This window comes from Sphingopyxis sp. (assembly GCF_050725655.1).
Lineage (GTDB): Bacteria > Pseudomonadota > Alphaproteobacteria > Sphingomonadales > Sphingomonadaceae > Sphingopyxis.
On the sequence record NZ_JBOHHT010000044.1, the window covers coordinates 1 to 40474 of the forward strand.

General features: G+C 64.2%; 37 protein-coding genes, 1 tRNA gene and 1 pseudogene. 13 read left to right on the forward strand and 26 right to left on the reverse strand.

Annotated elements, in window-relative coordinates; genetic code table 11:
• A partial coding sequence (locus ACREBX_RS05740) for a hypothetical protein (RefSeq protein ID WP_431560797.1) occupies positions 1-496 on the reverse strand: 496 nt, incomplete at its 3' end.
• Positions 497-587: 91 nt separating this feature from the next.
• Positions 588-1028 (reverse strand): nuclear transport factor 2 family protein, encoded by a 441-nt coding sequence (locus ACREBX_RS05745; protein ID WP_431560798.1) that lies wholly within the window; start codon positions 1026-1028, stop codon positions 588-590.
• 121 nt (positions 1029-1149) lie between these two features.
• Between ACREBX_RS05745 and ACREBX_RS05750 the strand changes: the two genes are divergently transcribed.
• The gene (locus tag ACREBX_RS05750) at positions 1150-2130 is read left to right on the forward strand and encodes a LysR substrate-binding domain-containing protein (RefSeq protein WP_431560799.1); all 981 of its coding nucleotides are present in this window, start codon (positions 1150-1152) and stop codon (positions 2128-2130) included.
• A 78-nt stretch (positions 2131-2208) separates the two neighbouring features.
• Here ACREBX_RS05750 and ACREBX_RS05755 read toward each other — a convergent pair whose 3' ends face one another.
• Positions 2209-2643 carry a MarR family winged helix-turn-helix transcriptional regulator gene (locus tag ACREBX_RS05755; RefSeq protein WP_431560800.1) on the reverse strand — a complete coding sequence of 145 codons (435 nt, stop codon included), beginning with the start codon at positions 2641-2643 and terminating at the stop codon, positions 2209-2211.
• A gap of 79 nt (positions 2644-2722) precedes the next feature.
• On the opposite strand from ACREBX_RS05755, the gene ACREBX_RS05760 reads away from it, so the two are divergent.
• Together ACREBX_RS05760 and ACREBX_RS05765 are read left to right on the forward strand one after the other, a co-directional pair.
• Positions 2723-3532: an amidohydrolase family protein gene (locus tag ACREBX_RS05760; protein WP_431560801.1), complete on the forward strand. Its 810-nt coding sequence runs from the start codon at positions 2723-2725 to the stop codon at positions 3530-3532.
• Positions 3533-3820: 288 nt separating this feature from the next.
• Positions 3821-4381: a TetR/AcrR family transcriptional regulator gene (locus tag ACREBX_RS05765; protein ID WP_431560831.1), complete on the forward strand. Its 561-nt coding sequence runs from the start codon at positions 3821-3823 to the stop codon at positions 4379-4381.
• 343 nt (positions 4382-4724) lie between these two features.
• On the opposite strand, the gene ACREBX_RS05770 is transcribed toward ACREBX_RS05765, so the two are convergent.
• Positions 4725-7511, reverse strand: coding sequence for a TonB-dependent receptor domain-containing protein (locus ACREBX_RS05770; RefSeq protein WP_431560832.1), 2787 nt, complete (start codon positions 7509-7511; stop codon positions 4725-4727).
• A 468-nt stretch (positions 7512-7979) separates the two neighbouring features.
• On the opposite strand from ACREBX_RS05770, the gene ACREBX_RS05775 reads away from it, so the two are divergent.
• A complete protein-coding gene (locus ACREBX_RS05775; RefSeq protein WP_431560802.1) occupies positions 7980-8948 on the forward strand; it encodes a helix-turn-helix transcriptional regulator in 969 nt (322 codons plus the stop codon).
• A 128-nt stretch (positions 8949-9076) separates the two neighbouring features.
• Positions 9077-9973: a hypothetical protein gene (locus tag ACREBX_RS05780; protein WP_431560803.1), complete on the forward strand. Its 897-nt coding sequence runs from the start codon at positions 9077-9079 to the stop codon at positions 9971-9973.
• Positions 9974-10375: 402 nt separating this feature from the next.
• On the opposite strand, the pseudogene ACREBX_RS05785 reads toward ACREBX_RS05780, so the two are convergent.
• From ACREBX_RS05785 to ACREBX_RS05805, 5 genes and pseudogenes are all read right to left on the reverse strand, one after another.
• Positions 10376-10510 (reverse strand): annotated as a pseudogene (locus ACREBX_RS05785) (IS3 family transposase); the annotation flags it as partial.
• A 263-nt stretch (positions 10511-10773) separates the two neighbouring features.
• Positions 10774-10850: transfer RNA gene (locus ACREBX_RS05790), tRNA-Arg, on the reverse strand.
• A 49-nt stretch (positions 10851-10899) separates the two neighbouring features.
• Positions 10900-11367 carry a DUF1178 family protein gene (locus tag ACREBX_RS05795; RefSeq protein WP_431560804.1) on the reverse strand — a complete coding sequence of 156 codons (468 nt, stop codon included), beginning with the start codon at positions 11365-11367 and terminating at the stop codon, positions 10900-10902.
• A gap of 1 nt (position 11368) precedes the next feature.
• Positions 11369-11629 carry a glutaredoxin 3 gene (gene grxC / locus ACREBX_RS05800; protein ID WP_431560805.1) on the reverse strand — a complete coding sequence of 87 codons (261 nt, stop codon included), beginning with the start codon at positions 11627-11629 and terminating at the stop codon, positions 11369-11371.
• An 18-nt stretch (positions 11630-11647) separates the two neighbouring features.
• Positions 11648-12511, reverse strand: coding sequence for a double zinc ribbon domain-containing protein (locus tag ACREBX_RS05805; RefSeq protein ID WP_431560806.1), 864 nt, complete (start codon positions 12509-12511; stop codon positions 11648-11650).
• A 102-nt stretch (positions 12512-12613) separates the two neighbouring features.
• Between ACREBX_RS05805 and ACREBX_RS05810 the strand changes: the two genes are divergently transcribed.
• Complete coding sequence (locus ACREBX_RS05810; RefSeq protein WP_431560807.1) at positions 12614-13405, forward strand: methyltransferase domain-containing protein; 792 nt, start codon at positions 12614-12616, stop codon at positions 13403-13405.
• On the opposite strand, the gene ACREBX_RS05815 is transcribed toward ACREBX_RS05810, so the two are convergent.
• On the reverse strand, positions 13402-13830 hold the full coding sequence (locus tag ACREBX_RS05815) for a (deoxy)nucleoside triphosphate pyrophosphohydrolase (protein ID WP_431560808.1): 429 nt from the start codon (positions 13828-13830) through the stop codon (positions 13402-13404). The two genes, ACREBX_RS05810 and ACREBX_RS05815, sit on opposite strands and share 4 nt — an antisense overlap.
• 384 nt (positions 13831-14214) lie before the next feature.
• Between ACREBX_RS05815 and ACREBX_RS05820 the strand changes: the two genes are divergently transcribed.
• Positions 14215-14379 (forward strand): Flp family type IVb pilin, encoded by a 165-nt coding sequence (locus ACREBX_RS05820; protein ID WP_248457380.1) that lies wholly within the window; start codon positions 14215-14217, stop codon positions 14377-14379.
• Between the two features lie 92 nt (positions 14380-14471).
• Here the strand turns inward: ACREBX_RS05820 and ACREBX_RS05825 are convergent, their stop codons facing one another.
• The 5 genes from ACREBX_RS05825 to ACREBX_RS05845 form a co-directional block, all read right to left on the reverse strand.
• The gene (locus ACREBX_RS05825; RefSeq protein ID WP_431560809.1) at positions 14472-15983 is read right to left on the reverse strand and encodes a M48 family metalloprotease; all 1512 of its coding nucleotides are present in this window, start codon (positions 15981-15983) and stop codon (positions 14472-14474) included.
• Positions 15984-16111: 128 nt separating this feature from the next.
• Entirely contained in the window at positions 16112-17059 is a 948-nt protein-coding gene (locus ACREBX_RS05830) for an acetyl-CoA carboxylase carboxyltransferase subunit alpha (RefSeq protein ID WP_431560810.1), read from the reverse strand.
• A gap of 9 nt (positions 17060-17068) precedes the next feature.
• Positions 17069-17992, reverse strand: coding sequence for a tyrosine recombinase (locus tag ACREBX_RS05835; RefSeq protein WP_431560811.1), 924 nt, complete (start codon positions 17990-17992; stop codon positions 17069-17071).
• Positions 17993-18018: 26 nt separating this feature from the next.
• Positions 18019-19836, reverse strand: coding sequence for a hypothetical protein (locus ACREBX_RS05840; protein WP_431560812.1), 1818 nt, complete (start codon positions 19834-19836; stop codon positions 18019-18021).
• Positions 19833-19988, reverse strand: coding sequence for a hypothetical protein (locus ACREBX_RS05845; protein WP_431560813.1), 156 nt, complete (start codon positions 19986-19988; stop codon positions 19833-19835). Before ACREBX_RS05845 ends, ACREBX_RS05840 begins: the two co-directional genes overlap by 4 nt.
• Positions 19989-20118: 130 nt before the next feature.
• Between ACREBX_RS05845 and ACREBX_RS05850 the strand changes: the two genes are divergently transcribed.
• Together ACREBX_RS05850 and aroB are read left to right on the forward strand one after the other, a co-directional pair.
• The gene (locus ACREBX_RS05850) at positions 20119-20709 is read left to right on the forward strand and encodes a shikimate kinase (protein ID WP_431560814.1); all 591 of its coding nucleotides are present in this window, start codon (positions 20119-20121) and stop codon (positions 20707-20709) included.
• Positions 20697-21791 (forward strand): 3-dehydroquinate synthase, encoded by a 1095-nt coding sequence (gene aroB / locus ACREBX_RS05855; protein ID WP_431560815.1) that lies wholly within the window; start codon positions 20697-20699, stop codon positions 21789-21791. Before ACREBX_RS05850 ends, aroB begins: the two co-directional genes overlap by 13 nt.
• Before the next feature lie 17 nt (positions 21792-21808).
• On the opposite strand, the gene ACREBX_RS05860 is transcribed toward aroB, so the two are convergent.
• Genes ACREBX_RS05860 through ACREBX_RS05880 form a run of 5 tightly spaced genes read right to left on the reverse strand, consistent with a single transcriptional unit; the run spans position 21809 to position 27608 of the window.
• The gene (locus ACREBX_RS05860; protein ID WP_431560816.1) at positions 21809-23716 is read right to left on the reverse strand and encodes a cation:proton antiporter; all 1908 of its coding nucleotides are present in this window, start codon (positions 23714-23716) and stop codon (positions 21809-21811) included.
• Positions 23713-24141, reverse strand: coding sequence for an iron-sulfur cluster assembly scaffold protein (locus ACREBX_RS05865; RefSeq protein ID WP_431560817.1), 429 nt, complete (start codon positions 24139-24141; stop codon positions 23713-23715). Before ACREBX_RS05865 ends, ACREBX_RS05860 begins: the two co-directional genes overlap by 4 nt.
• Positions 24138-24683: a CvpA family protein gene (locus tag ACREBX_RS05870; RefSeq protein ID WP_431560818.1), complete on the reverse strand. Its 546-nt coding sequence runs from the start codon at positions 24681-24683 to the stop codon at positions 24138-24140. The genes ACREBX_RS05865 and ACREBX_RS05870 overlap by 4 nt, the downstream gene beginning before the upstream one ends.
• 10 nt (positions 24684-24693) lie before the next feature.
• Positions 24694-26055 carry a DNA repair protein RadA gene (gene radA / locus ACREBX_RS05875; RefSeq protein ID WP_431560819.1) on the reverse strand — a complete coding sequence of 454 codons (1362 nt, stop codon included), beginning with the start codon at positions 26053-26055 and terminating at the stop codon, positions 24694-24696.
• Between the two features lie 47 nt (positions 26056-26102).
• Positions 26103-27608 (reverse strand): serine hydrolase domain-containing protein, encoded by a 1506-nt coding sequence (locus tag ACREBX_RS05880; RefSeq protein WP_431560820.1) that lies wholly within the window; start codon positions 27606-27608, stop codon positions 26103-26105.
• Between the two features lie 224 nt (positions 27609-27832).
• Here ACREBX_RS05880 and fsa point away from each other — a divergent pair, with 224 nt between their 5' ends.
• The 3 genes from fsa to ACREBX_RS05895 all read left to right on the forward strand — a co-directional run bounded on the left by fsa (position 27833) and on the right by ACREBX_RS05895 (position 30992).
• A complete protein-coding gene (gene fsa, locus ACREBX_RS05885) occupies positions 27833-28483 on the forward strand; it encodes a fructose-6-phosphate aldolase (RefSeq protein ID WP_431560821.1) in 651 nt (216 codons plus the stop codon).
• Positions 28484-28695: 212 nt separating this feature from the next.
• Positions 28696-29487 (forward strand): crotonase/enoyl-CoA hydratase family protein, encoded by a 792-nt coding sequence (locus ACREBX_RS05890; protein ID WP_431560822.1) that lies wholly within the window; start codon positions 28696-28698, stop codon positions 29485-29487.
• Between the two features lie 2 nt (positions 29488-29489).
• On the forward strand, positions 29490-30992 hold the full coding sequence (locus ACREBX_RS05895) for an acetyl-CoA acetyltransferase (RefSeq protein ID WP_431560823.1): 1503 nt from the start codon (positions 29490-29492) through the stop codon (positions 30990-30992).
• 121 nt (positions 30993-31113) lie between these two features.
• Here ACREBX_RS05895 and amaB read toward each other — a convergent pair whose 3' ends face one another.
• Entirely contained in the window at positions 31114-32616 is a 1503-nt protein-coding gene (gene amaB / locus ACREBX_RS05900; RefSeq protein ID WP_431560824.1) for an L-piperidine-6-carboxylate dehydrogenase, read from the reverse strand.
• Positions 32617-32711: 95 nt separating this feature from the next.
• On the opposite strand from amaB, the gene acs reads away from it, so the two are divergent.
• Positions 32712-34676, forward strand: a complete 1965-nt coding sequence (gene acs / locus ACREBX_RS05905; protein ID WP_431560825.1) for an acetate--CoA ligase — start codon at positions 32712-32714, stop codon at positions 34674-34676.
• Positions 34677-34859: 183 nt separating this feature from the next.
• Here acs and ACREBX_RS05910 read toward each other — a convergent pair whose 3' ends face one another.
• The 5 genes from ACREBX_RS05910 to ACREBX_RS05930 form a co-directional block, all read right to left on the reverse strand.
• Positions 34860-36056: a serine hydrolase domain-containing protein gene (locus ACREBX_RS05910; protein WP_431560826.1), complete on the reverse strand. Its 1197-nt coding sequence runs from the start codon at positions 36054-36056 to the stop codon at positions 34860-34862.
• A gap of 51 nt (positions 36057-36107) precedes the next feature.
• On the reverse strand, positions 36108-36839 hold the full coding sequence (locus ACREBX_RS05915; protein WP_431560827.1) for a peptidase: 732 nt from the start codon (positions 36837-36839) through the stop codon (positions 36108-36110).
• Positions 36840-36885: 46 nt separating this feature from the next.
• Complete coding sequence (locus ACREBX_RS05920) at positions 36886-37689, reverse strand: transglutaminase family protein (protein WP_431560828.1); 804 nt, start codon at positions 37687-37689, stop codon at positions 36886-36888.
• Positions 37690-37691: 2 nt separating this feature from the next.
• Positions 37692-38633, reverse strand: a complete 942-nt coding sequence (locus ACREBX_RS05925) for an alpha-E domain-containing protein (protein ID WP_431560829.1) — start codon at positions 38631-38633, stop codon at positions 37692-37694.
• Positions 38634-38832: 199 nt separating this feature from the next.
• On the reverse strand, positions 38833-40272 hold the full coding sequence (locus tag ACREBX_RS05930; RefSeq protein ID WP_431560830.1) for a circularly permuted type 2 ATP-grasp protein: 1440 nt from the start codon (positions 40270-40272) through the stop codon (positions 38833-38835).
• Positions 40273-40474: the final 202 nt, after the last annotated feature.

Sequence of the window (40474 nt, forward strand, 5' to 3'; positions counted from 1 at the left end):
CGACGCCATAGGGGCAGTTGAAAAGGCCGCTTTCGGCAAATTTCGACGCGGCGCCGTCGGCAGACACATGGGATATCATGTTATTGCCGCAGTTCGTGACAAACGCCGTGCCGGTTTTCCTGTCCACCGCGATTCCGGCAGGCCGATTCAAACCGCTGATGACGAACGGCGTCACATTTCCTTTGCGGTCGATCTTGACGATCTCGTCCGAATAGAAGCTTGCCTGCAGCAGATTCCCCTTTGCATCGACCGCGTTCCCCGCGGTTCCATAGAGGCCGCGGGCCAGAACGCTCCGCTTGCCCTCCGGGGTGATCCGCCAGACGATGTCGCCGAAATCCGCCGCATACACGATCCCGGTCCTATCAACCGAAACCCCGCCGACCTCATGCCCCTCGATTATTCCGGTAAGTTCGCGAATCTCGACCTGGGCAGCTGCCGATGAAGCAAGCGCAGCAAAGAACGTCATGCCGAGGGATAGCGTTATCATTCTGCCCATCGGTTCCTGCCTTTGGTGCGTTGGTGGCAAAGCCGTTCGCCGGCCGAACCGGAAAGGCCATTCGAAACGCGCAAACGAGGACTGCGTTCGCCTATTCGGCGACTTGCTCAACGTCCCAGATATCGACAATTTTGCCGTCGCGAACGCGGTATACGGTCAACGTATGCGATCGTCCTTCGGGCCGATGGAATATCCCGCGTGACATCACGAGTTCGCCAAGCGAGACCAGTTCGACAATTTCTCCGCGGGTCTTTTGCGGGCGCGCGAATATTTCCTGATAAAATGCCCGCCGGGACGTGCTGTCGACGACACGCGACGACGGCCTGTCCGCCAGGCTGTCATCGCTTTTCGATTTCACGAAATGCTTCGCGTCCGGATGAAACAACGACAGCCAAGCCTCGAGGTCCGAGCGATTTCCGGCGTCGATGAGCGCCCGTACCACCGATTCCGATCGCTGGCCGTCCACCGGATTTTGCGCACCGACAAATGTCGGCAATCCCATCAAAAGGACAAAAACAACCATCTTCAACATCGGTGAACTCTCCGCACATTTCGACAGGCTTATGCAATTGGAGTAAGCACGATTTGAAAACAATTTGAATTTTTGGCAATTAGACTAAGGTGGTTTTGACAATATAGGAGATATGCGAACCATGGCCGCCCTCGACCAAGCAAAAATATTGGAGCTGCCGGAGGGATTGCCGATACGCCCGCTGCCCCCGCTCACCGCAGTTCGCGCCTTCGAAGCTGCGGCGCGTTTGCAGAGTTTCACCCGCGCGGCGGAGGAGTTGAGCATGACGCCTGCGGCGATCAGCTATCAGATCAAGCAGCTCGAAGCGCGCCTCGGCTTGACATTGTTTCGGCGCTTGCCACGCAAGGTGATCCTTACCGCTGCCGGGGAACAGCTTGCCCCTTCGGTCGCCGAAGCGTTCAAGCTTCTGCAAGGCGCATTTTCGACCGTTGCCGAGCGAGCGGACGGCGAGTTGGCGATAACCGCCCTCCCCACGATTGCGTCAAGCTGGCTTGTTCCCCGTCTTGGCCAGTTTCAAAAACGTCAGTCGGATTTACATATTCGTCTGGATACTTCGGTGCCGCTCGTCGACCTCAATCTTGGCGCCTTCGACGTCAGCATCAGGAGCGGATCCGGAAGTTGGCCGACGATGGATGCGCATTTCCTGTTGCCAGACTCCTACACACCCCTGATCAGTCCCGCATTGGCCGCCAGTACGGGCGGCATTCGCACGCCGCGCGATCTTCAAGGCCGGCGGCTGCTCGGCAGAGCCAGCGTTTGGAAGGACTGGTTCGATCAGGTCGGCGCAGCGGCCGTCGCCCCGTCGACGCAGGCGGGAATGGATTTCGGGATCGAACATTATGATGTGACAGCCGCAATAGCCGGCGAAGGTATCGCGATGGCATCGCCATTGCTTTTTGCCGAGGAGATCAAACGCGGCCAGCTGGTGCAGCCATTTCCCCAAACCGTCCAGCCAACCGATGGATATTGGCTAGCCTATCCCAGCGCGAATGCCCGCGCGGCAAAGATCCGCGCCTTCACGCGGTGGCTGCTGACCGAAGCGCGCACCGCGCTCGAAGCCTATCCACGCCCCGCAATCGCATCGGCGATCCCGGCTGGCTAAACAAGACAATGCATCGCCCGCTAGCCACCAGCCCCTGGAGCGAATCTGGATCAGCAACCGGCAGGAAGAGCGGCCTGTTCAGCCATGATCGGGCGGTAGATTGGCGATCGATCGTAACATCCGCGCGAGGCCGGGAACGTCCTCCGAGCCGACGGCTTCGGCAATCAGACGGTTGATCCTGTCGAGTGGAGCGCGGGTGGACGCCAGCGCGGCTTCACCTTTGGCAGTCATCGCGAGCCGCCGCGACCTTCCGTCGACTGCGTCGACCGATTTGCTGACCAGCCCGGCGTCGAGCAGCCGGTTCACCGTCCCTGTGACCGCCGACTCATTGATCTGGAGCGCCTCGCCAAGCTCGCGCTGCGTCATCCCGGCGCGCGCCGAGATTGCGAACAGAGCGCCCGCCTGCGCGCCGGTCACCCCGCCCGCAGCCAGCCCTTCGCGATCGGCCAGGACTTTAAGCCGGTGCGCCGCCAACTGCAGCAAATGAAAAATGCGTTGATCGGAAACGGACATGCGTCACCCGTATCGGCGATTGACAGCCAGGCAATCCTCAAATAACTTTACTAGTGAAGCTATTTGAGGATGAGTGATTATGATCGTCGATGTCTGGGCACAACAATCCACCGAAAGATTCATGAAAGCGCCGTGGCTGGACACGTTGCTGCGCTGGACCGGAAAGGCCGGGGATCGCCGCGTGACGGGCGGCGAGGCCACGTTGAATGCCATGAATGAAGCCGGGGTCGATATCACCTTTCTGTCGGCCTGGCACGGTCCGCAGGGCTCACTGATCAGCAATGATGAAGTCGCCGATATGATCGCCGCCGCGCCGTCCAGGTTTCGCGGACTCGCAACAGTGGACCTCAATGATCCGATGGGGTCGGTGCGCGAACTCAAACGCGTCGTTGACGGAAAAACCTTTGTCGGCGTGCGGATCGTTCCATGGCTGTGGGACCTGCCACCGAATGACCGCCGTTATTATCCGATTTATGCCGCCTGCGTCGAACTGGGAGTCCCCTTCTGCACCCAGATCGGCCATACCGGGCCGCTCTGCAGGTCGGAGCCGGGGCGCCCCATACCCTATCTTGATGATGTCCTCCTGGATTTTCCAGAACTCGTCGTGATTGGCGGTCATGTGGGATTTCCATGGATAGACGAGGTGCTCTCACTGGCGCGCAAATATCCCAACTTCCATGTTGATACCTCTGCTTATGCCGTCCACCGCCTTCCGGCGGGCCTGGTCGATTATATGCGCGGCGCCGGGCGATCTCGTATAATGTTCGGAACAAACTGGCCCATGATTTCGCCTGCGGCCTGCCTCGCGAAGCGCGATGCGCTGGAACTGGATGACGAAGCATCAGCTCTATTCCTCGGTGGCAATGCAGCCCGGGTTTTCGGTCTGTAACTTTGCCCGACCAGACCAGATGCCGTTTTGACGGCCATCGACACCGAGTTTTTCCGCTTAGTGGAAGGTGATAACCAGATTAAGAATTCGAAAGCATCCCGTCGTCGTCGCCGATAGTTTACGCCCGATGATCAATCGAGCGGGAATATCACGATGCAAACTTTACCCCTCCCCCTCACGGATCGCAAACGACGGTCTGGAACGACCAGATTGCCGGCGCAATCGCGCGCCTTGATCCTGGCCGCCGCGCGAGACATGCTGCGCGGGGGATCGTTCGAAACCTTCTCGATGGGGGAGGTCGCGGCGCGTGCGTTCGTAACGCGCCGGACGCTTTACAATCAGTTCCTTTCGAAAGACGATCTCTATCGCGCGTCGCGCGAAGCGCTCCTGCATGAGCTTGCAGAGATTTATGTTGATGACATTCCGCCGAGAATCTCGACAAGTGACGGGCTGAGATATTTCGCTCAGGCTTGTTTCGACCTGGTGTCCGACGAGCGTTCGATCGAACTTGTCCTTTCGACGGTTCGCGATAGCGAGGCGCAACCCTGGCTGGTCCGTTCCTATCAGCGCGTCGTTCGCGACCGCCTCGTCCGAACCTGCGAACTTTTTGTCCTGCAGCGGACCCGGCGCACCGGGATCACGCGCGAAAATCCCCGGCACATTGCGGAACAGTTCGTGGCGGTAATCGAGGCGATGGCCATCGGACCCGATATTTTTGGTGGCGCACGTCTTCTGCGGCCCAATGATGTCGCCGAACGGCTTAATGTCGTCGCAAATGCCTACGGTTCGATGCTCGAATCCGACGCGCCGGCTACCGATCCCGGTCATGCGAGCCGATATGCCGCGTGACGGTCATTAACAGGGTCGTCGCCGCAACGGCGAAGCAACGCGTCCCGCGACGCAGGAATGGCAATTCCGATGCCAATCCGCGAAAATATAGAACCCCGCGGCAACCCGACGCATAATGGAGCCAGCCGGCAAGCTTTGACCGAATGGAATTGACTTGCTCCAGTAGCACCGTCGCAAATGACAGCAAACCCAATGCTTTCGGCTTTGGTCAGCGTCCAGGCTGCGTCGTCCACGCGCGCCGGCCATTTTTCGGAGATCGCCCGCCGAACGCTGCGGGAGACGGAAACAAGAAAGGGCGGCGAGACAAAGCTCGCCGCCCAAGTTTGTTGCGACCCGTTGGACGTTAGAATTTCAGCGTAGCACCGACAAAGAAACGACGGCCGAGTGGATCATATGTGGACGGGAAAGTGTTCCCGCTGTTCTCGGCCGTGCCGCCATATGTGTTGCCCACCAACGGCGGATCCTTGTCGAGCAGGTTCAAAATGCCCGCGCGAAGCGTAAAGGCTTCGCTCACTTCCGCGGTCCCCGAAAGGTCGAAATAATGCCGGGCACCGATTGCGGGTACGGCAAAATCGCTGGGGTCGGCAGCACCGAAGGCGATCGCCTCCTGCGCGACCCTTCCCAGATAACGCCAGCGTAACTGAAGCGTCAGGGGACCGTTCTTGTAGCTGGTCGTCTGCACGAACCGCCATTTCGGCTCCGGCCGCAGGCAGGCGCTGCCGACCAGCCCAACACAGTCCAGCGCGGGAAGGATTGGGTCGGTCTGATCGACCGATTTCAGCACGCGCGATCCGTTGATGCCGAGGCTGAGACGTCCGTTACCGATGTCGAACCGATAGGTTGCCGAAAAATCGATCCCCCGGCGCAGAACCACCGCGCCGTTCAGCCGCGTTGTATCGACGCCGAAGTTTGCACCGCCTGCCAAGCCTCCGCTATCGGACCGGAATATGCGCGAGCAATAAACGCCCGAAGCATTCTTCTCCACATTGTAGCAGCCATCGATGACGTCCTGTTCGGGCGGCTCAAGGATCGCATTTTTGACCTTGATGTCATAATAATCGACGGTGGCGGTAAAGCCCGGCAAGAATCGTGGCTGCGCAACGACCCCGAACGTCAGCGTATTAGCCACTTCAGGCGTCAGGTCGCGATTACCCGCTTCGAAAATATTGATCTGTCCGCCGAGATCTTCGATGGTCGTAACGAAGCCGATTTGCGAGGCCGGGACACCCGTCGCGATGCATAAGGCGGTCAGTTCCGCCTTACCGACCGGGTTGGCGCCCGCACAAGGGTCAAAATTTGCATCGCCGGTGCCGCTCGTGCGCGGCAAGCCAATCTCGGTCAGATTGGGAGCACGCGCCGCGCGGGAATAAAGGGCGCGGAACCTGAAGTCCTCGACCGGCGCCCATTCGCCGCCGATCTTCCACGTGCTGTTGGAAAAGCTGTTTCCTGCCGCCCCGTTCACGCGGCTGGAATAGTCCGAATATCGAAATCCGGCTTCCAGGCTGAACGAATGAAAGAAGGGACGATCTTCGACGATCGGGATGCGCGCCTCGACGAAAGCCTCCTTGACGTCATATGCCGCATCGACGCGCGACGATGAACCAAAGCCGGGGGCAATGCCCGCTTCGTAATTGGCATCAGGCCGGGCTTTTCCTTGTTCCTTGCGATACTCGACGCCGATGGCAAAACCTGCGGCGTTGGTGGCCCAAGGCAAGGTAAACAGGTCACCCGCCAAGCTTGCGCCGGTCACGAACTGCGACGTCTGGTTATTTTCCTGGAGGTCGAGCCTGATATAGTCGGCCATCGCCGGCGTCAGCGTGTCCGGGCCAAAGATGTTCACCGGCACACATCCGTTCGACAGATCAATGCATTCGATCACCCCCGTCACCGGATTGCGGCGGCTCAGCACGCCTTGCTGGACCTTGGTATAATTATTGTCGTTGATGAAATTCTGGGTTCGATTTGTCCGTCCGTATTGGGCGAACACTTCATAGTTGAGATTGTCGGAGAGATCGCCGCGAAAACCACCCACAGCTTGATACACGGTGTTCTCAAACTCCGAATCGCGCGTACCCAGCTCGACCAGACGCCGAAAAAAATCGACTTGGACGATCCCGTCGCCGTCTGGATCGTTCGCAGCAAAAATCGGCCTTGCCGAGTCGGCAAGGAAAGGATTGTCGCGATAGTTGATCTGGAGCGGATTGCCGAAGGTCCCGGTCGGCGCGACGACCGTCTTGATGCGGCTGTGCGCGAACGACATTCGCGCGAAAAATTCCACCGCGGGCGAAACCTCGTAACTGATCAGTGCTGTCGCTGTGAATTTCTTTTCCGGCACCTGAAACAGGTTGAAGGGCGCAAAATTGAAAGATCCTGCGCTGGGACGAATAGCCCCACCGGGCCCGAATTCTACACGCCCGCCAGCAAGGCCATCGATCTTGCCGTCAACGTCGGTCGAGCTGCCCTGTGCCCCGAGGTTGACCGAATTTTGAGCGACGGCCGAAACCTTTCGCTTGGCTTGTGTCAGCGCCTGCTGATCGGTGTAGGTCAGGCTCAAGACCGCATTGCCCCGATTATCGGCGAAATTACCGCCGGCCGTGATCGAAAAATCCGCGGCGCCCGCGTCGCCGCGCTGGGTAATCCCATATTGCGCATCAAGTTCGAGACCCTCGAACTTGTCGTTCAGAATGAAATTCACGACGCCGGCGATGGCGTCCGATCCATAGACTGCCGAGGCACCGCCGGTGATGATTTCGACACGCTGCACCAGCGCGGTCGGGATCATGCCGACGTCGACGATTCCGTCGGCGTCATAGGGAACAAAGCGCTTTGAGTTCACCAGAACCAAAGTCCGCTGTTCGAGCAGATTGCGAAGATCGATCGTGGCGACCCCGGCATTTCCATTGTTGCTCTGGCTGCCGATAGCCGGCACCACCTGCGGAAGGTCGCGAAGAAATTCTTCGGGGTTCCTGGCGCCCGTCAGGGTGATGTCCTCTGCCGAAACAACCGATATTGGCGAATTCGCGGTGAGATCGGGCCGTGCGATACGCGAACCCGTGACGACGATCGTCTCCGGAGCGTCGGCGTCTGGCGCAACAGCGGCTTCTTGCGCGAAAGCCGCCGATCCGGCCATTCCCAATATGAATGCAGCACTGCCAAGCGCGGTCCGCGCGAGCAGATTCCGATTGCGTTTCACCCTGTTTTCTCCCTGTTAGGCATCACTCATCTGTGAACGGGACGCGGTCCGGCTGCGGCATGCTTCGCCGTTCATGCCGCCGACCTAGGGTTACGATCGGGCATGCGATTTCAGATTATTAAGATTGAAGCGACGGAGGCCGATTGTTCCGGGGCTGTTGCAGAAATGCGACACTGGACGACGCTGGCACATGCAAATAGTTTTATATGTTTGGGAATATGCTAACGACATCGGCGGTTCCCGAGTGCCAGCGCGAGGATGGCCGCTCATCGAAGCGCAGCGTTGGTCGGTAGACCATGAGATCCATGACGTCTGGCAGCCGGAACGACGATTTGTTGAAAAGGTTCAGAGCGGCCAACGCCGCTTCGCAAGTCGAGTCGGGTTGAGTTTTGGGGTAGCTATCGAATGTCATCCAGTTCCGAACTGTTGTCGCATGCGCCGCTCCCTGTCGCGGCGGATTGCGTGTCGACGCTATATGCTGGTCGTCTTGGCCTCTTCCAGATGGTCCATTGCTCGGGCCGCGAAGGGGTGCCCCGCATCGCGGGTTCAACCCGCGGTTATCATATCCTCGTCCCGCTGGCCGGAGCCTTTGTCTGGCATCGCGATGTCGGTACGCCGATCTTCGCGAACTCCAACAGCATCGTGCATGTGGGATCGAATGATGGCTATACCGTATCGCATCCGGTCGGCGAAGAACTGAGCGCGGCGTTCTGGCCGAGAAAAGCTATTCTCGACGAGCTGATCGGCGCCGCTGGCGATCGAATGCCGGCAAGCGCCCCCTGCAGCGGGGACACTCAGCTCGAGCTGAGAAAACTCGTTTCCGTTCTTCAAGCCGCCGCAGATGACCTGGAATTTGAAGAGAGGGCCATTGCATGGCTGAGGACGATACATACGCCCATCCGTCGCGACAGGACCATATCCACAAAATCGATGCGCACCATTGGCCGCGCGAAGGAATATTTGCATGCCCATTTTGAAGAACGGCTGAGCCTCTCGCAGATTGCCGATGCCGTTGGCGTGTCACCCGTCTATCTGACCCAGCTGTTCAGAGCTTCGGAGGGCATCCCGCTCTACCGCTATCACCTCGACTTGCGCCTGAATGCGGCGCTCGACCGACTGCCGCGATGCGACGACATTACCTTGTTGGCACTGGATTTAGGATTTTCCAGCCACTCGCATTTTTCAACCGAGTTCGGGCGCCGGTTCGGGATCACTCCGTCCGACCACCGCGGGACAATGCGTGGTGCGCGTGCGGTCGCGGCGAAATGTAGCCGGAGAATCGACGCCGTTCCGCTTTGTACGGCACGCGGTGGCGGACCAAATTTGTTGGCGGCATGGCAGTTCGGGCAGAGTGAAGAAAATCGCGCACCTTAATATTCTGATAGTCCGTCCACCAGCCTCACATTACCATCGGCACCGCGACCGGTCGCATTCCCCTGGCGGATTGCGGCCATCAGAACCGTGGCTGCTTTCACGTCAGCCCGAACAGGAATGGGCTGACGATGTACAGGTTCTTCGCCCTGCCGCCGGAAAGCGGACGGCCTTCTTGGCAGCGCGGCAAAGCTGTGACCGATATTCAGGGCCAGCGAATGGACTTGCCGACTTCCGGGCTTGCGCGGCTGGGCCGCCTCCTATTTGCCGCCGGCTTTGCCGGCCTTGGCGTGTTGGCAATCATCTATGCAGATTTTGCCCTGCAATGGCAGCCGGTCCCCGAGGCGACGCCTTTCCGCTCGTGGTTAGCCTATGCCAATGGCGTGGCGCTGATCGGGTCGAGTGTCGCGCTGTTCATACCGCGCGTGCGACGGACCGGCGCTATGCTGTTGACGGGCATGCTGGCTGTTTGGGTCTTCGTCCTGCATGCATCGCGCGTGCCCGGGCATTGGGGTGATGTCGTCATCTGGCTTGGAGTAGCCGAGGCGGCCGCCATGCTGGGCGGCGCGTTGCTGTTGTGGGAAGCTGTGCGACCGGTGGATCTTACGCCCGAAATCCGTGCGCCTTCGGCCCTTGCGATAACCGCGCGCTGGACCATCGGCCTCGCGCTCCCGATCTTTGGGCTGTCGCACTTTGTCTATGCGGACTTTACCGCCGCGATGGTCCCTGGCTGGATACCCTCGAAACTATTCTGGGCCTATTTTACCGGATGCGCCCACGTTGCGGCCGGCATGGCGGTACTCACCGGATTTTGGGTGCAATTGGCGACCAGGATGCTCGCCATCATGTTCGGTTCCTGGGTTCTGATACTCCATTTGCCGCGCGTCTTTGCCGATCCCACGAGCCGGGTCGAGTGGACAATGCTGTTCATTGCCATGGCATTGACGGCGAGCGCGTGCTTGCTTGGATCAAGCGCCATAGCCAGAACAGAACATTGGCAGCGGAACGAAGACAGGGGAAGGCGTTGAGCAAACTATTGTAACGTACCGCAGCGCATATGACTTCTTGCACTGTACGCATTCAGTCTCTCCGGTCATCCGGGATCGTGGGCTCGGTCCAATATTGCGGGTTGCCGCCACGCGCGTAGATCCACTCGAATGCCTCACCCTTCGTCTCCAGGCGCGGTGGCTTTTCGCCCAGCAGATCGCAAAGCTTTGCGACGAGCCCAGTCTGGTCGTCGCTGACATCTTGTTTGCGCCAAGCCTCGTTCGGGCCAATATGGTTCGACTCCACAAAGAAGGTGACGGCCGCGTCATAAAGAGGCTTGCGATACCTCCATTCGAGAATCCGGCCCCACTGGCGACAGAATGAAGCGCGCGCGGGGTCTGCGAGGACGTGATCTGCCCCCACTGAGTGGGCCGGTTTGTTTGTTAGTGGGTTATGGTCACCGCCGCCATATCTGGATGGAGGTGTAGCGAAGCGGAACCGGAAGCCGGATATGGCGGTGAAGCCGTTTCCGGGGCGGGTGGTCGGTAGCCAAGGCTGCTGTGCGGACGGACGGTGTGCTTCTTGCTCGGCATTCAATGTCCCTTTCGTGGTTCAGACTAGCATAGTCTTTGGGCCACTCAGCGGGGGGCAGATCATGATGCGCGAAAGGCTCCGCGGCGATGATCCGGCTTTGCGCCAATATTACACAAGGGCCATCGTCGGGCTGGTCGAGGTAGGCGACGAGCGGATCCGTATTTCCGGCTCGACCAGGGCACTGGAACATGCGGTTGGCCGGACTTTCGACCGTACCGCAGCACCAGTGCCCAACATCGAACGGGAATGGTGCACCCGGCGGGATTCGAACCCACGGCCCCCAGATTAGGAATCTGATGCTCTATCCTGCTGAGCTACGGGTGCGCCGTCGCTCGTGTAGCGGCGGAGCGCGCAAAGCGTCAATCGCGATGGATCAATTGGCCGCCTCGGGCGGAACGATCGGCACGAGCAGGGGCATCGCGGCGATCCCGTCGTCGTGCAGCGATCGCGCCTCTTCGGGCGACGCCTGGCCGTGGATCAGGTCTTCAGCCGCGCGTCCTTCGTGCATCGCGCGCGCCGCATCGGCGAAGTCGCGCCCTACCCAGCGCGACTGCGGCAGCATTTCGGCCTGCTTCGCGGCAATGTCGGCGAGCAGTTTGCGTACCAGTTCGGGCGACGGCTCGCGCGAACCGGACGGTTTTGCTGGTGGCTGCGCCACCGCCTGACGGTTGGACTTGGCACCCACTCGCGGCGCCATCACCGCTTTTTTCACATCGCCATCGCCGCACACCGGGCAATTGATCAGCCCGCGCGCCTGTTGGTCGCCAAAACTGTCGCTGCTCGCGAACCATGCCTCGAAACGGTGATCTCCAGCGGCGCAGCAAAGATCGAAAACGATCAAATCAGGCGAGCCCCAACAGCGGATCGAGCCCGCCACGCGCATCGAGCGCGGCCAGATCGTCGCTGCCGCCGACATGCTTGCCGTCGATGAATATCTGCGGAACGGTGCGGGCGCCGCCCGCGCGGTCGACCATCGCGTCGAAGCCGGCGCGATCCATCGTCAGGTCGATTTCCTGATATTCGACGCCCTTGCGTTCGAGCAGCGACTTGGCGCGCGAGCAATAGGGGCAGAAGAATTTCGTAAATACTTCGATCTTGGCCATGCGGCTATCCTGTCATCATCAGGGTCCCGACCCTATGTCCGTCATATCGGAATCCAACGAAGCAAAGTCAAATATGTTGCCCGTCATCAGCGCTTCGGGAACTACGCGTGCCCAGGTGAGCGCCGACACCCGCGCCGCACCGCTGCGCCCGAGCGCCCGCGCCGCCGCGCGGAGCGTCGCGCCGCTGGCATGGACGTCGTCGACCAGCACCAGATGCCGCCCCGCCGCGCGCACCTTGGCATCGTCTGCCAGCGCGAATGCCCCGGCGACGATCCGGTCGCGCTCGCGCCGCCCCTTGCCGCGCAGCGATGCGGTCGCCTTCGTACGCAAAAGCAGATGATGATCGCGCGGCGCGCCCGTCAGCCGCGCCAGTTCATCGGCGATCAACGCCGCCTGATTGAACCCGCGCGACCACAGCCGCCAGCGGTGCAGCGGCACCGGAACCAGCAGCATCGCGTCCACGTCTCCCAACATTGCGAGGTGCCGTGCCATCAGCCGCGCCATCAGCCGGGCATGCCCCGTCCGCCGCCCATATTTGAGGCGCAGCGCCACCGTGCGCGCGACAGGGCCATAGGCGACCGCCGCGGGCGCGCCCTCGAACGGCGGCTCGCTCGCCAGGCACGCACCGCACGCAATCGGCGCGCCGGGCAAGGCGGTGGGTAACGGAATCGAACAGCGCGAACAGCAAGGTCCGTCGAGAAAATGGAGCGACGACCAGCAGGCCAGGCAGAATTGCCGATCTTCGCCGACGATGACGCCGCATCCGGGACAGCGCGGCGGCAACGCATAATCGACGACGGCACGCGCCGCGGCGCGCAAAATGCCGCGCCAGGCCCCGGCCGGCGCGCCGTCTTTTTCGACATCCCCCGTCGTCGTCGCCATCACCGCCTTGTGAAGCATCGCCAGGGACGGCACAAGCGGCGGATGTCGCAGTCCCCCCGCCCGCTTTTCTCCCCGGCCCGTCACCGCGCCCAGCGCGACCGCATGGCGCGCCTGCCTGCATCGGCCAATTTCCTCGCGCCGCTCATCGCCGAAACCTTGCTCGACCGGCTCGCGATGGTGACGCGCGAATTTCCCCGCGCACTGCTCATCGGCGCGCATGATCCCGCGCTCGCCGATCATCTGCGCGCGACCGGCACCGCCCTCACCATTGCCGAGGCGGGGCCGCGCCTTGCCGCCGGAACCGGGGCGGTCGCGGTCGAGGCCGACGCCATCGACCTGCCCTTCGCCAGCTTCGATCTCATCGTCTGGCCCGGGGGGCTCGATGGCGTCAACGACGTGCCCGGCGCGCTCCTCCGCCTCCGCGCGCTGCTCGCCCCCGACGGCCTGCTGCTCGGCGCTTTCGTCGGCGACGGCAGCCTGCCCCGGCTGCGCCGTGCGGTGATGGCCGACGGCGTGCGTTCGATCGCGCGGCTGCATCCACAGATCGACCTCGCCGCAATGGGCAATCTGCTCCAGCGCGTCGGTTTCACGCTGCCCGTCGTCGACGTCGACGCGCTGACGGTGCGTTATGGCGACTGGTTCGCGCTGGTACGCGACCTGCGCGCCGCTGGCCTGTCGAGCCGGCTCGCGCCCGCCCCGCCGCCCCTGACGCGCGAGGAAGCGGCGCGGATTGCCGCCGCTTTCGCGGGGCAGGCCGATCCCGATGGCCGGATTGCCGAAACCTTCCGCCTCGTCCATTTCAGCGGCTGGGCGCCGCATCCCGACCAGCCGCAACCCGCGCGGCGCGGCAGCGGCACCGCCTCGCTCGCCGACGCGCTAAAGCCGAAGAGCTAGATGAGCGCCTCCAGCAGGCCGATCAGCGGCTTGTCGGCGGGCGGCATGTCGAGGCCGTGCAGTTCGACGGGGCGCACCCAGCGAAGCGCGCTGGCGTGCTGCGCCACCGGTGTTCCGCGCCATTTGCGGCAGACGAACAATAACAGCAGCAGATGCCGGTCGCCGAGCATATCGCTCGCGAAACAGGCGGGCGCGAGGCAGGCGTGATCGACATCGATCGCAAGTTCCTCGCCCAGTTCGCGGATCAACGCCTGCTCGGGCGTCTCGCCGGGTTCCAGTTTGCCGCCGGGGAATTCCCACAGCCCCACCATCGACAGACCTTTGGGACGCTGCTGGACAAGTAGCCTTCCGTCGCGGTCGACGAGCGCCGCCGCCACGACAACGAGCGAGGTTTTCTGCGGCTTTCCGGGGTCTGGCACGGACAAATTGTTAACCTTCCTGTGTAAATATGGGCACCCTCGGGAACTATAATTTCAGTCAGGGGTGGAACAATGCGAAAGTTTTACAGGCTGATGCGGTCGACCAGGGCCGCTACAGCCGTCGAATACGGGCTGATCCTGGCCCTTGTCTTTTTGGCGGCCGTCGTTGCGGTAAGCAATGTCGCCAACTCCACCAACAGCATGTGGGGAAGCGTCTCGAACGCCGCCGAAAATAATATGTAGCACCGCCGCGACCGTCCCGTTTCGGGGCCACCGCTCACAGGTTTCGGGCGGATGCCATTAAGATTTTCAAAACCTATTCACCCTAAACCCCCAGATGTTGACCCAGACCAGACCGTCAACAGGGTAAGTGAAATCAGGAGACCAGTCATGAAGTTCATCAAGAAGTTCGTTCGCGATACCAAAGCCGCCACCGCCATCGAATATGGCCTGATCGCGGCCCTGATCGCCGTCGCCGGCATCGCCGCGATGGGCGCAGTCGGCAACAGCGTCGGCAACACCTTCAACAAGGTTGCTTCGAACCTCGAAGAATAATCGAGGGACGCACGCGCTGCGTTTGTGGCGCGCGACCAAAAGGAAAGGGCGGTGGAGCAATCCACCGCCCTTTTTCTTACGCCCGAAAGCGATCATCTGCTCGCGTACACGACAATCTTCACGCGCTGCCCCGGGGTCAGACGGCTCGATGCCGTCAGACGGTTGAGCACCTGGAAACGTTCGGTCTGGTAATTGTTATACGCCATGCGCCGCGCGAGCGTGGCGACCGTATCGCCGCGCCCGACGGTCACGACATCGATCCGCCGCGGCTTGATCGCCGCTGCTTCCGCCGTGCTCAGCCGCCGGACGCTGCCCAACATCGAATTGAACACGCCGCCGCCACCCGCCTTCGTCAGCGTGACGAAGTGAAACGCGCTGCTGCGTGAAAATTCATAAGCGAAGACGGTAACGTCGACCTGCCCCGACTGGGTATTCACACGTGCGGTCGAATAGGACGCCGGGATGCCGTTCACCGTCGTGCGCTGGATCGCCCCGGGGCTGATCGACGCATTACCCGCCACCGCCTTGAACGCGGCGGCGATATAGGCGTTCATGTCGCCGCTGTACGCAGCGGTCGTAAATTGCGCCTGCCCGCCATTGCCGCTGACCGATACCGCATCGGCGCCGTTCTGCATGCCATATCCGTTGGGCACCGTGAAACGCAGCTTGAGGTCGGGGTGCAGGAAATCCCGCCCCTCGACCACGCCCTGCGCCGGATCGTCGCCGTAAAGCACATTGTCGACCGAGGCGAGAAACGCATCGGCATTGCGGGTGCCGCCGCTACCGCCGGCGCGGCTTGCCAGCGTCTGCGCATTACGCACGCGCGACGCGGGGTCGGGGTGGGTACTCGCCCATGCGGGCAGCGAACGCGCGTCGCCGCCCGACAGGCGCGCATCAAGGGTCGTCTGGTTGGCAAGGCTCGTCAGCATCGTCGATAGCGCGAGCGGGTCATATCCCGCGCTGCGCAGATATTGGACGCCGAGCTGATCCGCCTCCAGTTCCTGGCCGCGCGAGAATCCCAGCGTCGCCATCTGCGCGACCTGCATCGAATTATTCTGGAGCAACCCGCCCAGCCCGCCGAGCAGCCCGCCATTGTCGCCGATCGCCCCGCCCAGCACCGCGCCGAGGACGCCGAGGATCTGGTTGCGCGTCGCCGCCGACTGGCGCTTCTTGCTATGCTGCGCCGCGACATGGCCAACCTCGTGCCCGAGCACGCCGGCAAGTTCGGCCTCGTCGTTCATCAGCGCCATCAGCTGGCGCGTCACATAAACATAGCCCCCGGGGATCGCGAAGGCGTTGTTCACCGGTGAATTCAGCAGGGTGACGGTAAAATCGCTAGGCGAGCGCGACAGGCCCGACTGGACGGCGATATTCTGTCCGACGCGGTTCACATAGGCGGCCTGCGGACCAGTATAGGCCCCGCCGAATTCGGCCATCAGCTGCGGATGCGCGTCGGTGCCCTGCTTGCGTTCGGCCGGCGAAATGTTCGTCGCGGTCTTGATCGCCTTCAACTGCGCGTCGGCGACCCCGGTAAAGGCCAGGCTGCCGAGCGCCGCCGATGCCGCCAGCTTGATCGCCAGCCCCTTTTTCGTCTTCTGGGTCATTGCCGCGCCTCCCTTATGCTTCTGATCATCAGGGAATATCCCCGATTCACGACAAGGCAAGCCGCGCCATAGCCCAGACTTGTCATTGTCTTGATCGGGAACGCAAATGCGCGCGATCGGGTTCCGGTTCAGGCGCGGCCCATGGCGAGGAATTTTTCCTCGCGTGCGACGAGCAGGGTTTCGCGCGGCAATTCTGCCAGCGCGTCCAGTTCCTGCGCGATTGCATCGCCCAGCGCCGCAATCGCGACTTCGGGTGCGCGATGCGCGCCCCCGACGGGTTCGGTGACGATGCGGTCGATGACCTTCAGCCCAAACAGATCCTGCGCCGACATCTTCATCGCCGCGGCGGCGTCGGCCGCCTTGTCCGACGTGCGCCACAGGATCGACGCGCAGCCTTCGGGCGAAATCACCGAATAGACGGCATGTTCGAACATCAGCACGCGGTTTGCGGCGGCGAGTGCAATCGCGCCGCCCGAACCGCCCTCGCCGACCACCGCGGCGACCATCGGCACGCCGAGCGCGAGGCATTGTTCGGTCGACCGCGCGATCGCTTCGGCCTGGCCGCGCTCTTCGGCCTGAATCCCCGGAAAGGCGCCCGAGGTGTCGACCAGCGTCACCACCGGCAGGCCGAAACGGTCGGCGAGCTGCATCAGGCGGATCGCCTTGCGATAGCCCTCGGGCTTCGCCATCCCGAAATTATGCTTCATCCGCGACGGAATATCGTCGCCCTTTTCGTGGCCGATGACCATCACGCGGCGGCCGCGGAACCGTGCCATCCCACCCAAGATCGCCTGATCGTCGCCGAAATTGCGGTCACCAGCCAGCGGCATCCAGTCGTCGAACAGGCCGGCGACATAATGTTTGAAATGCGGGCGGTCGGGGTGGCGCGCGACCTGCGTCTTTTGCCAGGGCGTCAGTTTCGAATAGATTTCGCGCAGCAATTTCGAGGACTTGTCCTCAAGCTGCGCGATGTCGTTGTCGATGTTGAGCGTGGGGTCGTCCCCCATTTCGCGCAATTCGGCAATCTGCCGATCGAGCGCGGCGACCTGTTTTTCGAAGTCCAGAAAGGCTGTCATAGGGGAGCGCTAGGACGAAGGCGTCGCAACGTCAACTTCGGGGTGGGCGCCATCCATCCGTGCCAGCGGATGCCGCTTGTTGACCAACTCGACGAGGCGGCGGCTGTCGACATGGGTGTAGATTTCGGTCGTGGCGATATCAGCATGGCCGAGCATCAATTGCAGCGCGCGCAGATCGGCCCCGCCCTCGAGCAGATGCGTGGCGAAAGCGTGGCGCAGCACGTGCGGGCTGATCGCGGTCGGGTCGATCCCGGCGCGCCCGGCAAGTTCGCGCAACATCTGGAACAACCGCACGCGCGAGATATGCGCCTTGCCCGACGGGAACAGCCAAGGCGACCCATCGGTGAGGCGCGGCAGCCAGCGATCGAGAACGGCGCGCGCGCGTTCGGACAGCGGAACCAGCCGCTCCTTGTCGCCCTTCCCGCGTATGATCAGATATTCGCGCTCGCCGGCGACCGCGCGGCGCGGCAGCGAGACCAGCTCGCTGGCGCGGAGGCCCGATCCATAGAGAAGTTCGAGCAGCAGCAGCATCCGCACCATCGCGGCGGGCGGCGCTTCTCCCGCCGCTTCCTCCTCGGCCTGGGCAAACAGCCGCTCGACATGGTCGTGGGTCAGGATGCGCGGCAACGGCCGGCGCGTCGCGGGCCGCGCAATATCGAGCGCCGGATTGTCGGCCCGCTCGCCTTCATCGAGCAGGAAGGCGAAAAACTGGCGCAGCGCCGACAGCTTGCGCGCCGCACTGCTCGCCGCAAGCGGCTGATAATCCGCCATCAATTTGCGCAGAGCAGCCGGATCGGCGTCAACCAGCCGGCCTGTCGCCCACTCCGCCGCCTGCTCCAGATCGCGGCGATAGGCGGCAAGCGTGTTGCGCGAGGCGCCGCGCTCGGCCGCCATCATTTCGAGGAAGCGGTCGATGAGCGCCGCGTCAGACATCGCCGATGTCCGGCAGCTTTATGGGCTCAGACACGCACCAGCGCTTCGGCCGCGATCATCCGCGCTTCGGACGCGAGGCCCACGTCGCGCAGCGCCCGGACGATGTAATAAAGATGGTAGGGCGGCACTTTCGACCACTCGCCCTGCATCCCCGCCGCCGCGAGAAGCGCGACCATACCGGGCTCGCGCCGTTCGGCGGCCGCCATGATCGCCCGCGACCAGCGCGTCTGTTTGCCCAGATCGACCTCAAGATCGCTCGCCGCCGACGCCGCCGCATTCGCATCGAGCCGCCCGAGACCGGCGAGGCCGGCGAGCAGGAATTTCGATCGCAGGGCGTCGGCGCTGTCGTCGTCTCCCGCAAACTGGCCGACCGCGCCCGCGCTCATGCCGGTAAGCGGCCGCGGCGATCCCACTGCGAGCACGCCCCACGCGCGGCTGCCCACCGAAACGGTCGGAACCCACGCGATCGCATTTTCGTCATATCCCCCTGCGAGAATCGATCCCAGCAGCTGCCACGGGTCGCCGCCGACTTCGGTATTGACCGGCAAGGCGGCCGCGGCGCGCGCGGTTGCGACCATCGCGGCATAGCGTCCGGTCGGATTGGCGTCGGTGCCCCAAAGGCGTTCCATGGCCGCATAACGATCGGCACCGGTCGCCAGACGAAAGGCGGCGCGCAATTGCTCGGTCTGGGTCGCGACCGCCTCGGCGGGTTCTTCCTCGCTCGCCGCGGCGCTCAGCAGCGACACATAAGCCTCGCTCGACAGCACGCCGCGCGCGGCGGCTTCGGGCGCGGCGGCGATGCGGCTTGCCGTGTCGGTCATCGGCGCAAGCACCGTCCAGCTTTTGATATTGGACGGCGCCGCGGTGCGCAGCGCCTCGGGCACCGGGATTGCGGTCGCGGTCGCCATGCCGAAACGCCAACTCGTCAGCCGGTCGATATTGTCCCATTCGATCGTCGTCGAGCGGCGGCCGGCGCCCGTCGCGCCCAGCACGCGCTCGGCAAGCAATATGTCGAAGTTCGAGATCTTGCCGCTCGACCGCACGCGGCCGATCGCCCAGCCCGCAGGCCCGGCTTCGCCCGACAGCCCCGAGCAGATCGCCGACGACAGGCGCCACGCCTGCTCGTCGCCATGCGCAAGGCCCGCAGGGACATAAGGACACATGCCCGCCGGATCGGCGTTGGCAAGATAGGTTTGCTGCGCCGCAGCGACGAGGCGCGGGCTCGCGCGGTCATAGTCGACCGACTGGACGATCCAGCGCGCCGCGATCGATTCGCCCATGCGAAGCAGCAGCGACGCGCGGTCGGCGGCGAGGTCGGCGCCGTTGATCGTGCCGGGGGTGTCGATCGCCGAGACGAGCGAGCGGCGAAGCAGTATCTGCCCCCAGCGCGACGCGAACTGGCCGTTCGTCTTGCGCATGATCGCGGCGGCATATTGGCCGCGCACGCCGAACGCATCGGGTGCAAGCCCGCCGGTTTCGGGCGTCAGCGGCCCGATACGCGTCAGCAGACGGCGCGCGCCCGGGGGCAGGTCGTATTTTAGACCGCCCGATTCGACCTCTTCACCGTCCTCGCCCTCTTCGCCGGTTTCGGCCGACGCGCTCGTCGGCGCCGTCCCCAGCGTCGGCGCGATTGACGGCGGAGCAGTGCCATTAACCGGCGCCGAACCCGGCGTCGGCGTCGCGGTCGGCGACGGCGTGGGGGTCGGTCGCGGTGCGGGCGTCTCGGCGGGGTTGCCAAAACCTTCGGGCAGCAGCGATTCCTGTGCAAGCACGGGCAGGACGAGCACGGCGGCGAGCGCGGTGCCCGAGAGGCCCAGCGTCAGCGAAAGCGTTTTTTTCTTCATTGGGCCTGGCTTTCGGGGGCATCGCTTTGGGGCGGCGCGCTTGCGGCAATCTTGTCGGTCACATCCACCTCAATCATTTTGGGCTCGATCGGCCGGCCCAGAAACAGCAGGAACAGAAAGAAAGCCGCCGCCGCCAGTGCCAGCACGATCAATCGTGCAATCCAGCGGCTCTTTCCCGATCTGCCCTGCGCGCGCAATATCCAATGCCTGCCGTTCGTCCCATATTGCGCAGGCAGTAAAACCATTGTCCCGCGCGGTACGGGCGGTATAGCCGCGCGCACCATGTCGCGAAACCCGAAAAGCCCGGGCCCCATTTCTTCAGGGGCCATCCCCGCGTCGATCCGCGACCGGTCGATCGTGCTCGTCGGGTTGATGGGGTCGGGAAAATCGACCGTCGGCCGCCGTCTTGCGCAGCGGCTGGGTATGCGGTTCGCCGACGCCGACGACGAGATCGAGCGCGCCGCCGACACCAGCATTTCCGATATTTTCGCGCGCTTTGGCGAGGCGCATTTCCGTGACGGTGAGCGCCGCGTGATAGCCCGGCTGCTCGGCGAAAAGCCGATGGTCCTGGCGACCGGCGGCGGCGCCTTTATCAACGAGGAAACGCGCGCGCTGATCCTGCAGGGCAGCCTTTGCATCTGGCTCGACGCCGATATCGCGACGCTGGTCGAACGCGTCGGCCGCCGCAGCCACCGCCCGCTGCTCAAGAATCGCGACCCCGGCGAAGTGCTGCGCGAACTGGCGGCGGTCCGCAATCCCATTTATGCCGAGGCGCATCTTCGCGTCAGTTCGGCAAGCACACCGCACGACCATACGGTACGCGCGATCCTGGAGGCTCTGTCGAAATGGGAAAATCCGCAATGGAAAGCCTGACCGTCGAATTGGGCAGCCGCACCTATCCGATATTGATCGGCGACGGGCTGATCCGCGACATCGGCGAGCATGTCGCGCCGCTGTTGAAGCGCCCGCGCACGATGATCGTCACCGACACCCACGTCGCCGAACAATATCTGATTCCGCTCGGAACCTCGCTGGCGATGGCGGACATCTCCTTCTCCTCCTTCGTCCTCGATCCGGGTGAAAGCACGAAGAGCTGGGCGGGTCTCGCGCGCCTCACCGAATGGCTGATCGGCGAAGGCGTCGAACGCGGCGACCATGTCATCGCGCTGGGCGGCGGCGTGATCGGCGACCTCGTCGGCTTCGCGTGCAGCATCGTCAAGCGCGGCTGCAACTTCATCCAGGTGCCGACCACCCTGCTGGCGCAGGTCGACAGCAGCGTCGGCGGCAAGACCGCGATCAACGTGCCCGCGGGCAAGAATCTGATCGGCGCCTTCCACCAGCCCGCGCTCGTCGTGATCGACCCGACGACGCTCGAAACGCTGCCGCGCCGCGAGCTCGGCGCCGGCTATGCCGAAGTCGTCAAATATGGCCTGATCGACGACGCCGGTTTCTTCGCCTGGTGCGAAGACAATGGCGCGGCGCTGCTCGCGGGTGACAGTGCGGCGCGCCACAAAGCGATTGCACACAGCGTCGCGGCCAAGGCGCGTATCGTCGCCGCCGACGAACGCGAGACGCAGGACATCCGCGCGCTGCTCAACCTCGGTCACAGCTTCGGCCACGCGCTCGAGGCCGAAACGGGCTATTCGGACCGGCTGCTCCACGGCGAAGCGGTTGCGGCCGGCATGGTGCTCGCGCATCAATTCTCGGCCGCGAACGGCCTCTGCGCCGCGGCCGACGCCGAACGGGTGCGCGCGCATCTGGCGAGCGTCGACCTGCCGCACAGCCTTGCGAGCGCGGGCATCAATACTGATGGCGCAACGCTCGCGGGCCATATGGCGCACGACAAGAAGGTGCGCGGGGGCAAGCTGCCGCTGATCCTGACCCGCGGTATCGGACAGAGTTTCGTCACCGAAGACTATGGCCTCGATGCCGTCGCGGCGTTTCTCGACGGCTAGGATCAGGACCTTGGGCGTCAGTTCATCGCTGACGCGTTCTCGCTTTCCTCGTCCTTCGGATCGTCTTTCAGGGCTTTCGCCGCCAAGCGCCGTAAACGGTATTTTTCGAGCACGCTTTCGGCTTCGCGTCCGCCGCCCGGCTTGAAACGATGGTCCATGCCCGCCGAAATATCGCCCTCGTCGATCTGCGCCTGCAGCCGCGTCTCGTCGAGATGCCGCAACGTCGCCTCGACATCTTCCATCTCGCGCGGATCGACGTCGAGATAGCGCAGCGCCGTGAGGCCCATCGCGACCGAACTTTCAAAGACCTCGCGAATGACCCCGTCGACCCCGGCCCCTTCGACCGCGAGCAGCTGACGGCGGTCGAATACGCGCATCAGGACTTTCGCATTTGGAAAAGCATCGACCACCGGCTTCAACGCCGCGGCATCGACCGACGAATCGTCGATGCAGAAGATGATCAGCCGCGCCTCGTCGGCGCCCGCACGGCGGAGCAGGTCGACGCGCAGCCCGTCACCGAAATAAACCTTGGTATCGAAGCGGCTCGACAGCTCGATCTGGCTCGGCTTCTTGTCGATCAGCGTCACCGAACAGGCAACGCCGTGCAGCATCTGCGACACGATCTGTCCAAAGCGCCCATATCCGACGACGATCGCCGACCCGCGCGGCGCACCAGCAGGATCGTCGAGGTCGGCCGGATCGGCCGCTGGCGAAAATTCCAGGTTGCGCGCGAACAGCATCAGGAACGGCGTCGTCACCATCGACAACGTCACCACCGCGCTGAACAGGCTCGCCGCTTCGGGCTGGATGAGCAGCGCGTCGGCGGCCTGCGCGAACAGCAGGAAACCGAATTCGCCGCCCTGGCTGAGCAACAGGCCGAGCCCCAGCGCCACCGGCCACGGTTTGCCGAACAATTTCACGATCAATGTAAGGACGACGACCTTCACCGCCACGAGCCCGAGCGCGAGCCCGAGGACGAGCAGCGGACGTTCCAGGACCGCCCCGACATCGAGCACCATGCCGACGGCGAGGAAGAAGAGGCCGAGCAGGATCAGACGGAAGGGCTCGACGTCCGATTCGATCTCGTGCCGATAGGGCGAGTCGGCGAGCATCACGCCCGCGATGAAGGCACCGAGCGCGGTCGACAGGTGCAGGCTGTGCATCAGCGCCGCGCTCGCGAGGATGGTGAGCAGGCCGACGACAACGAACAGTTCGCGCTCGCCATAACGTCCGATGATCCGGAGCAACGGATTGACCACAAAACGGCCTGCCAGCACCAAGACGATGATCGCCCACACCGTGAAGAAGGCCATCTGCCACCCAGGCGGCGCCGACGGATCGGCGGGCGCACGCGACAGCACGGCAATGATCGTGATCATCGGCACGATCGCCAGATCCTGGAACAGCAGGATCGAGAAGGCTTTCTCGCCAAAGGGCGAATTGATCCGCCCCGAACTTTTGAGGCCGGGCAGCACCTGCGCGGTCGACGACAGCGCGAGCGGCAGGCCGAGCGCGAGCGAAGCCGCGGGGCTGAAGTCCAACGTCAGATGGATGAGCCCGGTCAGCACGAGCCCGGTCACCACGACCTGCATGAGGCCGAGGCCGAAGATCGCCCGGCGCATGTCCCAGAGCCGGCGCGGCGACAGTTCGAGCCCGACGAGGAAAAGCAGGAAGGCTATGCCGAGTTCGGCGAAGGCGAGCTTCGATTCGCCGCCACCGACGAGGCCAAGCCCGTGCGGCCCGACGATCGCGCCCGCAATCAGATAGCCGAGCACCGCACCGAGGCCGAGCCGGCGAAAGATCAGCACGAACAAGGTCGCAACGCCAAGCAGGATCGCGCCTTCGACCAGCGCGGTATCGGTCGCAGTCTCGCCCACCTTCTCGGCAGCTTCGGCGGCGGCAGCCGTGAGCGCGAGCAAAGTCATGCCGCCGCCGCCCGTTCCTCGAGCGCCGCGATGGCGGCGTCAAAAGGCAGCAGGATCGCACCGTGGCGCGCGGGATAGTCCTGCGCCGGCGCGAGCAGGTCGAAACCCGGCCAGTCGGGCTGTTCGCCTGCGCCCGCGAACCAGTTGGCGATCCCGTCGCGCGCGGCGCGCAGTTCGGCAAGGCCGAGCCCCGGCGCATGGCGCGCAAGCAACGCCGCCGATGCCTGACCCAGCGCGCACGCTTCCACATGCATGCCGACGCGCGTCACCCGGCCCGCATCGTCGGTATCGAGATCGAGGATGATCGCGCTGCCACACAGCGGCGCACGCCTGCTCACGCGGTGGCGCGCGCCGGCGATCGGCAGATATTCCGCGGTCGCGACCGCCAGCGCCAAGATGTCGCGGTTATAAAGCGGGGCGCTCATGGCTTGTCGGCCTTGGCCGCATCGACCTCGGCCTCGCGCGCCTCGGCGCGGCGCGCGGCGATAACCTTGCTCATTGCGCCACTCGTCGCGTTGAGCGCCGGATAGGTGCGGCTGTCGGCCATCCACGCGGGGCGCTGCATAACGCCATAACCTATATCATAAAGCAAGGTAAGGAGCATGAAGCCGATCGAGGCGATCAGCAGACCCTTCACCGCGCCAAAACCGGCGCCCAATCCGCGGTCGAACCCGCCGACCAGCGACGCGCGGCTGCGCTGCCCCATCGCGCGCGATCCCCATTTGGCGAGCGCGAACACGCCGCCGAACAGCAGCACGAAGGCGAGCGCCGCTGCGCCCCCCGCGGTCCCGACCCAGCCCGCGAGCAGGTCGGTGACGAACGGGTGAAAGAAACGCACCGCCGCGATCGCCAGTATCCAGGCGAGCAGCGTCGTCACTTCCTGCACGAGGCCGCGCGAAAAACCGAGCACCGCGCCGCCGCCAACCAGCACCAGCACGACGATATCCAGAGCCGTCAAACTTCCCATTCGCCGGTCGCTAGTCGCGCCCGAGCATCAGGTCAACGAGTTCGCCGAGGCGCTCGAAACCCGTGACCGAAATCCCGCCGACCGCTTTCATGCCCTTCGGCCCCCAGCCGCGCGAGAAACCGAGCTTCGCCGCTTCGCGCAGCCGCAGTCCGTCGTGCGAAACCTGCCGCACCTCGCCCGACAGCGACAATTCGCCGAATACGATTGCGTCGGCGGGCACCGGCCGCTCGCTGAATGCCGAGATCAGCGCCGCGGCGACCGCCAGATCCGCCGCTGGATCGGTCAGCCGATAGCCGCCCGCGATGTTGAGATAGACCTCGGCGGCCCCCATCTGGAGCCCGCAGCGCGCCTCCAGCACCGCGAGCACCATCGCGAGCCGCCCGCTGTCCCAGCCGACCACGGCTCTGCGGGGGGTTGCACCGCTCGCGAGTCGCACGGTCAGCGCCTGCACCTCGACGAGCACCGGGCGCGTGCCTTCCAATGCGGGGAACACGACCGACCCCGGCACGTCGCGACTACGGTCGGTGAGGAACAGGCTCGACGGGTTCGACACCTCGCCTAACCCCTCCTCGCCCATCGCGAACACCCCGATCTCGTCGGTCCCGCCAAAACGGTTCTTCACCGCGCGCAGGATACGGTATTGGTGACTGCGCTCGCCCTCGAACGCGAGCACGGTGTCGACCATATGTTCGAGCACGCGCGGTCCCGCGATCGTTCCGTCCTTGGTGACATGCCCGACGAGCACGATCGCGGCATCGCTGTCCTTGGCGTAGCGGATCAGTTCCTGCGCCGACGCGCGCACCTGACTCACCGTGCCCGGCGCGCTGTCGATCAAGTCGCTGTGCATCGTCTGGATCGAATCGATCACGACGAAATCGGCCGTCTGCTTGTCGAGTGTCGCAAGGATGTCGCGCACGGAAGTCGCGCTGGCCAGCGCCACCGGCGCATCGCCTAACCCCAGCCGCCGCGCGCGCAATCGCACCTGCGCTGCGGCTTCCTCGCCGCTGATATAGACGACCGACTTGCCCGCCTTCGCGAGCCGCCCTGCCGCCTGTAGCAGCAAGGTCGACTTGCCGATCCCCGGATCGCCGCCGATCAGCGTAGCCGATCCCGCAACGAACCCGCCGCCCAGCGCGCGGTCGAACTCGGCGATGCCGCAGAGCATGCGCTCGGGCATCTTGCTGTCGGCATTCAATGTTTCGAGCGCAAGCGTTCGCCCGCCGCGGCTGAGGTCGTGCTTCGCCGAAAAGACCGTCTCGCCCGCCTCCTCGACGAGCGTATTCCACTCGCCACAGTCGGCGCACTGCCCCTGCCAGCGATAGGTGGCGGAGCCGCAGTTCTGGCAGACATATTGGCGTTTCGCTTTGGCCATCCTCGCCGCATAATCGGAACAAAGACGGAACGCTAGCGGTTTCGAGTTCACACTCGGTCGAAAATCAAAACCCCGCCACCGCCAAGGACCGTCAAGCCCGGGACCGACCGATCGGCGCTTCGATCGAACGATAGCTGCAACGTCCCGGCAGGAATATAGGCGTCGGGCACCACGAAACGATTGCTCGTTACAGCGACCAGCGCGCGCGATTTCCCTTTCGCGGTCAATTGCAGCCCCTCCGCAGATTGGACGATCTCGAGGCTTTCGGCGCTGAAAGTCGTGTCGAGAAGGCCGGCCAGCGCGCGATTCTGATCCGCCCGCCGTTTATAGCTGCCGACGAAGCTTGCGGTCAGGCTGTTCGTCGCGATCGGCCCCGTCCGCACCGACCAGTCGCCCGGCCATGCCAGCGCGTCGGAGACCGCGTTGCGGATTTCGTCGCCCAGCACGTCGCCGTTCGCGCCATTGGTCACAATCACCAGACCGTCGCCACTGGCGAGATTGCCCTCGATATAGGCTTTATAGCTGTCGTTCGCCCCGGCGTGGTGGAAGATGTGTGCGGCGCCTTCCCCGGCGAGGCGCGGCCCCAGGCCGAAGGGCCCGGGCGACACCGCGGTCATCATATCCACCGCCAGCTCTTGCGGCAGATAGCCACCCGACGCGCGGTAGCTCGCGCCAAGCGCCAGGACGAGGCGGGTCAGATCGTTCGCCGATGTCCAGAGGCCCGATGCGGCGAGCTCGGGAAAGCTTTGCCATCCTCTTGGAAGCGCGACCGCTTTTCCATCGCCGTCATGCGCGTGCGCGATATCCGGGGTATCGGCAGCCGGAGCCGCATCGAACCGGCTTCGCTCCATCCCGAGCGGCGCGAACAGATGGCGCGATGCCACGGCCCCGAAGGGCGCGCCGAGCGCATCTTCGATGACCGCCTGCACGATCATGTAGCCGCCACCCGAATAGCGCGACCGCGTCCCCGCCGCGTCGATCCGCGCCAGCGGCTTGTTCATTGCCGGGGACGCGCCACCCAGGGTCTGGGCCAGCGTCGGCATCGGGTCCGCGGGCGCGATGTCTTGAAAGCCATGCACGTTGAAGCCGGCCGTATGCGACAGCAGCATCCGCAAACTAATGTCCGCGCGGTCACCTGCCGGCCCCGCCGGAACCCGCCAGCGCATTAACCGGCGATCGACATTTTGGTCGGGGTCCAGATGGCCGAGCGCCACGAGTTTCAGGCAAAGCGCTGCGGTCGCAATCTTGCTGACCGATCCCACCGAAAACAGCGTGTCGGGTCCGACCGGAGCGGCCTGCCCCGCAATGCGGACGCCATAGCCCGCAGCGCTGTCGACCCGGCCGCCGCGCAGGATCGCGATCGCCGCGCCCGGAACGCCGCCGCGGGCCATCCGCTCGGCAAGCGTCCACCGCTCGGCGCCGGTGTGGACGGCCGGCCGAAGCCGCGATTCGAAATCCGGACGAGGTGTCGCGGAGACCGGCGTCGTTGTGAGGCCGGCGAGCGGCAGGGCCAGGCTTCCGGCAAGAATTTGGCGTCGTTCGAAAAAGGGCATGGCAATCCACCGCGTGTCGGCAGCGCCCGCCTGCTATCGTTCCAACGCCGATCCGGTGCCCTAATCGGCGCGTTTGTGCGTCGGCCAACGGCGACGCACGCGGGTTCCATGCACAGCGAGACGCCGCGCGTCAATCGTGCGCGCCCATCGGCCTGTTTGGTCTCGGCCGCGGGAGGGCTATAGGCGGAACGACGAATCGCCCCGAACAAGGAATGCCCCGCGCCATGAAATTCTTCGCCGACACCGCCGAAATCGCCGACATTCAGGAGCTCGCCGCGACGGGCCTGCTCGACGGCGTCACCACCAACCCATCGCTGATCGCCAAGTCGGGCCGCGACTTCAAGGAAGTGACCCGCGAAATCTGCGCGCTGACCACCGGCCCGGTGTCGGCCGAGGTGGTCGCGCTCGACCATGCGACGATGATGAAAGAGGCCGAAATCCTCCGCAAGATCGCCCCCAATGTCTGCATCAAGGTGCCGCTGACGATCGACGGACTCAAGACGTGCAAGGCGCTGACAAGCGACGGCACGATGGTCAATGTCACGCTCTGTTTCTCGGCGGCGCAGGCGCTGCTCGCCGCCAAGGCCGGTGCGAGCTTCGTCTCGCCGTTCGTCGGCCGCCACGACGACAATGGCTTCGACGGCATGCAGCTCATCTCCGACATCCGGCTGATCTACGACAATTACGGCTATGAGACCGAAATCCTCGTCGCGAGCGTGCGTCACGGCATCCATGTGCTCGAAGCCGCCAAGATCGGCGCCGACGTGATGACCGCGCCGCCGTCGGTGATCAAGGGGCTGTTCAAGCATATCCTGACCGAAAAGGGCATCGAAGGATTTTTGGCGGACTGGGCGAAGACCGGACAGTCGATCTGATTCCTGTTCCTCCCTGTGCCGCAGGCATGGGGAGGTGGCAGCGGCGGAGCCGCTGACGGAGGGGCAAGGGCGCAGCGTTGCGGCCCCTCCACCACACCCTTCGGGCGCGGTCCCCCTCCCCATCGCTTCGCGACAGGGAGGATCTCGCATCCTTTCCAGTTGACGTAAACGTCAAGCTGCCGCGATACTCTCCCGAAAGGGAGAGATTCGCGATGACCGATACCATTCTCACCGAGCGCCGCGGGCATATATTGATCATCACGATCAACCGGCCCGAGGCGCGCAACGCCGTCAACGCCGCAGTCCATATCGGCGTCGGCACCGCGCTCGAAGAAGCCGAAAACGACCCTGAAATCCGCGTCGTTATCATCACCGGTGCGGGCGACAAGAGCTTCTGCGCCGGCGCCGACCTCGTTGCGCTGTCGCGCGGCGAGAGTCTCTATCCCTCGGACAAGGCCCAGCAGGCGTGGGGCTTCGCCGGCATGGTATCGCACCCGATTTCGAAACCGATCATCGCCGCGGTCAACGGCTTCGCCTTCGGCGGCGGCTGCGAGATCGCGCTGATGAGCGACATCATCGTCGCCGCCGATCACGCCCAATTCGGTCTGCCCGAGGTCAAGGTCGGGCTGTTCGCCGCAGCCGGCGGCGCTTTCCGCCTCGCGCAGCAACTGCCGAAGAAGCTCGCGATGGAATATATGCTGACCGGCGATCCGATCCCGGCGGCGCGCGCCGCCGAATTCGGCCTCGTCAACCATGTCGTCCCGCTCGCCGACCTGCTCCCCACCGCGCTGGCGCTCGCCGAAAAGATTGCGGGCAACGCCCCGCTCTCGGTACAGGCGTCAAAACGCGTCGCGCTCGGCATCGACGAAGGCCGCATCGCCGCGGATGCCCCCTATTGGGAGCATAACACGCGCGAACGCGGCGTGCTGATGCGCAGCGAGGACGCGCGCGAGGGCCCGCTCGCCTTCGCGCAGAAACGCAAGCCCGAATGGAAGGCGCGCTGAACATGGCGATGACCGATCCCGAGCGGATTCCCGTCATCATCGGCGTCGGACAAATCAACGACCGGCCCGAGGACCCCGACCATGGGCTCGATTCGCTCGGACTGATGGTTGCGGCGCTCAAGATCGCAGCAGAGGACGCGGGCGTATCGCTGACCGAGATCGACAGCCTCGCGATCGTCGATCAGATCAGTTTCCGCAGCCTCGGCAAGCTTTGCGAACCGCTCGCCGCCGCGATCGGCGCCAATCCCGCGATCAACTACCAGTCGGCCGCGCCGCACGGCGATACGCCCGTCCGCCTGCTCAACGAGGCGGCAAACCGCGTCGGCGCGGGCGAGGTCAAGCTCGCCGCCATCGTCGGCGCCGAGGCGCTGCGTACCGCCGCCGGCCGCGCCGCCAAGGCCGCGAGCGGCGAGGACAAAAGCTATAATGCGATCCGTAAGGTCGCGACGCGGCGCGAGCCGAACTACGCCCAGCTTCACGGGCTGGCGGCGCCGGTAGACGTCTATCCCCTCTACGAGAATGCGACACGCGCCGCGTGGGGTCAGAGCCTCGAGGAAGCGCAGTTCGAAAGCGCCGAAATCTGGTCGCGCTTTTCCGAAGTCGCCGCGGCCAACGACGGCGCGTGGATCCGCAAGCCCGCAGGCCCCAAGGACATCCTCAAGGTCGACGAGCGCAATCGCCCGATCGCCTTCCCCTATTCGAAACTGATGGTCGCCAATTCGTCGGTGAACCAGGGCGCGGGCTTTATCGTCGCGAGCCTCGCCGAAGCATGGCGCCGGGGCATCCCCGAAGACCGTCTGATCCATATCGGCATGGGCGCCGCAGCGAAGGAACCGCCCAGCATCCTCCACCGCGACCGCTACGACGGCAGCGTCAGCATGGAGACGTCGATCACGCGCACCCTCGAACTGAATGCGATGACGGCCGAGGATTTCGACTTCGTAGAACTTTACAGCTGCTTTCCCTGCGTCCCCAAGATGGCGCGGCGCATCCTCGGCTGGCCGTGGGACCGTCCCGCGACGGTGTTCGGCGGGCTGACCTTCGGCGGCGGCCCGATTGCCAATTATATGAGCCATGCGATCGTCTCGATGGTCGACAGGTTGCGCAGCGAGGGCCGCTATGGCTTCCTCTTCGCCAATGGCGGTTTCGCAACCGACAATCATTGCATCGTTCTCGGTAACCAGCCGATCGCGGCGGCGAGCTTTCCGCAGGATTTCGACTATCAGACTGAAGCCGAAGCGAAGCGCGGGCCGGTGCCCGAGTTGGTCGAGGATTATGCAGGGGCGGCGACCATCGAGAGCTATACGGTGTTTTATGGCCGGGATGGGAGCCCGAAAGCGGGCGTGGTGGTCGCGCGGACGCCCGACGACAAGCGCACGCTGGCGCATGTTGACGTAAGTGACGCCGCGATGCTGGCGTTTCTGACCGACGGCACGACGGAGCCGGTGGGCGCTGCCGGGCAGGTCATCCCGCTCAATGAAGGCTTCGGCTGGCGCGCGGTCTAGCTTCTCCCCTCCCGCAAGCGGGAGGGGTTGGGGGTGGGCAGCAACGCCGCAATGGCCCACCCCGCTGCGACTAGCGGGCAAGCCGCAAGTCTCGCTGCCCCTTCCGGATACGGGAGGGGAATTAGAGTTCGAACGAAACCCCCTGCGCCAGTGGCAGCGCATCCGAATAATTCAGCGTATTGGTCGCGCGCCGCATATAAGCTTTCCAGCTGTCGGACCCGCTCTCGCGCCCGCCGCCCGTCTCCTTCTCACCGCCGAACGCGCCGCCGATCTCCGCACCCGACGTGCCGAGATTGACGTTCGCGATGCCGCAATCGCTTGCGGCCAGGAACCGCTCCGCTTCGCGCATGTCGGTGGTGAAGATCGCCGAAGACAGCCCGGCCGCGACATCGTTGTGCAGGTCGATCACCGCACCCAGATCATAATAGCGCATCACATAGAGGATCGGCGCAAAGGTCTCTTCGAGCACCGGGCCGACCTGCCCCGGCATCTCGACAAGCGCGGGCTTCGCATAGAAGCTTGCCCCCTCGCCGACGCGTTCGCCGCCATGGACGATCCCGCCCACAGCGCGCGCAGCGCCCAGCGCATCCTGCATCATCTCATAGGCCGCGCGGTCGATCAGCGGTCCGACGAGCACGTCGTTTTCGAGCGGATTGCCGACGCCGACGCTCCCATAGGCCGCCTTCAGCCTCGCGACGAAGCCGTCGTAGATGCTGTCGTGCAGGAACAGGCGGCGCGTCGTTGTGCAGCGCTGCCCCGCGGTCCCCATCGCGCCGAACGCGACGCCGCGCAGCGCAAGGTCGAGATCGGCCGAGGGCGCGACGATCACGCCATTATTGCCGCCGAGTTCGAGGATCGCGCGCGCGAAGCGCCCGGCCAGCCGCGGCGCGACCGCGCGCCCCATCCGCGTCGAACCCGTCGCCGACACCAGCGCGACGCGCTTGTCGTCGACCAGCGCCTCGCCCGCCTCGCGCCCGCCGATTAGGAGCTGCGCCAATCCTTCGGGCGCGTCGCCGAACCGCGCCAGCGCGCGCTCGAAAATCGCCTGGACGCCAAGCGCGGTCAGCGGGGTCTTTTCGGATGGCTTCCACACCACGCTGTTGCCGCAGACGAGCGCCACGGCGGCATTCCACGCCCACACCGCGACGGGAAAGTTGAACGCCGAAATCACCCCGACGACGCCAAGCGGATGCCAGACCTCCATCATCCGGTGCCCCGGCCGCTCGGTCGCGATGGTGAGGCCGTAGAGCTGGCGCGACAGGCCGACCGCGAAATCGCAGATGTCGATCATCTCCTGCACCTCGCCCGCGCCTTCGGACGGGATCTTGCCCGTTTCGATCGTCACCAGCTTCGCGAGCTCGTCCTTCGCGGCGCGCAATTCCTCGCCCCACAGGCGGACGAGTTCGCCCCGGCGCGGTGCCGGGACGTTGCGCCAAGCGCGAAAGGCCGCGCTCGCTTTGCCCAGCGTCTCGTCGATCGCAGCGGCATCCGCGACCTGCACCATCGCCAATTGTTCGCCGGTCAGCGGTGTCACCGACGGCATCGATCCATCGGCCCAGGCCGCGCGATGCACGCCGAGTCCGTCGAGCAATCGCGTGACCTCCTGGCCCAATAGCGTCATCATCTGTCCCTTCATTGGCGCCGACGCGCCCTTGCAGTTTGTGGCTCGCGGGTTATCGCAGCGGGCGAACAATGCAAACCCGAATGGGAGAGTCGTCCTTGTCCGAATTGTCGCCGTCCGAACCCTTTGTTCCCGTTCCGGCCGATGCCGCGGCGAACACGCACTGCAGCGCCGCCGATTACGACCGGCTCTACGCGCAGAGCATCGATGATCCCGACGCTTTCTGGGCCAAGCAGGCGGAGCGCATCGACTGGATCGCACCGCCGACGAAAATCGGAAACTGGTCCTACGATCCCGTTGAAATCAAATGGTTTGAGGATGGCGTCCTCAACTTGTGTCACAACGCCGTCGACCGCCATGTCGCCGCGGGGCATGGGACACGCACCGCGATCATCTTCGAACCCGACGCCCCCGATGGCGAGACGCGGACGATCAGCTATGCCGCGCTGCTCGCCGACGTCATCCGCTTCGCGAACACTTTGAAGAAAATGGGCGTCCAAAAGGGCGACCGCGTCACCATCTATATGCCGATGATCCCCGAGGGCGCGGTCGCGATGCTCGCCTGCGCACGCATCGGCGCGGTGCACAGCGTCGTTTTCGGCGGCTTTTCGCCCGAGGCGATCCACGGCCGCATCGAGGATTGCGCGAGCGACTGGGTGATCTGCGCCGACGAGGGGCTGCGCGGCGGCAAGGTCGTTCCCTTGAAGGCCAATGTCGACAAGGCATTGGAACGCGTGGACGTCAAAGCCGTGCTCGTCATCGCGCACACGGGCGGCGACATCGCGATGAAGGAAGGCCGTGATCACTGGTACGACGCGCTCTCGGCCGATGTTCCCGGCGACTGCCCGTGCGAGCCGATGAACGCCGAAGACCCGCTGTTCATCCTCTACACCTCGGGATCGACCGGCAAACCCAAGGGCGTGCTCCACACCGTCGGCGGCTACAGCGTGTGGACCGCCAGCACCTTCTATTATGGCTTCGACTATCGCCCCGGCGAAATCTTCTGGTGCACCGCCGACATCGGCTGGGTCACCGGCCACAGCTACGTCGTCTATGGCCCGCTTCAGAATGGCGCGACGACGTTGATGTTCGAGGGCGTGCCCAATTACCCGGATCACGACCGCTTCTGGCAGGTCGTCGACAAGCATCAGGTCAACATCCTCTACACCGCGCCGACCGCGATCCGCGCGCTGATGCGCGAGGGCGACGATTATGTGATGCGCCATGACCTGTCGCCGATCCGCCTGCTCGGCAGCGTCGGCGAGCCGATCAATCCCGAGGCGTGGCGCTGGTATCACCAGCTCGTCGGCAAGGGCCGTGTCCCCGTGGTCGACACATGGTGGCAGACCGAAACCGGCGGGATCATGATCACCACCCTGCCCGGCGCGCATCCGATGCAGCCGGGCAGCGCCGGGCGTCCCTTCTTCGGTATCCGCCCGCAACTGGTGGACGCCGAGGGCGGCGTGCTCGTCGATGAACAGACCGGCGGGGCAGCCGAGGGCAATCTGTGCATCACGCATAGCTGGCCCGGTCAGGCGCGCACGATCTACGGCGACCATGACCGCTTCGCTGAAACCTATTTCTCGACTTACAAGGGCAAATATTTCACCGGCGACGGCTGCCGCCGCGATGCCGACGGCTATTGGCGGATCACCGGCCGCGTCGACGATGTCATCAACGTCTCGGGCCACCGCATGGGCACCGCCGAGGTCGAAAGCGCGCTCGTTCTCCACGATCTCGTTGCCGAGGCTGCGGTCGTCGGCTTCCCGCACGACATCAAGGGTCAGGGCATCTACGCCTATGTGACGCTGAACGCCGGGGTCGAGCCGACCGACGAAGTCGCCGCCGCGCTCAAGCAGCAGGTCCGCAAGGAAATCGGCCCGATCGCAACCCCCGACCATATCCACCTGACCCCGGGGCTTCCCAAGACGCGCTCGGGCAAGATCATGCGCCGCATCCTGCGCAAGATCGCCGAGAATGATTTCGCCTCGCTGGGCGATACGTCGACCTTGGCCGATCCAAGTCTGGTCGACGGGCTGATTGCGGGGCGGAAGAACCGCTGAACCAGGGCGCGCTACGCAACGGGATGGGCCGTACCATCCTTTCGTATGATTGAGCCGGGAGCCGTCGGACGGCATATCGGGGACACCCCCGGTTCCGGTCTGCCCATCCCCCTCCCTGGTGGCCGGAGCAACAAGGCCCGGAAGGTTACGCACCTTCCGGGCCATTTCTTTCCTCACTTGGCTTTAGCCGCGCGGATCCGCGAACGCCTCGCACAGGCCGTCGGTTGCCAGCGCAATACGCGATTCCGCCGTTTCGCGATTGGCGGCACTGTTCTGAACGCCCCGCGTTTCGGTGTTGAACGCCAGCAGGCTGCCGATCCGCTGGTCGGGACACAGGCTGAGATAGGCGCGAAAGCCGTTCTGATCGCCATTATGCCCGACGAAACGCACCGCCGCGCTGCGGTCGATGAAGAAGGACAGGCCGCTCTGCGTCGTCTTCGCCATGCGGCCCTGTGTGAAATCCTCTCCCGCCGCGATTTGCGGCGCCCACATTTCCTCGATCGAGGACCGTTTCAGCACCAGATCATAGTCGGTCTGGCGCGCCGGGTCGCCGAGCAGGAACGCCGCATATTTCGCCATGTCGGGCATCGGCGCGTTGAGCCCGCCGTTCGACACGGTCACCCCGGTATCGACATCGAACGGCGCCGCGACCCGCCGGCCGCCCTTGATATAATAGCTGTGCGATCGGTGCGGCAGCAGATGCGGCGGCGTGCGGTCGAAATAGCTGGCGTGCATGCCCAGCGGCTTCAGGATATTCTTGTCGACATAGACTTCATAATCCTCGCCCGACAGCCGTTCGATGACCTGCCCGAGATAGACGATTCCGGAGTTCGAATAGCCGAAGCGGCTGCCCGGTTTGAACTCGACCTGCGTATAAGGCAGCATCGCCACAAGCTGCGCCCAGCCCTTGGGCTCGAACGGCTGCCAGTCATGATTGCGCCACGGCCAGGTTCCGCTGCGAAATCCGGCGCTGTGGCTCATCAACTGACGCAGCGTGATCGCGCCCGTGTCGCCATGGGGATTATGCACCGCCGCCAGTTCGGGCACATAGCGAGTGATCGGATCGTCGAGCGACAGCAGCCCGCGATCGCGAAGCTGCATGATCGCGATCCCCGTCATCGTCTTGGTGATCGACGCCCAATGATAGATGGTGTCGGCATCGACGGGGACATGCGCATCGGCATCCTGCTCGCCCAGATGATCGGCAACGACGGTCCGGCCGTCCTGCACGACATAAAAGCTGCTTCCCGCGATCTTCGCGCGGTTCGTCTCGGCACGGTGCAGCGCACGAAAATCGCGCAGTGCCGCGTCGAAGCGCGACTCTTCGGCGCCGGCCGGGCTGGCTATCAGAACAAGTGCTGCGGAAATCCAGCGCGACATTGCAATCCCTTCCCGTCCGTCCACGACCGACGCGAGGGTGGCCGAAGCCGGTCAGAAATGAAAGTCCGGCAACTCGGCCAGTGCAATCCCCAGCGCTTCGGCCCAGCCGTCGGCGACGCTTTCGAAATAGGGGTCGTTGCGTTCGAACCGCCGTTCACGCACCGTCGTATAATCGTCGCGCTCGTGAATCTTGAGGTCGATCGGCAAATCGACCCCGGCATTGGCGCGGATCGTCGAATCGAACGAGACGCACAGCAGCTTCACCGCGTCCTCGAACGACATCGCGGGATCGTACGACCGCACGATGATCGGCCGGCCGTATTTGGTCTCGCCGATCTGGAAGAAGGGATTATCCTCCCCCGCCTCGATGAAATTGCCCTCGGGATAGATCAGGAACAGCCGCGGTTCGGCGCCTTTGATCTGCCCGCCGACAATCAGCGACGCGCGGAACAGCGATTCCGCCGCGGGGCCTTCGGGATTGTGGCGCGTCACGATCTGGCGCAGCGTTTCGCCGACAATCGTCGCAACCGCGAACATCGACGGCGCTTCGAGGATCGAGGGATGACGGTCTTCGGGCGCCTTGGTGCGCTCGTCGAGCAGGCTGACGACGGCTTGCGTCGTCGCGAGATTACCCGCCGACATCAGGGTGATCACCCGCTCGCCCGGCAGGTGCCAGCTGCGCATCTTGCGGACCTGTGCGATGTCGTCGACACCCGCATTGGTGCGGGTGTCCGACATGAACACCAGTCCCTTGTTCAAACGCATGCCAACGCAATAAGTCATCGAATCCCGTTTTCCCCGCCCGGAAAGTCCTGATCGTCCGGCCCGCTTATTGCTGGACCTGCAATTGAACAACCAGATTTTCCTGCGCCGCACCATAGCGCATGCCGCGAACCGGGGCAGCGTCGCGATAATCGAGCCCCGTCGCGACGCGAATGTATCGCTGGTCGGGCGAATGGCCGTTGCTGACGTCGAAGCCGATCCAGCCGATATGGTCGAAATGCGCCTCGGCCCACGCGTGCGTCGCATCCTGATGCGTCCGGTCGTTCATCATCAGATAGCCCGAAACGTAACGCGCCGGATGGCCGAGGTGGCGCATCGCGGCGATGAAGATATGCGCATGGTCCTGGCACACCCCGCCCTCGCTGCCGAGCGCCTGTTCGGCGGTCGTCTCGGCATCGGTAAAGCCGATCCGGTACGCCAGCCGGTCGATGATCAGCGCCGACAGCGCATGCGCGCGCTCGATATCATTGGCATGGTCGCGGCCGAGCTGCGCGGTGAGCGCGCGAACATGCCGCCCCGCGCGCGTCAGCGGCGTCGGGCGCAGGAAGGTCCACAGCGGCATCGCGCCGCGATGCACGCCGATCACGCCGTCCCATGTTTCGAGCTCGATCGCACCGTGGCAGCGAATGACCAGTTCGGTCGCACCGCCCTGCACCGCGATCAGGTCGACGCCATTGCCGTGATGGTCGGTGTAATGCAGCTGCTGCGCCCCGCCCTCGACGTCGATCGCCCAGTCGAGAACGCGCTGCTGGCCCGGCCGGTCCTTCGGCGTCAATTTGAGCTGCTGCAGCGCATAGCTGACCGGCGCATCATATTGGTAACGGGTGGTGTGTTCGACTTTGAGCCGCATCGTCATTCCACAAACCGATAATCGCGTTCGACCTGCCGTGCGAGGGCAGCGGTATCGCGCAAGAAGCTGGTCACATATTGATGCAGACCGCCGTCGAATATCGACTGGATCGGCCCGGCGAGTTTCTCATGGCTCAGCGCATGCGCCAAGCGCCAAGCCCCGATCTCCTCGCCATAATGGCGCTGCAGCTGCGCCAGATTATCTTCCATCCGCTCGCAGCAGAAAGCGAGGCTGCGCGGCATCTGGCGATAGAGGATCAGGAATTCGGCGATCTTGAGCGCGCTGATCTCGGCCCCGTAAAGCCAGCGATAGGCGCGGTGCGCCGAAACCGACCGCAGGATCGTTTCCCACTGCACATTATCGATCGTCGTGCCGATATGCGCAACCGAGGGCAGCAGCAGGTAATATTTGACGTCGAGGATCCGCGCCGTGTTGTCGGCGCGTTCGAGGAAGGTGCCGAGCAGCGAGAAATGGAACCCGTCGTTGCGCAGCATCGTGCCGTTCAATGCCCCGCGAACATGCGCGCTCTGCTGGCGGATCGTCGTCAGAACGTCGGGCAGATCATCCTCGCGCACCGGCCGCTTCAGCAGCGCGACGAGCGTCATCCAGCTCGTATTGACCGCTTCCCACGTCTCGCGGGTCAGCGCGGTGCGCGCGGTGCGGGCATTGTCGCGCGCTTGTCTGATCACCGAAAGGATGCTCGACGGGTTGGCGGGATCGCGGAGAAGGAAGTCGATCACGCGCGCCGAGCTGTAATCGCCATGCGCGGCCTGGAACGCCTGATTGACCCCTGCGGTCACCAGCACCGACTTCCATTCGGCGGCGGCGGTGCTCGACCGCGTCAGCGCGATGCGGAACCCCGCGTCGATCAGGCGCGCATTATTCTCGCTACGCTCGAGGTAGCGCGCCATCCAGAAGAGCGAGCCTGCGGTCTTGCCTAGCATCTAAGCCCCTCCCCTCCCCTCCCCTCCCGCAAGCGGGAGGGGCAGCGAGACTTGCGAACATGTTCGCTAGTCGCAGCGGGGTGGGCATGTACGCGACGTGGCTGGCCCACCCCGTTGCGGCTAGGCAGCAAGCTGCCAAGCCTCGCTGCCCCTCCCGCTTGCGGGAGGGGATTGGCGATTTCTTGCGACAGCCCCCCCATCAATCTTCCAACACCCACGTATCCTTCGTCCCGCCGCCCTGGCTCGAATTCACCACCAGCGACCCTCTGGTCATCGCGACGCGCGTCAGTCCGCCAGGCGTGATCGTGATCCCCTGCGGCGACATCAGCACGAAGGGGCGCAGGTCAACGTGCCGCGGTGCGAGGCCCTTTTTGGTGAAGATCGGCACGGTCGAGAGCGACAGCGTCGGCTGCGCGATATAATTGCCTGGGTTCGCTTCCAGCTTGGCGCGGAACGCCGCGAGTTCCTTCTTGCTCGCGGCGGGGCCGACCAGCATCCCGTACCCCCCCGACCCGTGGACTTCCTTGACGACGAGTTCGGGCAGCCGGTCGAGCACTTCGCGCAGATGCTCGGGGTCCGAACAGCGCCACGTCGGCACATTGGGCAGCAGCGCCTTTTCCCCCGTATAGAATTCGATGATGTCGGGCATGTAGCTGTAGAGCGCCTTGTCGTCGGCGATGCCGGTCCCCGGCGCGTTGGCGATGGTGATGCCGCCTGCGCGATAGACGTCCCAGATGCCGGGTACGCCGAGCATCGAGTCGGGACGAAAGTTCAAGGGGTCGAGGAAATCGTCGTCGACGCGGCGATAAACGACATCAATCGCCTTATAGCCCTGCGTCGTGCGCATCGCGACGCGCCCGTCGACGACGCGCAGATCATGCCCCTCGACCAGTTCGGCGCCCATATGGTCGGCGAGGAAACTATGTTCATAATAAGCGCTGTTGTGGATGCCCGGCGTCAGCACCGCGACCGTCGGCGTCCCGCCGCACGCGGGCGGCGCGCAGGCGGCGAGTGATTTCAGAAGGTTGATCGGATAATCGCTGACCTCGCGCACCGGCACTTTCGCGAACAGTTCGGGAAACATCTGGAGCATCGTTTCGCGGTTTTCGAGCATGTAGGACACCCCCGACGGGGTGCGCGCATTATCCTCGAGCACATAGAATTCATTCGCGCCGGTGCGCACGATGTCGGTGCCGCTGATGTGCGTATAGATGCCGCCCGGCGGATCGAGCCCCATCATCATCGGCAGAAAGGCTTCGTTTCCGGCGATCAGTTCGACGGGGACGCGGCCCGCGCGTAATATCTCCTGCCGGTGATAAATGTCGTGGAGAAAGGCGTTCAGTGCGCGCACGCGCTGTTCGATGCCGCGCGACAGGCGGCGCCATTCGCTGGCCGAAATAATCCGCGGCACGACGTCGAACGGAATCAGCCGCTCATCGCCATCGGCGGCGCCATAGACGTTGAAGGTAATCCCTGTGGTGCGGAACAGCGCCTCGGCCTGCTGCGCCTTGCGCTGGATACGCGCCGCATCCTCGGCCTCGAACCATCCGCAATAGTCTCGATAGGGCGACCGGGTTCCGCCCTCCTGGCTCGTCATTTCGTCGAAAAATGAAATGCGCCTGCCCTTTCCACGCAACATGCCATCATCTGCCGCGCGCCCGATGTCTTCGGTGTGCGCGGCGCACCATGTTCCTGCTGCTGCGTCACCCGCCGGCTACGTGGCCACCGGGCTTATCGATGCGATGCTAATCGCGCCCGCGGGCCTTGGCAAGCGGGCTCGTGGACGGCGGTGTTACCGTAACATCAAACACTTGGCACTACTAAGCCCCTCCCCTTCAGGG

What these genes read in the sequence shown, in the direction of transcription:
- ACREBX_RS05925 (WP_431560829.1), bottom strand. Translation starts at nt 38,633, where the DNA reads ATGCTAGGCAAGACCGCAGGCTCGCTCTTCTGGATGGCGCGCTACCTC.
- ACREBX_RS05865 (WP_431560817.1), bottom strand. Translation starts at nt 24,141, where the DNA reads ATGAGCGCCCCGCTTTATAACCGCGACATCTTGGCGCTGGCGGTCGCG.
- ACREBX_RS05930 (WP_431560830.1), bottom strand. Translation starts at nt 40,272, where the DNA reads ATGTTGCGTGGAAAGGGCAGGCGCATTTCATTTTTCGACGAAATGACG.
- ACREBX_RS05890 (WP_431560822.1), top strand. Translation starts at nt 28,696, where the DNA reads ATGACCGATACCATTCTCACCGAGCGCCGCGGGCATATATTGATCATC.
- ACREBX_RS05775 (WP_431560802.1), top strand. Translation starts at nt 7,980, where the DNA reads ATGTCATCCAGTTCCGAACTGTTGTCGCATGCGCCGCTCCCTGTCGCG.
- aroB (WP_431560815.1), top strand. Translation starts at nt 20,697, where the DNA reads ATGGAAAGCCTGACCGTCGAATTGGGCAGCCGCACCTATCCGATATTG.
- ACREBX_RS05810 (WP_431560807.1), top strand. Translation starts at nt 12,614, where the DNA reads ATGGCGCGCCTGCCTGCATCGGCCAATTTCCTCGCGCCGCTCATCGCC.
- ACREBX_RS05820 (WP_248457380.1), top strand. Translation starts at nt 14,215, where the DNA reads ATGAAGTTCATCAAGAAGTTCGTTCGCGATACCAAAGCCGCCACCGCC.
- ACREBX_RS05895 (WP_431560823.1), top strand. Translation starts at nt 29,490, where the DNA reads ATGGCGATGACCGATCCCGAGCGGATTCCCGTCATCATCGGCGTCGGA.
- fsa (WP_431560821.1), top strand. Translation starts at nt 27,833, where the DNA reads ATGAAATTCTTCGCCGACACCGCCGAAATCGCCGACATTCAGGAGCTC.
- ACREBX_RS05805 (WP_431560806.1), bottom strand. Translation starts at nt 12,511, where the DNA reads ATGGCGACGACGACGGGGGATGTCGAAAAAGACGGCGCGCCGGCCGGG.
- ACREBX_RS05770 (WP_431560832.1), bottom strand. Translation starts at nt 7,511, where the DNA reads ATGGCCGGATCGGCGGCTTTCGCGCAAGAAGCCGCTGTTGCGCCAGAC.
- ACREBX_RS05755 (WP_431560800.1), bottom strand. Translation starts at nt 2,643, where the DNA reads ATGTCCGTTTCCGATCAACGCATTTTTCATTTGCTGCAGTTGGCGGCG.
- ACREBX_RS05835 (WP_431560811.1), bottom strand. Translation starts at nt 17,992, where the DNA reads ATGTCTGACGCGGCGCTCATCGACCGCTTCCTCGAAATGATGGCGGCC.
- ACREBX_RS05915 (WP_431560827.1), bottom strand. Translation starts at nt 36,839, where the DNA reads ATGACTTATTGCGTTGGCATGCGTTTGAACAAGGGACTGGTGTTCATG.
- ACREBX_RS05765 (WP_431560831.1), top strand. Translation starts at nt 3,821, where the DNA reads ATGGGGGAGGTCGCGGCGCGTGCGTTCGTAACGCGCCGGACGCTTTAC.
- ACREBX_RS05825 (WP_431560809.1), bottom strand. Translation starts at nt 15,983, where the DNA reads ATGACCCAGAAGACGAAAAAGGGGCTGGCGATCAAGCTGGCGGCATCG.
- ACREBX_RS05760 (WP_431560801.1), top strand. Translation starts at nt 2,723, where the DNA reads ATGATCGTCGATGTCTGGGCACAACAATCCACCGAAAGATTCATGAAA.
- ACREBX_RS05860 (WP_431560816.1), bottom strand. Translation starts at nt 23,716, where the DNA reads ATGACTTTGCTCGCGCTCACGGCTGCCGCCGCCGAAGCTGCCGAGAAG.
- ACREBX_RS05910 (WP_431560826.1), bottom strand. Translation starts at nt 36,056, where the DNA reads ATGTCGCGCTGGATTTCCGCAGCACTTGTTCTGATAGCCAGCCCGGCC.
- radA (WP_431560819.1), bottom strand. Translation starts at nt 26,055, where the DNA reads ATGGCCAAAGCGAAACGCCAATATGTCTGCCAGAACTGCGGCTCCGCC.
- grxC (WP_431560805.1), bottom strand. Translation starts at nt 11,629, where the DNA reads ATGGCCAAGATCGAAGTATTTACGAAATTCTTCTGCCCCTATTGCTCG.
- amaB (WP_431560824.1), bottom strand. Translation starts at nt 32,616, where the DNA reads ATGATGACGCTATTGGGCCAGGAGGTCACGCGATTGCTCGACGGACTC.
- ACREBX_RS05780 (WP_431560803.1), top strand. Translation starts at nt 9,077, where the DNA reads ATGTACAGGTTCTTCGCCCTGCCGCCGGAAAGCGGACGGCCTTCTTGG.
- ACREBX_RS05870 (WP_431560818.1), bottom strand. Translation starts at nt 24,683, where the DNA reads ATGGGAAGTTTGACGGCTCTGGATATCGTCGTGCTGGTGCTGGTTGGC.
- ACREBX_RS05830 (WP_431560810.1), bottom strand. Translation starts at nt 17,059, where the DNA reads ATGACAGCCTTTCTGGACTTCGAAAAACAGGTCGCCGCGCTCGATCGG.
- ACREBX_RS05745 (WP_431560798.1), bottom strand. Translation starts at nt 1,028, where the DNA reads ATGTTGAAGATGGTTGTTTTTGTCCTTTTGATGGGATTGCCGACATTT.
- ACREBX_RS05880 (WP_431560820.1), bottom strand. Translation starts at nt 27,608, where the DNA reads ATGCCCTTTTTCGAACGACGCCAAATTCTTGCCGGAAGCCTGGCCCTG.
- ACREBX_RS05840 (WP_431560812.1), bottom strand. Translation starts at nt 19,836, where the DNA reads ATGAAGAAAAAAACGCTTTCGCTGACGCTGGGCCTCTCGGGCACCGCG.
- ACREBX_RS05850 (WP_431560814.1), top strand. Translation starts at nt 20,119, where the DNA reads ATGTCGCGAAACCCGAAAAGCCCGGGCCCCATTTCTTCAGGGGCCATC.
- ACREBX_RS05920 (WP_431560828.1), bottom strand. Translation starts at nt 37,689, where the DNA reads ATGCGGCTCAAAGTCGAACACACCACCCGTTACCAATATGATGCGCCG.
- ACREBX_RS05750 (WP_431560799.1), top strand. Translation starts at nt 1,150, where the DNA reads ATGGCCGCCCTCGACCAAGCAAAAATATTGGAGCTGCCGGAGGGATTG.